This is a genomic window from Bartonella sp. CM31XJBT (assembly GCF_028618555.1).
Taxonomy (GTDB): domain Bacteria; phylum Pseudomonadota; class Alphaproteobacteria; order Rhizobiales; family Rhizobiaceae; genus Bartonella.
In genome coordinates this window covers 1-57530 of sequence record NZ_JAQITD010000014.1, presented here as the reverse complement: position 1 = coordinate 57530, position 57530 = coordinate 1, and the positions used below count along the sequence as shown (strand labels likewise).

The 57530-nt window shown below is 38.0% G+C and carries 41 protein-coding genes and 2 pseudogenes; 16 read left to right on the top strand and 27 right to left on the bottom strand.

Going from position 1 to position 57530, the window contains the following annotated elements; genetic code table 11:
• Positions 1-725: 725 nt before the first annotated feature.
• From PVV63_RS07015 to PVV63_RS06995, 5 genes are all read right to left on the bottom strand, one after another.
• Positions 726-1610: a metallophosphoesterase gene (locus PVV63_RS07015; protein WP_273791248.1), complete on the bottom strand. Its 885-nt coding sequence runs from the start codon at positions 1608-1610 to the stop codon at positions 726-728.
• A 592-nt stretch (positions 1611-2202) separates the two neighbouring features.
• On the bottom strand, positions 2203-4299 hold the full coding sequence (locus PVV63_RS07010; RefSeq protein ID WP_273791247.1) for a glutamine amidotransferase: 2097 nt from the start codon (positions 4297-4299) through the stop codon (positions 2203-2205).
• Positions 4296-7094 (bottom strand): DUF4159 domain-containing protein, encoded by a 2799-nt coding sequence (locus PVV63_RS07005; RefSeq protein ID WP_273791246.1) that lies wholly within the window; start codon positions 7092-7094, stop codon positions 4296-4298. Before PVV63_RS07005 ends, PVV63_RS07010 begins: the two co-directional genes overlap by 4 nt.
• Positions 7091-8002, bottom strand: a complete 912-nt coding sequence (locus PVV63_RS07000) for a DUF58 domain-containing protein (RefSeq protein WP_273791245.1) — start codon at positions 8000-8002, stop codon at positions 7091-7093. Before PVV63_RS07000 ends, PVV63_RS07005 begins: the two co-directional genes overlap by 4 nt.
• Positions 8003-9034, bottom strand: a complete 1032-nt coding sequence (locus tag PVV63_RS06995) for a MoxR family ATPase (RefSeq protein ID WP_273791244.1) — start codon at positions 9032-9034, stop codon at positions 8003-8005.
• Positions 9035-9279: 245 nt separating this feature from the next.
• On the opposite strand from PVV63_RS06995, the gene PVV63_RS06990 reads away from it, so the two are divergent.
• Positions 9280-10533: a CCA tRNA nucleotidyltransferase gene (locus PVV63_RS06990; RefSeq protein WP_273791243.1), complete on the top strand. Its 1254-nt coding sequence runs from the start codon at positions 9280-9282 to the stop codon at positions 10531-10533.
• A 633-nt stretch (positions 10534-11166) separates the two neighbouring features.
• On the opposite strand, the gene PVV63_RS06985 is transcribed toward PVV63_RS06990, so the two are convergent.
• A complete protein-coding gene (locus PVV63_RS06985; protein ID WP_273791242.1) occupies positions 11167-11643 on the bottom strand; it encodes a tRNA (cytidine(34)-2'-O)-methyltransferase in 477 nt (158 codons plus the stop codon).
• A 723-nt stretch (positions 11644-12366) separates the two neighbouring features.
• On the opposite strand from PVV63_RS06985, the gene petA reads away from it, so the two are divergent.
• The 4 genes from petA (at position 12367) to PVV63_RS06965 (ending at position 15614) form a co-directional block, all read left to right on the top strand.
• Positions 12367-12915 (top strand): ubiquinol-cytochrome c reductase iron-sulfur subunit, encoded by a 549-nt coding sequence (gene petA, locus PVV63_RS06980; RefSeq protein ID WP_273791241.1) that lies wholly within the window; start codon positions 12367-12369, stop codon positions 12913-12915.
• A 4-nt stretch (positions 12916-12919) separates the two neighbouring features.
• Positions 12920-14173: a cytochrome b N-terminal domain-containing protein gene (locus PVV63_RS06975; RefSeq protein ID WP_273791240.1), complete on the top strand. Its 1254-nt coding sequence runs from the start codon at positions 12920-12922 to the stop codon at positions 14171-14173.
• Entirely contained in the window at positions 14167-15063 is an 897-nt protein-coding gene (locus tag PVV63_RS06970) for a cytochrome c1 (RefSeq protein ID WP_273791239.1), read from the top strand. The genes PVV63_RS06975 and PVV63_RS06970 overlap by 7 nt, the downstream gene beginning before the upstream one ends.
• Before the next feature lie 110 nt (positions 15064-15173).
• Positions 15174-15614, top strand: coding sequence for a PRC-barrel domain-containing protein (locus PVV63_RS06965; RefSeq protein WP_273791238.1), 441 nt, complete (start codon positions 15174-15176; stop codon positions 15612-15614).
• 159 nt (positions 15615-15773) lie between these two features.
• On the opposite strand, the gene ychF is transcribed toward PVV63_RS06965, so the two are convergent.
• Complete coding sequence (gene ychF / locus PVV63_RS06960; protein ID WP_273791237.1) at positions 15774-16877, bottom strand: redox-regulated ATPase YchF; 1104 nt, start codon at positions 16875-16877, stop codon at positions 15774-15776.
• 266 nt (positions 16878-17143) lie between these two features.
• Between ychF and PVV63_RS06955 the strand changes: the two genes are divergently transcribed.
• Positions 17144-17887 carry a L,D-transpeptidase gene (locus PVV63_RS06955; RefSeq protein WP_273791236.1) on the top strand — a complete coding sequence of 248 codons (744 nt, stop codon included), beginning with the start codon at positions 17144-17146 and terminating at the stop codon, positions 17885-17887.
• Positions 17888-18076: 189 nt separating this feature from the next.
• Here PVV63_RS06955 and pth read toward each other — a convergent pair whose 3' ends face one another.
• Entirely contained in the window at positions 18077-18703 is a 627-nt protein-coding gene (gene pth, locus PVV63_RS06950) for an aminoacyl-tRNA hydrolase (protein WP_273791235.1), read from the bottom strand.
• A gap of 76 nt (positions 18704-18779) precedes the next feature.
• Positions 18780-19409, bottom strand: a complete 630-nt coding sequence (locus PVV63_RS06945; RefSeq protein WP_273791234.1) for a 50S ribosomal protein L25/general stress protein Ctc — start codon at positions 19407-19409, stop codon at positions 18780-18782.
• A gap of 292 nt (positions 19410-19701) precedes the next feature.
• Here PVV63_RS06945 and PVV63_RS06940 point away from each other — a divergent pair, with 292 nt between their 5' ends.
• Complete coding sequence (locus tag PVV63_RS06940; RefSeq protein WP_273791233.1) at positions 19702-21201, top strand: ATP-binding protein; 1500 nt, start codon at positions 19702-19704, stop codon at positions 21199-21201.
• Here PVV63_RS06940 and PVV63_RS06935 read toward each other — a convergent pair.
• The 4 genes from PVV63_RS06935 to lgt form a co-directional block, all read right to left on the bottom strand.
• The gene (locus PVV63_RS06935; protein WP_273791232.1) at positions 21198-22130 is read right to left on the bottom strand and encodes a ribose-phosphate pyrophosphokinase; all 933 of its coding nucleotides are present in this window, start codon (positions 22128-22130) and stop codon (positions 21198-21200) included. The two genes, PVV63_RS06940 and PVV63_RS06935, sit on opposite strands and share 4 nt — an antisense overlap.
• Positions 22131-22603: 473 nt before the next feature.
• A complete protein-coding gene (gene pgeF / locus PVV63_RS06930; RefSeq protein ID WP_273791231.1) occupies positions 22604-23395 on the bottom strand; it encodes a peptidoglycan editing factor PgeF in 792 nt (263 codons plus the stop codon).
• Positions 23396-23497: 102 nt separating this feature from the next.
• Positions 23498-24577 carry a class I SAM-dependent methyltransferase gene (locus PVV63_RS06925; protein WP_273791230.1) on the bottom strand — a complete coding sequence of 360 codons (1080 nt, stop codon included), beginning with the start codon at positions 24575-24577 and terminating at the stop codon, positions 23498-23500.
• Positions 24552-25430 carry a prolipoprotein diacylglyceryl transferase gene (gene lgt / locus PVV63_RS06920; protein ID WP_273791229.1) on the bottom strand — a complete coding sequence of 293 codons (879 nt, stop codon included), beginning with the start codon at positions 25428-25430 and terminating at the stop codon, positions 24552-24554. The genes PVV63_RS06925 and lgt overlap by 26 nt, the downstream gene beginning before the upstream one ends.
• 304 nt (positions 25431-25734) lie before the next feature.
• On the opposite strand from lgt, the gene PVV63_RS06915 reads away from it, so the two are divergent.
• Together PVV63_RS06915 and PVV63_RS06910 are read left to right on the top strand one after the other, a co-directional pair.
• Entirely contained in the window at positions 25735-25980 is a 246-nt protein-coding gene (locus tag PVV63_RS06915) for an accessory factor UbiK family protein (protein WP_273791228.1), read from the top strand.
• 403 nt (positions 25981-26383) lie between these two features.
• Positions 26384-26884, top strand: a complete 501-nt coding sequence (locus PVV63_RS06910) for a YbjN domain-containing protein (protein WP_273724125.1) — start codon at positions 26384-26386, stop codon at positions 26882-26884.
• 45 nt (positions 26885-26929) lie between these two features.
• Here the strand turns inward: PVV63_RS06910 and PVV63_RS06905 are convergent, their stop codons facing one another.
• The gene (locus PVV63_RS06905) at positions 26930-28270 is read right to left on the bottom strand and encodes an ATP-binding protein (RefSeq protein ID WP_273791227.1); all 1341 of its coding nucleotides are present in this window, start codon (positions 28268-28270) and stop codon (positions 26930-26932) included.
• An 8-nt stretch (positions 28271-28278) separates the two neighbouring features.
• Positions 28279-28983 carry a response regulator gene (locus tag PVV63_RS06900; protein WP_273791226.1) on the bottom strand — a complete coding sequence of 235 codons (705 nt, stop codon included), beginning with the start codon at positions 28981-28983 and terminating at the stop codon, positions 28279-28281.
• A 144-nt stretch (positions 28984-29127) separates the two neighbouring features.
• On the opposite strand from PVV63_RS06900, the gene PVV63_RS06895 reads away from it, so the two are divergent.
• Positions 29128-29778 carry an MBL fold metallo-hydrolase gene (locus tag PVV63_RS06895; RefSeq protein ID WP_273791225.1) on the top strand — a complete coding sequence of 217 codons (651 nt, stop codon included), beginning with the start codon at positions 29128-29130 and terminating at the stop codon, positions 29776-29778.
• Positions 29779-29847: 69 nt separating this feature from the next.
• Here PVV63_RS06895 and PVV63_RS06890 read toward each other — a convergent pair whose 3' ends face one another.
• Together PVV63_RS06890 and PVV63_RS06885 are read right to left on the bottom strand one after the other, a co-directional pair.
• Entirely contained in the window at positions 29848-30471 is a 624-nt protein-coding gene (locus PVV63_RS06890; protein ID WP_273791224.1) for a BA14K family protein, read from the bottom strand.
• 579 nt (positions 30472-31050) lie between these two features.
• Positions 31051-31671 (bottom strand): annotated as a pseudogene (locus tag PVV63_RS06885) (sensor histidine kinase); the annotation flags it as partial.
• Between the two features lie 4 nt (positions 31672-31675).
• On the opposite strand from PVV63_RS06885, the pseudogene PVV63_RS06880 reads away from it, so the two are divergent.
• Positions 31676-31987 (top strand): annotated as a pseudogene (locus PVV63_RS06880) (MBL fold metallo-hydrolase); the annotation flags it as partial.
• A 69-nt stretch (positions 31988-32056) separates the two neighbouring features.
• On the opposite strand, the gene PVV63_RS06875 reads toward PVV63_RS06880, so the two are convergent.
• From PVV63_RS06875 to PVV63_RS06865, 3 genes are all read right to left on the bottom strand, one after another.
• Entirely contained in the window at positions 32057-32839 is a 783-nt protein-coding gene (locus PVV63_RS06875; protein ID WP_273791223.1) for a BA14K family protein, read from the bottom strand.
• A gap of 627 nt (positions 32840-33466) precedes the next feature.
• A complete protein-coding gene (gene uvrB, locus PVV63_RS06870) occupies positions 33467-35776 on the bottom strand; it encodes an excinuclease ABC subunit UvrB (RefSeq protein ID WP_273791222.1) in 2310 nt (769 codons plus the stop codon).
• Between the two features lie 257 nt (positions 35777-36033).
• On the bottom strand, positions 36034-36348 hold the full coding sequence (locus tag PVV63_RS06865; protein WP_273791221.1) for an SH3 domain-containing protein: 315 nt from the start codon (positions 36346-36348) through the stop codon (positions 36034-36036).
• Positions 36349-36687: 339 nt separating this feature from the next.
• On the opposite strand from PVV63_RS06865, the gene greA reads away from it, so the two are divergent.
• Positions 36688-37161, top strand: coding sequence for a transcription elongation factor GreA (gene greA, locus PVV63_RS06860; protein ID WP_007347010.1), 474 nt, complete (start codon positions 36688-36690; stop codon positions 37159-37161).
• Positions 37162-37178: 17 nt separating this feature from the next.
• Complete coding sequence (locus PVV63_RS06855) at positions 37179-38237, top strand: glycosyltransferase family 4 protein (protein ID WP_273791220.1); 1059 nt, start codon at positions 37179-37181, stop codon at positions 38235-38237.
• A 1211-nt stretch (positions 38238-39448) separates the two neighbouring features.
• Here PVV63_RS06855 and PVV63_RS06850 read toward each other — a convergent pair.
• Entirely contained in the window at positions 39449-40843 is a 1395-nt protein-coding gene (locus PVV63_RS06850; protein ID WP_273791219.1) for a TrkH family potassium uptake protein, read from the bottom strand.
• A gap of 311 nt (positions 40844-41154) precedes the next feature.
• Here PVV63_RS06850 and trxB point away from each other — a divergent pair, with 311 nt between their 5' ends.
• Both trxB and PVV63_RS06840 read left to right on the top strand, forming a co-directional pair.
• Positions 41155-42111 carry a thioredoxin-disulfide reductase gene (gene trxB / locus PVV63_RS06845; RefSeq protein ID WP_273791218.1) on the top strand — a complete coding sequence of 319 codons (957 nt, stop codon included), beginning with the start codon at positions 41155-41157 and terminating at the stop codon, positions 42109-42111.
• 42 nt (positions 42112-42153) lie between these two features.
• On the top strand, positions 42154-43059 hold the full coding sequence (locus PVV63_RS06840) for a LysR family transcriptional regulator (RefSeq protein ID WP_273791217.1): 906 nt from the start codon (positions 42154-42156) through the stop codon (positions 43057-43059).
• Between the two features lie 1156 nt (positions 43060-44215).
• On the opposite strand, the gene PVV63_RS06835 is transcribed toward PVV63_RS06840, so the two are convergent.
• From PVV63_RS06835 to carB, 3 genes are all read right to left on the bottom strand, one after another.
• Positions 44216-45418, bottom strand: a complete 1203-nt coding sequence (locus PVV63_RS06835; protein WP_273791216.1) for a pyridoxal phosphate-dependent aminotransferase — start codon at positions 45416-45418, stop codon at positions 44216-44218.
• A gap of 322 nt (positions 45419-45740) precedes the next feature.
• A complete protein-coding gene (locus tag PVV63_RS06830; RefSeq protein WP_012754908.1) occupies positions 45741-45950 on the bottom strand; it encodes a cold-shock protein in 210 nt (69 codons plus the stop codon).
• Positions 45951-46195: 245 nt separating this feature from the next.
• The gene (gene carB, locus PVV63_RS06825; RefSeq protein WP_273791215.1) at positions 46196-49681 is read right to left on the bottom strand and encodes a carbamoyl-phosphate synthase large subunit; all 3486 of its coding nucleotides are present in this window, start codon (positions 49679-49681) and stop codon (positions 46196-46198) included.
• A gap of 819 nt (positions 49682-50500) precedes the next feature.
• On the opposite strand from carB, the gene PVV63_RS06820 reads away from it, so the two are divergent.
• The gene (locus tag PVV63_RS06820; protein ID WP_273791214.1) at positions 50501-51025 is read left to right on the top strand and encodes a methylated-DNA--[protein]-cysteine S-methyltransferase; all 525 of its coding nucleotides are present in this window, start codon (positions 50501-50503) and stop codon (positions 51023-51025) included.
• Here the strand turns inward: PVV63_RS06820 and PVV63_RS06815 are convergent.
• The 3 genes from PVV63_RS06815 to PVV63_RS06805 all read right to left on the bottom strand — a co-directional run bounded on the left by PVV63_RS06815 (position 51022) and on the right by PVV63_RS06805 (position 57169).
• Entirely contained in the window at positions 51022-53343 is a 2322-nt protein-coding gene (locus PVV63_RS06815; RefSeq protein WP_273791213.1) for an ATP-binding protein, read from the bottom strand. The genes PVV63_RS06820 and PVV63_RS06815 overlap by 4 nt on opposite strands.
• A 285-nt stretch (positions 53344-53628) precedes the next feature.
• Positions 53629-56256: an aminopeptidase N gene (gene pepN / locus PVV63_RS06810; RefSeq protein WP_273791212.1), complete on the bottom strand. Its 2628-nt coding sequence runs from the start codon at positions 56254-56256 to the stop codon at positions 53629-53631.
• A gap of 73 nt (positions 56257-56329) precedes the next feature.
• Positions 56330-57169, bottom strand: coding sequence for a uracil-DNA glycosylase family protein (locus PVV63_RS06805; protein ID WP_273791211.1), 840 nt, complete (start codon positions 57167-57169; stop codon positions 56330-56332).
• Positions 57170-57530 lie beyond the last annotated feature (361 nt).

Below are 57530 nucleotides of genomic sequence, written 5' to 3'. Positions count from 1 at the left end.
AAAGAGTATTATAAATTTATTTATAGGAAAAAATAGATAGAAAATTAGGAATTTATCGAGACATAAAAAACATTATTACCTATATCTGTTATCGAAATATAATCTATTATTTTTTATATTTTTTTAAATGTACGATAATAAATATCGAGTGAAATAGTAAGGGATTATTTCAAATCTATTTACGATAAATCAATCAACATTATTTGTTTATAAATCACAAGTAGGTTGGGTTATTTAAATTATATACTTTAGTTATTATTTGGCTTTTTTAGTCATCTATTTTCAGGTATAGAAGCTGAATGAGCTTCTCTATTATTCTATAAAATATCATCATTGTAATATTATAAGGATTTTACGCATTAGATGCTTTTGGAGGAGTGTATGATGAAATTTAAAGCAGGGTTTATGTGTAGAGCTTTGTGAAGTAAATCACATGCGCAATTAGCAGCTGGAACCCGTGCGACAAGAATCCGGATTATTTATAAATCAGATGGGGTAGAATTTTCGTCCTTTAGGGCGGGAAGGAAGAAAACCAATAAGTTTGTAAAAAGCTCGTTACATAAGTGGGGCAGCAGATGGAATTCTCTGAGAAAAATTGATCTATTAACAGAGAAGGTGAAACTTTGTCTTTTAAGGAGAAAAAGGGAAATAAGAATTATGATTTCCAAAGGGATGTGAAATAAAAATATTTTCGTTTTTGGTTGTTTTGGCAACTATGAAGGTGTTTAAAGATTAATTGTTTCAGTACATGCAATCTCGTTTTTGGGGTTGATAATGCTATAACGTTGTAATTGGCAATGCCATTGATTTTGTAAGCGTTCAATGGAAAATAAATTAAAGCCTGCGGGTGGTTTTTTATCACCAAAAGCTTGTGATGCGGAAGGAACACCAACAATAGGAATTTTTTTAATTGGTCCTTCAATGTAATTCAATGTGGGTAAATGAGTATGTCCGTGAAGAATAAGTTCACAACCGTGATATTTGATAACGTTTAGAAAACGTTTTATATCCCGTAGTTTTTTATGCCAAGATGTTGCATTGGGAAAGGGGGGATGGTGAATCATGACGACACGAAAAAGGTTGCGCTGTGCTGCTTCTTTTAAAAAGAGCGGTAAAGTTTGCGCTTGCATTTTACCAAAATAACCAGAAGCTTGAAAAGGCAGTGTCGCAATGGCTGAAGAAGCTGCTATGATGGCAACATCTTTGCGAATGCGCATATAAGGAAAGGCATTTTTTTGAGGGATGTCACCTGTGATCCAAGGTTTAAAGAGAGTGCATGCTTTTTGGAAAGCGCCGCGGACATAGGCATCGTGATTTCCAAATGTCAAAGAAATATCTTGAGGTTGTCCTAAGTTAAGTAGCCAACGATGCGCTTGTTCAAATTCCTTATCGAGAGCAAGATTGACAAGATCACCAGAGATCACAAGGTGATCAGGTTTTGTTTTGTTCAAGGCATCTATTAAAGTTTCTAGGACGTCTGTTGCCATCTGACTCTTACGTTTTTTTTGCCAATTCAGATAACCGGTAAGACGTTTCCCAGAAAGTTCGAAGAGGGAAGGTTGCGGGAGAGGTGAAAGATGTACATCCGATATATGGGCAAGATAAAACATAAAAGCTCGTAGAGTATTAAAAACGATTTAAAAAATAAACATAAGATAAGTTAGTGCTTAAAGGCAAGAAAGATTGTAAAATAAAAATTAGCTTGCAAAAAAGAACGCCTCAAGCGGAATGTTCCAAATAGAATATCCCCAATAGAATATCATTGTGTTGTACATTCACATATTTGTAAAAAAAACATTTCTCAATGCGTTTGAGCTAATTTCACGACCGGTATTCGATGCTATAATAGAAAGCTTCTGTGAAGTATATAGGGCTTACTGTACACTACCATCTCTACGCTTATACAAGGTGCAAATAAAAACCATCATACTATTTTCCTCCAATTTTATGAAAATCCTTGCTTTAGAAGGATTCATAAGAGGTATTTCATTCTTTTCTTCGATGGTTTCTATCCATACAGCATCTCTTCTAATAATACGCAAGAGAATGTTTTTTATTTTTTTAATATGAGGATATTTGAAATAAGGAGAATTATACTGTATTTTTAGTTATAAATCAATACGTTATCTAATTATAAAAGACAAGTAAATACGTAAAAAGATAAGCTGAATTTTAAAACTATTATACGAAATCTCAAACCTTTTAACGTCCTTCATAATACCACATGCTGCTCAACAGTAAAAGGCAAGCAAGCAATGCAAAAAAACCAGAAAATATCGAAAAATAAAAGGTATTGATTAAACGGGTTTCTGTTGCTTCTTTCAGAACAATTGAATGTGCTGGGGAAGAGGACGGACTTGTTTTTGATTGAATCAGCTTGAATGGAGGAAGATGAATGTTTTCTTTTCCCTCAGGGTGTAAACGTCCGATGTAGCCGCCTGTGTGCTTAATAATGGGGGCTAGTTTTTCTTGTGTTGAAGTCAAGTCCAACAACTCAAGATTATCGAGCATCCCTACAGAAGAAAGTATTGTTAAATCGCCATTTTTAATGGTAAAAATTCCTGTCTCATCAGTGGTCACAGTTGCAGTAAAAAGGCCTTCTTGCTCTTTGGTCAGAGTAATATTTTCTTTTTTTCCAGAGGGAAAGATTATTTCAGCGGGTTCTGGATGGTCTTTTAGAGTTTGGCGGCGAATTGTTAAATGATGATGGCTGCTGGTCGCACTTAATTTTTCTTCTTCAAGTTCTGGTTCTTTCATGAGCCAATGAGCAATTCGTCGATAAAGAGCAGCATAAGGACCGCCGCCTTCGAAACCTCGAGCCCAAAGCCAACTTTCATCAGAAAGCAACATGCCTACACGTCCTTTATCAACATGAGAGAGAAGTAAAAGTGGTTGCTCATCGGCTCCTTTCATGAGGGCGATTCCGTTATTTATGTTTTGAATAGCAATTTGTCTCAACCATTGCCCCCATTGGGAAGCTGGAAGGTTAAGTGTTGCAAGACCTCTTGTGACAGGATGGCGCTCACCTTCTTTGGTTAATGTGGGGCGAAAAGGTTTTTCAATAATAGTTCCATTAGGTAATGCCGGTAAAATGCTTATTAAAGGTGTTTTCGCAAGTGAGTTTTTTTGGGCAAATTCAGGTCCTGTTACCATCAACAATGCCCCCCCCTTTTGTACATATTGGGCGATATAATCATAATAGATTAAGGGGAGAACAGTAGAGTGCTGGTAGCCATCAAGGATGATGAGATCAAAGTTATTAATTTCTTCAACAAAGAGTTTTCTTGTGGGAAAGACCACTAAGGATAATTGGCTTGAGGGCGTATTATCTGCTTTGGTGGGAGGACGCAAAATAGTAAAGTGAACAAGATCAATATTGGAGTCACCTTTCAAAAGGTCTCGCCATGTCCGTTCTCCATTATAAGGAGCACCTGAAATAAGAAGAACGCGTAAATTTTCTCTGATTCCTTCAATAATTGTTATGGCGCGGTTGTTTTCAAAGCTTAGTTCACCTTTGTGTGGATCGGTTATAACTTGGATAATATTTTTTTCAGCATGAGGAAGGGTAATTTCAGTTTGAAAAATCACGCCAGGAGTCACAGAATAATGGCCAATGTCTTGTCCATTGACGCTTAATGTAATATTTGCTTTCTGTGGTATTGTTTTTTTGGTGGGGCCTTTATCTTCTACCAAAATGGAGAGCGTTTGTGGTTTGTTGACAAGGGCAAATCGTGGAGGAGAGATAAACTTAATTTGGCGATCAAATTCCTCTGAGTGCCCTGTAATCAGGGCATTGAGAGGGGCTTCATGATGAAGGTCTGATAGGTCAGGAATGTCATGCACTTGTCCATCGGTGATAAAAATGGTTCCTGCATAACGAGAGAGCGGTACATCAGATACTGCTTGTGTTAAAGCCTCAAACAAATTCGTTGAGGGCGCATACTGATTATCAGCAAGTTTTCCAGCTTCAATAAAGCGTGGTTCAAATTGTGGATAATGCGCCAATGCTTGAGTTAATTGCGCGCGCGCTTCATCACTGTCGTTTGTACGTGTTCCAAATGTTTGGCTTTTGCTGCGGTCAATAACAATTCCCACTGTGCTTTTCAGTGGTTCGCGCTGTTCTTTTATGATCATTGGATTGAGCAAAGCAAGGATGAGGGCGCTTAATGCCATCAGACGAAATAAAGAACCTTGCCGTTGCGTAACAAGACCAACAACGACAAAAAGAATCGATATTCCACTTAAGAACAGAATCCAAATGAGTGGTAAAAAAGGCTGAAAAGTGAAAAATGATATCATTGCCTTCTTTCTCTTTTAAAGCGTTCCAAGAGTGCTGGAACATGAACTTGATCCGCTTTATAGTTTCCTGTAAGAACATAAAGGACAATATTTAAACCTGCACGAAATGCCCATAGACGTTGCATGGGATCATTGGGAACAAGGGGATATTTCCATGTCCCTTTTTCATCGAGTGCCCAAGCACCGGCAAAGTTATTGGCAGTAATGAGAAGAGAACTTACATTATCGCCGCTGGCAAGAGAATTTTTATTTTTTTTGTTTGTTGAGGAGGATTCAATCCATAAAGGTGAACCACGGTAGAGACCTGGAAAATCTGGCATAATATAAAAAGAACGTGCAACAACATGATCTGTTGATGCTGGCTCAATGGATGGAATATTTAACTCTTTTAAGATATCTCGTAATCTTTGCGTTTCTGGAGTGGCATCTCCTTCAAGATTAAGATTGCTCTTTATCTGATCGCGCGTGTCAAATAAAATTGTTCCCCCATGTTTCATAAAGTTATTTATTTTTTCAAGGCTTTTGGGGGTTGGTATAGGACTTTTAACATCAATTGGCCAGTAAATAAGAGGATAAAAAGAGAGTTCATCTTTATCGAGATCAAGTGCTGTAACAGAGCCGAGGGTAAGCATTGTGCGCTCTGCGATAAATTGACTTAACGCTTCTAGACCACTTTTACTCGTTGTATCAATTTCATGATTATTGGTTATAACATAGGCAAGATGTGTTGCGCCGGCAGCTTGTACACTATCATGATGGTTTTCTTTCGTTTGTGCATGAAGAGTTGGATCATATGAAAACAAGGCAATAAGACTTATAAAGGGGAGGAGAAACATATTACGCCGTTTCATGAAAGAAAAAATATCGCCCATCCATAAAATGAGAAAATTGTCAAAGGCGAATAATAAGATGGCTAATCCTAAAAGTGGACCAATAAGATTTTTTTCTTTTGTATCGTAAGATAAAGGGCTTTTATTAAGAGAAGTTGGCAATGATGATTGTTTCATCAAGTGCGACGAATGAGTTAAGAGATTGAGTGCATAAAAATTGTTTTTGACACCATAAAGTCCTGGGGGAGTATGGTAGGAAGGATGGGGTGGATTTTGAGAGTCAAAGATCAAAGGAACAACATCAGAGGGTGGTACTTGTAATTGTCCGTCAACGGCTATAGTTCGCCAAGGGCTTTGTACCACGGTTCTTTTTTCTCTGTGTGTTAGGTTTGTGTTTTCGTTAGAACCTAATGTGATTAATTTTTGCAGCATTTGTGCAAAAAAGCCAGAAAGAGGAAGATTAGACCATGTTGGGTCAGGAGCAACATGAATGAGAATGAGGGTTCCTTTACCACGTTTTGCTGCGGTAATAAGAGGAGTTCCGTCCGAAAGGCTAAGCCACGTTTTTTCAAAAAGATCTGGGGTTGGTTCTGCGAGGATTTGGCGCGAGACAGTAACATCTTTTGGAAAAGGAAGATCAAAGAAAAAGCTATTTTTTGCAAAAGGGGCAAGCTTTTGTGGTTTTGTCCAAGACATAATACTTCCAAGGGAACGTTGACCTGGGCGTAGTGGTATCGGAAGAAGGTTATCGTAATGTTCTGCGCCACTGAGTTTTTCTCCTGCAAAGCGGATGAGTGTTCCCCCTTTATTCACAAAATCAGAAAGTTTTTTTTCTGCTTTTGGGGGTATGTTAACAATGTCACCCATAATCAAAACAGATGGATTTTGTTTAAGCAAATGATCAATATCCGTTGAAAGTTCTCTTCCACCGGCTGTTATAAGCTGTGTATGACCTTGTAAGGCTTTGATAATGTAATAAAATGGAGCAAGTAAAGGCTGTGCCATTTCATTGGTATCTGGTGAGAGAAGAGCAACACGGCTTATCCTGTTATGGCTGTCTACCAAGAAGGTTGCAGCAGCATGGTTTTGATTGTTTATTTTTATCCAAGCGATATCATTGCGTAGTTCAAGTGGTACATTAAAAGGAACAAGTGCTGTTGTTTCTCCTTCAGAGAAATTGTTCGTAAATTGACCGAGAAGTTGATTATTTGAATCGTAGAGGCTGAGTATAGCGGGAGTGTTGCTGTGTGTTGTTGAGCGGATAATACGCGCGCCCATGTTTCCATTGTTATTTTCTATGGATGTTATGCCGGTTAAATCGGAAATATCAGTCAAATACCACAAGAAGTTTCTAGGTTTTAATTCTTCAAGATGAGCAAAAGCTTGCTCATCTTCATTTGTTCGTAATCCATCACTCAAATAAGCAATATCAAGAGGTTTTCCTTTGGTTATTTCGCTGAGTTTTTTGAAGGCATGCACACGGTTGACAGGCCAAGGACGCGGTTGCAAATGCATTAAATGCTGTTTTATAATCTTGGCTGGTTGGGGCTCTATATTGGAGATATCATTTTCAGCCGTTGCAACAAGATAAATATTTTTTTGCTGTTTTTCTGCCTGTGCAAGAAGCATTTCAGTGATAGAGATGCGCTTTTTCCATTCTTTTACAGAAGCCCAACCATTATCAATAATGAGTGCAAGGGGTTGAGATCCAGAAAAGCTGATTGGTTTTTGATTCCAAGTGGGGCGTGCTAGAGCTATGATAACAAGTGCCGCTATGGTTAAACGCAACAAGAGCAACCACCAAGGTGTATGTTTTGCTGTTTCTTGTTGATGAGTTGGTTTGGGTAAGAAGCGAAAAGGGGGAAAAAGCTCTTTGCGCGGAGATGGAGGAGTTATCCGCAACAGCCACCAAATGACCGGTAGGAACAAAAGCCCTAGTAACAGAAAGGGAGCAGCAAAACTCAAAGTGCCCTCCTTTTTTGCAATGGAGAGTCGCTCATTGTATTTGCAAGATGAAAAATGGTCTCTGTTAAAGGTTGATCCGTTGTACTAACGTGATAAGACCATCCTTGGCGTGCGCAAAAATTTACCAATTCTTGTCGCCTTGCGTGATATAGTTTACAATAGCTCTTACGAAGATCTTCTGCTTTAGTGGAAACATGTTTCTCTTTCGTTTCAGGATCCAAAAATTCTGTGTGACCTGTGTAGGGAAAGCTTTCTTCTGCGGGATCAGAAATTTCAATTAAATGAGCTGTCACCTGTTTTGTAGTTAAAACGGTTAAATGTTGGATGATTTTTTCAGGATAGTCGAGAAAATCACTCATTATAACGACATGTGAAAAGCGTGTAATCGTTGAAAAATCCGGAAATGAATTTTCATCTGAATGATTTTCTAAAGCAAAGGCTATTCGTTCTACGACATTGGATGTCATTGTGGGGGACATTAAGTTGGGAATAGCAATATGTTCGCCACTGCGTGCAAGAAGGGATGCCAAGGTAAGGGTAAGAATAATGGCATGATTACCTTTAGAGATTTTAGAAAAGCGTGAACAGTAATGCATTGATGCGCTCTGATCAGGACAAAGCCAAACGGTTTGTGTCATTTGCCATTCGTTTTCGCGCAGATACGTATTTTCATCACGCGCTGAGCGACGCCAATCAATGCGGGTAATGGATTCTCCTTCCATATAGGGACGAAATTGCCAAAAGTTTTCCCCATTACCGCTTTTACGTTGTCTGTGCCATCCGGTTATCAGTGTATTAGCGATATGACGCGCTTGCAAAAGGAAATATGGCATTTTGCCAGTATCCTTATGCAGTTCATTTGCCAGAGACAATGGAGGTTTTTGTAAAACTTTTTTGCCAAGTGCCATTCAAAGAGCATCTTTCACAAGGTTATTGATAATATCTTTTACGGTTATATCTTCAGCACGGGCAGAAAAATTAAGAGCCATGCGGTGTTGTAATACGGGATAGGCTAATGCTTCAACATCATCAAGTGAAGGGGCTAAGCGTCCATAATAAAGAGCACGGGCGCGAACACAAAGTGAAAGGGCTTGTGATGCCCGTGGACCAGGTCCCCAAGAAACATAAGTATTAGCAAGGCTATTGTCTTTATGAGGGCGAGATGAGCGGACAATTTTTAAAATAGCTTCAATCACATTTTCTGAAAGAGGCATTTTGCGAACGATATTTTGAATTTTTTGCAATTTTTTGCCGGATAAAATTGGTTTTGCATTTGTTTTTTTTTCTTTTGTTGTTTCTAAAATAATCCGTCGCTCTGTTGTGAGGTCAGGATAGTCAATATCGATTTGCATCAAAAAGCGATCCAGTTGTGCTTCAGGAAGTGGATATGTCCCTTCTTGTTCGAGAGGATTTTGCGTTGCAAGAACATGAAAAGGTTGTGGCAAATCATAACGGGTACCTGCAACAGTGACATGATATTCTTGCATAGCTTGTAAAAGGGCTGACTGTGTCCGTGGGGAAGCACGATTGATTTCATCGGCCATGAGAAGTTGCGTAAAAATAGGACCTTGAATGTATCGAAAAGAACGTTTACCGTCTTTATCGGAATCCATAATTTCAGAACCAATAATATCCGATGGCATTAAGTCAGGAGTGAATTGGATGCGTTTTTCATCAAGCCCTAAGACTGTTCCCAATGTTTCAACAAGACGTGTTTTTGCAAGTCCTGGAGCACCGACAAGAAGGGCGTGACCACCAGCAAAAATAGCGATTAAAGCATATTCGATTACCTGATTTTGCCCAAAAATAACTTTGTCAATTTCTTGTTGTAAAATATCCAATTCTTTGTGTGTCGTATCAATATCATCAATAATGACTTGAGCCTCATGATTGATATTGACCTTTTTTATAGAATTGGATGATGGATCATGTTGACTCATATTTCTTCCTTAAGGCGTTTGTCGCAAAAATGGTAATTTTCTCTGCATGATAATGGATATCTTATTGTTTGTAACAGAAAATGAGAAGAAATGAAGTATCATATGCCGTTTTTTTTCATATTCGTATAGAAGAGAAAAGTTTCTTTGGAAGAATAGACGTGCTTTATAAGGGATGTCTTAAAAATTTTGTTTTATGAAGAGAGTTCTTTAAAGCAGTGAAGACAACTTTTTTGAAAGGTTAAAGGGTGAATATAAGACAGAACTTCAAACAGGTTGCGTGGTTACAACAAAGTGATATTCAAACACTTCTTCGTGTTTTGTCTGAGGAGGGGGAAGAGGCGCGTATTGTAGGGGGAGCAGTGCGCAATCAACTGCTAGGGCAGCCTATTAGTGATATTGATATTGCAACAACCTGTTTGCCGCAACAGGTTATTGCACGTGTAGAAGAAGCAGGATTTAAAGCTATTCCTACAGGGATTGCTTTTGGTACAATAACAGTAATTGCTCATTCATGTTCTTATGAGGTTACAACGCTTCGCTGCGATATTGAAACAGATGGTCGTCATGCAAAAGTGGCATTTGGTCGTGATTGGAAAAAAGATGCTGAACGGCGGGATTTTACGATAAATGCACTTTATTGTGATGCTGCTGGAAACCTTTATGATGATGTGGGAGGTTTGAGTGATATTGCTAGCCGAACAGTTCGTTTTATTGGGGTTGCAGAAGATCGTATTTGCGAAGATTATTTGCGTATTTTACGGTTTTTTCGCTTTTTTGCGTGGTATGGAGCAGGGCGACCTGATGTGCAAGGATTGAAGGCATGTGTTCGTTTAAAACACGGTTTAAAAAAACTTTCTTCTGAACGTATTTGGGCAGAAATGAAAAAGCTTCTTGCGGCGTTTGATCCAACGCGTGCTCTTTTATGGATGCGACAAAGCAGAGTTTTGGCACTCATTTTTCCTGAAACAGAACGATGGGGCATTGATGCAATTCACGCATTGGTGAAGACAGAACAGACTCTTGGTTGGAAAGTTGATCCATTATTACGGCTAGAAAGCCTTCTTCCTCCTGACCCCATACGTCTTCATGAAATGGCACAGCGCTTGCATTTTTCCCATAAAGAAAGAACGCGATTAAAAGAATGGGCAGAGTTAGAAATAATAAACCAAAACTGTTCTGATCATTTTGTGCAAAAACTGATTTATTTTCATGGACGACAGCCAGTTTTAGATCAATTATCGTTGTCTGTCGCTGCATCACATCTTGATCATCTGGAAAAAAGTGATGCTTTGCAAAAAGCAGAGGGTTATGTCAAGCTCCATCAACTTGCCAAAAAATGGCAGATTCCAACTTTTCCTATTAATGGTAACGATTTAATAAAGAAAGGTTTTACGAAAGGTGTACTTTTAGGAAAAAAGCTTAAAGAGCTAGAAATGATATGGGTTGAAAACGGATTTTTAATGGATCGTCATGCACTATTAGAAAAAATTGATTTATAATATATCTGTTTACAAACCCACTGTTGTTTATATTTTTTAAGTCAACATATTAATTTATAATAGTAATTTTTCATGTGAAACAAGAGCTCCAAATATTGTAAGGTTATTTCAAACCTGTTCATATTACATCAATCAAAATTATTGCCTTAGACGTCACAAGTGAGGAAAAATGATTACAGAGAGGAAAAATGTCTCTTATGAACCATCTCAAAGATAAGGATTCTCGAAAATGAGAACGAATAAAGAGAATAGTGATAGCGGTTTGCACTTTGTATGAGCATGAAGAGGGGGATGTCTAATGGATTTTTACTAGGAGGAGTATTTAATCATTTATAGGTGGTGATATGAAATGGATATGATGGGCACTAAGAAATGCTTATTTTATCAGCACTTAATTGTTGGAAAATGATAGGCATTATACGCTCTAACTATTTTTTTATATATTGTATATTGTTTTTCGTAATAATTTATGTTTTTTTACAGGAATTCTGTAAGTTATTCCAAAAGTATTATTGAAACGTATGCGCTTTTAATTACTTATTATACGCTATAAAAAATATTTTTTAATTATTTAAAACCATATTTTATGTATTTTTATCGTTCTATTAAAAATTTTAGTGGAATTGCTGTGTTTTATAGATTACAGGTTCTTTCATGATAACCAATTTGGCGTAATGCTTCTCCTGTTGTTATGGCTACGCTCATGGCGAGATTTAGAGAGCGTGCCTGTGGTTGCATGGGAATTTTCAATGTGTAATCGGCCGCTTCATGAACATAATCGGGAACGCCAGCTGTTTCACGACCAAAAAGTAAAACATCATTTCTTTGATAGCATATCTGCGTATAGCATGTTTTTGCTTTTGTACTTAAAAGCAACAGGCGGCGGTTTAAGTGTTTCATGGAGCTTATAAAATGTTGCCAATCAATGTGTCGTTCTAAGGAAGCATATTCGAGATAATCCAATCCTGCGCGTTTGAGATTACGATCCGACAGATTAAAGCCTGCAGGTTCAATAATGTGCACATGTAAACCAAAGCAAGCGCTAAGACGTAAAATCGTTCCAGTATTACCAGCAATATCAGGTTGGAAAAGAGCTATATGAAGTGTCATGTTCTCTGTAATATGATTTTTCTTTCGACTTTGTAAAGAAGCACCACAATTTATTCGAAAAATATGCTTTGAGAAATACATGTTTTTACGGTTAATTTTTATTCCCTTTAAATTTCAGGGAAAAAGTTATGTATACAGGTCTGTTTGGGATAAGAGAGAAGCTCCCTATTAGAGACTTCCTTTTATTGAGCGATCCATGAAATGGATTGGCTCATTATGTTGAAAAGTGGGGTATTTAATGAGGTTAGATCATCCATTTTAATTAAAATCAACAAAATATGCTTTTTATGCAAAAACAGAAGCAAAAAAAATACTCATGCAACCAGTTGGAATTGAGGAAGGGAGAGATGCTGTAAATGTGTTAAAGAAATAACCGATAAGCTCAACTTATTTACTGAGATATGATCATAACAAGACAATGTTTCTTTCTTTAGAAGTGTTTATTTACATGCTATCTCTGATTTTCACGGGTGGGGGAGTAATTTTGATTGATTAATATGAATAGGTTTGAAATGAAAGAAACTTACGGTGTTTCAGGATTTCATTCACTCTGTAAAACGATGAATTATCATTATAAAACAGTTTTTGTATAAACCATACAAATGGCGGAGTTTTTTACGGGGATGTTTTCATGGTTGAGGTAACTGAATGATCAAGCATTGTACAATGGGAGAGGGTATGGTAAAAGAATGTTTTAGCAAAGTGTCTCTTTAAGTTAAGTCCATGGGTGAGCAAACGAGGCGGGATTTTCTGTTTTTGGTAACAGCTGTTGCAGGAGCAGTTGGAATGGGAGCGGTTGCGTGGCCTTTTATCCGTCAGTTGCGTCCAGATGAAGCTGTTTTGGCATCTTCCTCTGTTGAGGTTGATCTTTCTGGTATTGAAGAGGGGATGTCGGTAACGGTAAAGTGGCGAGGACAGCCTGTTGTTATTCGAAATCGTACGGCAAAAGAAATTGCTGATGCGCGCGCTACTGAATTGAGACTTCTAAAAGATCGTCAAGCGCGCAATCCTAATCTTGAAGGTGAAAAAGAAGCAACAGATTTTGCGCGTTCAGCAGGTAAAGGACGTGAAAATTGGCTGATTGTTATTAATCTTTGTACGCATCTAGGCTGTGTAACACTTGGGCAATCGGGTAAATTTGGAGGATGGTTGTGTCCCTGTCATGGGTCTGTTTATGATACCGCTGGAAGAGTGCGGTCAGGCCCCGCTAACTATAATTTGGCTATTCCACCTTACCAATTTCTTTCTGATACTTTGCTCAAAATAGGATAAGGTTATGACAAGGTTTCCTCCTTATTGTCCTAAAAATGCTCTTGCTCGTTGGTTTGATAAGCGTTTTCCTCTTCCTCGTTTTTTTTATAATACATTTGTGACTTTTCCTGTTCCGCGTAATCTTAATTACTTTTACACATTTGGCGGTATTTTGACCATTATGCTTTTATCACAGCTCTTGACTGGTATTGTCTTGGCTATGCATTATGTTCCAGATATTCATTTGGCTTTTGAAACTAGTGAACGATTTCGGCGTGAAGGGCAGTTTGGTTGGCTTTTTCGTCCATGGCATTGTGTAGGCTCTTCGTTTTTTTTTATTGCTGTTTATATCCATTTGGCACGTGGACTTTATTATGGTTCTTATAAAAACATGCGAGAAATGGTATGGGTTACAGGTATTTTTATTTATATCATCATGATGGCAATAGCATTTTTTGGTTATGTGCTTGTTTGGGGGATGATGTCTATTTCAGCGGCTTCAGTGATTGCAGGGCTTTTTAAAACGATACCTTTGGTGGGGATATGGTTGCATGAGACACTTCTGGGTGGTTATGGCGTAGGACAACCAACGTTGAATCGTTTTTATGTTTTCCATTATGTTTTATCATTTATTTTGCTTCTTTTTGTGGGGCTGCATATTTGGGCAATCCATTGTGTTGGGCAAGGTAATCCAACGGGTCTTGCTATACAATCAGATAAGGAAACAGTTCCATTTTCGCCTTATGCGCTTATCAAAGATATTTTTGCTATTACTGTTTTTCTGATCTTCTTTGCCTGGTTTTTGTTTTATATGCCCGATTATATGGGGCAGGCTGAAAATTATAGTGTGGCAGATCCTTTAAAGGTACCTCTTCGTGTGGTTCCAGAATGGTATTTTTTGCCTTTTTATGCGATGCTTCGTGCTATAACCTTTGATATTGGTATTTTCTCTTCAAACTTTGTTGGCTTTGTTTTATTCGTCAGTTCGATTTGCATTTTAATTTTTGTGCCATGGTTAGACCGTTCTAAAATATGTTCAGCAAGATATCGACCTGTTTATAAAATTTTCTTTTGGGCGTTGGTTATTGATGTCGTTTTTCTTGGTTGGTTGGGGTCAAGAGAAATAAGTGATAAAATTCTTTTATGGACACAATTGGCTACTGTTTATTATTTTATATTTTTTTTGGTTATTTTGCCGATTTTGCCAGCATTTGAAAAAAATTGTTCTCTTCCTTCTTCAATTATGCAAGATTTAAAACAGAAAAAGAGACTATGGTAAATGTTTTTGTCGGACTGATTTTTATTGTTGCTATGAGCTTTTCTGCTCAGAGTTTAGCGAGTGATGACTCTGATCAGGAAGAGGGATTTATTTCTTTTCCTTTACAAGTTCCTAAAAAACAAGAATGGAGTTTTTCAGGTCCATTTGGGCTTTATGATAAGGCGCAATTGAGGCGCGGATTAAAGGTTTATAAACAAGTTTGTTCCAGCTGCCATGGGCTAAAATATGTGGCGTTTCGCAATTTAAAAGCTCTAGGGTATGATCAAGAACAGATTAAAGCTTTGGCGGGGCAATATGAAGTGCGCGATGGCCCTAATCGAGAAGGAAAATTTTTTAAACGTGCTGGGGTTGCAACGGATTATTTTCCTTCTCCCTTTTCACATGAAGAAGAAGAAAGATTTATTTTGAATAGTGCTTATCCTCCAGATTTGTCATTGATGGCACGTGCACGTGGGGTATCTTTGCCGTTTCCTGCTTTAATTACTGATGTATTAACTCATTATGATACAGCTGGTCCAGATTATATTACAGCTCTTTTAACAGGATATCAGAAGGCACCGAAGGAGATAAAAATTGCGAATGGTTATTGGTATAATCCTTATTTTATTGCCGGTAATTCTTTAACGATGGCTCCTCCTTTGAGTGATGGTATGGTTGCTTATGAAGATGGAACTCCAGAAATCATTGAACATTATGCGCGCGATGTTTCTGCTTTTTTGATGTGGGCTGCCGATCCTCATATGGAAATTCGTAAAAAAACCGGTTTTCGTGTTATTTTATTTTTAATCATTTTTGCAGGGCTTGTTTATATTTTAAAAAATCGTATTTGGTGTGGTTTAGAAAAAGAGTTAGAGAAAGAAATAAAAGACGAAATAAAGAGAAAAGGGTAAAGCGACAAGACTCGAAAGAGTATAGAGTATAAAGAGCATAAGGAACAAATCTTTTTATGATGCATTGAGGTTTTATAAAGTAAAAGCAAAGTAAAAATGGAGATGTTAAAATGAAAAAAATTGCATGTACTACTCTTATGTCAATTTTGATGGTTTCTAGTACTTATGCTCAGTCTTTTGAAGTGCCTTCAAAACCTGAAATGATCTCTTCGACGGGTATTGTACAGGTGGGGATAGATAAGTCTGTGCGTTATGTGACACCTTTAGCAACGGATTTTGTAGCTTCCAGTCTTATAGGCGCCAATGTATATAATATAGAAGATGAAAATATTGGTGAAGTAAAAGATATTATTTTACGTGAAAATAATATTGCAGGATTTGTTATTGCTGTTGGTGGTTTTCTTGGCATAGGCGAGAGTTATGTGGTCGTTTCTCCAGAAACAATCCAGATGACAAATGATTATGGTAAATGGAAACTCATTACAAATGCGACAAAAGATTCTTTAAAGGACGCTCCAACATTTAAATACGAAGGGCGTTGGACACGCTAATTTTATATTTTCATTCTTTAATGGATAAAACTGTTGCTATCATAATCATATGCTAGCAACAGTCTTTTTGTTCTAAAAACACTTGAGAGCTTTTGCGACAAGATTCCAGGGAGCTATTACCAAAGTTTTCAAGATAAACTATTAAGACAGAGTGAAGATTTAAGTATTATGTTTAAATAACATGATATCGCCATCTTGCACAATGTATTCTTTTCCTTCATCGCGGGCTTTTCCTGCTTCTTTTGCACCGCTTTCTCCACCCAGAGCAATATAGTCATTGTAGCTGATGGTTTGGGCACGAATGAAACCGCGCTCAAAATCTGAGTGAATAACGCCAGCTGCTTGGGGAGCTTTTGTACCACGCGTAATTGTCCATGCTCGTGTTTCCTTAGGCCCACAGGTGAAGTAAGTAATGAGATCAAGTAAATGGTAACCAGCGCGAATGAGGCGATTGAGACTCGGTTCAAAGAGTCCTAAAGCATTGAGATATTCTGATGCTTCAGCATCACTCAGTTGTGTGATTTCCGCTTCGATAGAAGCAGAAATGATAATGCTTTGTGCATTTTGCTCTGTTGCCATTTTTTCAACTGTTTGGGTAAAGCTATTTCCATGAGCGGCGTCATTTTCGCTTACATTACAAACATAAAGTACAGGCTTGGAGGTTAAAAGATTCAAGCTTTTAAGAATGTGGTGTTCATCGGAAGAGATATCTTTGAGCAATAACCGGACAGGGTTTCCCTGTTGCAGTATGTTTAATGCTTTTTCCATAATAGGCAAAATTGTGAGAGCTTCTTTGTCTTTTCCGGTTGCTCGTTTACGAATTTGTATGATTCGTCTCTCAAGACTTTCAAGATCCGCAAGCATGAGTTCGGTTTCAACCGTTGTTGTATCACTAACAGGATCAATACGTCCCTCTACATGGGTAATATCTTCATTTTGAAAACAGCGTAAAACGTGGACAATGGCATCGACTTCGCGAATATTGGCTAAAAATTTGTTTCCTAAACCTTCGCCTTTTGAAGCTCCTCGCACAAGCCCCGCAATATCGACGAAGTTAATGCGTGTAGGAATCATTTCTTTTGAACCAGCGATTGATGCAATTTTTTCCATTCGTAAATCTGGAACAGCAACTTCACCGGTATTGGGTTCAATGGTACAGAAAGGATAATTGGCAGCCTGTGCAGTGGCTGTTTTTGTTAATGCATTAAAAAGAGTTGATTTCCCAACATTAGGTAATCCGACAATACCGCATTTAAAGCCCATGAGAGTCTTTCTTTTCGTTTGATTTTATAGTCAAGATAAAGCTTCTTTTTTATAGCATATTTTCAGAAGAGTTATAGTCCTTGCCTTGCGATAAGTGAGAAAAAAGTATAAAGTAGCAGGTATCTGCTTTTTTTACCTTAGTTCTTCTTATCTTAATTCTCTCCTTAGTTTCAAGGATAAGAAAACTTCGAATTAATGTTAATATTGTGCTAAGTTTTTCATGGTATGCAAATCTGCATAAATAATTAATCGGAGAAAATAGAAGAGTGTTATCTCGTTGTGCCTTTTTAATTGCAGCACTTTTGGCTTTGGCTGGATGTGCTACACATCAGTCAGATATGTCATCGGTTTCTTTTCAACAAGTTCGATACATTCCACCAGAAATACAGGCTTTGTATGGTCCTGTAACGAATGAGACTTATTCGTTACCTGCTGTTGATCTTGCGACAATTGATCCAAAATATTGGCGACAAGAAGTGATTTATTATACATCTTATCCAGCTGGAACATTGGTTGTAGATACGCAAGAGTGTTTTCTTTACCTTATTGGTGAAAATGGAAAAGCTTTGCGTTATGGGATTGGGGTCGGTAAGGAAGGTTTAGCATTTGAAGGTGAGGGGGTTATACAGCGCAAGCGTCGGTGGCCAAATTGGGCTCCTACTGCAGCTATGATGGCTCGAGAACCAGAACGTTATGGACATCTTGGGAAAGGCATGCCACCAGGACCCGATAATCCATTAGGTGCGCGGGCACTTTATTTGTTCAAAAATGGGAAAGATACACTTTTCCGTATTCATGGTTCACACGAATCGTGGTCAATTGGGCGTGCTATTTCAAGTGGGTGCATTCGTTTGCTTAATCAAGATATTATCGATCTTTATGATCGTGTTCCCGTTGGTTCGCGTGTTGTGGTATTGCAAAACAATAGGAGTATTCCTACAGTTTATAGTCAACAATCAAATGGCTATGATCCGCTACAGTCGACCATTCAGCCAAATGAATTTTTTTAATTTCGGGGAGAAGATTGGAGAGAGCCGTTTAAGTATTTTGGTTTTCTGTTCAATCTTCTCTTTTTCTTAAAAGAGAAAATAAGCCTTTCTTTTTCAAAAGTGCATACAAGCTTGTATTCTGATTCTATTTTCTAGCTTCTCACGTTGCCAACAGATTTTTCCTTTGAGAAAGTTTATAAGAGGATTTTTTTAAGAGTTCTTATCCATATTCTTCACGCCACTGGGACACGCAAGCCAATGGTTTTGATTGTTTTTTATCGTTTGTGAAACTTCATTCATAAAGAGGGATTTTTCATCTTTTATAAGGAGAGCGATATTTTTTGCAATTGCCTCTAAGAGAGGGGATAACCATTCTTGATCAGATTTGGTGAAATTTCCCAGAACATGCTGATGAACAAGTTCTTTGCTTCCAGGATGACCAATTCCTATGCGTATACGACAATAGTCAGTACCACAATGGGCATCAATAGACTTAATGCCATTATGCCCATTATTTCCTCCACCAATTTTTATACGAACTTTTCCCGGTGACAGGTCTAACTCATCATAAATGATGATCAAATTCTTCAAATCTAATTTATAAAATCGCAAAGCTTCGCCAATAGCTTGACCAGAAAGATTCATGAAAGTTTGTGGTTTTATAAGAAAAATTTTCTCATTATTTATGAAACCATTGGAGATTTCTGCTTGAAACTTCTTTGACCATGGAGAAAAAGAGAAGGACTGATAAATGGCATCAACAGCCATAAAACCGATATTATGGCGGTTATTTTGATATTGTAAACCAGGATTGCCAAGACCAGCAATAAGCCACATGTGTATCTTCAGTCAAAGTATGAGTAAGGGTAATGTCTCATAAATTAAGGCGGAAAAAATTCCCGCCTTTTGAGTTTTATGAAGTTTCCGTGTTTTCTTCATCATTTTCTTGTTCAGAAGTTTCATCGCTGACATCCATGCCAGCAGGAGCTGCAATGGTTGCAATGGTAAAGTCTCGATCTTGGATGATGGGAGTCACATCTTTTGGCAGTTGCACTGCTGAAATGTGAATAGAATCACCAATAGAGTAGCTGGAGAGATCAATTTCAATAGCTTCAGGAATAGCACTTGCTGGAGCTGTACATTCAATTTCGTGCCGAACAATATTGAGGACACCACCCTTTTTAAGTCCAGGTGCCGTATCTTCATTGAGGAAGTGGACAGGAATATTCACTTCTACAACAGATTTTGCTGAAATGCGTAAAAAGTCTACATGGAGGGGAAAGTCACGCACGGGATCTAATTGATAATCTTTTGGCAAAACCATAATTTTTTGCTTGTCAAGAATAATCGTTGCAATGGTGGTACGAAAGCCACCGGCATGAATTTTGTAGAAAATTTCTTTATAGGGAACTGTTATTGCCAAGGGTGGTTGTTTTTCACCATAAATGACAGCAGGAATAAGACCGTTGCGGCGAAGTTCACGGGAGGACCCCTTACCAACCCGCTCGCGTTTTTCGGCCTTAAGAGTGTAGCTTTTACTCATAATTTAAGTCCTTTTTACATGATTGGAGATCCTTCAAAAACAGTAATAGTTTTTGCATGGATATGAAGATATGCGCTAACCAACAGCGATCACTCCATTCTACGTTGCCTCCAAGGGTGTCTACGCAGAAGTTTGTTCTATAGTTCAAACTATTCATAGATGCAAGAGTTGTGGGAAAAATCGATGATTTCTACCGTTAAAAAGGAGGAAATGTTACAAATTGCGGTGTGGATGGAGAATCAACCAATATGTGCTGGCACTGATATGTTCAAAATCAAACACTGGAGATGTTATGAAGGTTGAGATTGCCTTGGGTGAGATGTCAGAGAATCGTGCTTTGCATAAATCGATGCCAGCACTTCTTGACTTAGAAGAATTATTGGCGACACGTCTTCTTGTACAAGGTAATTCCGGTTCAGGGAAATCACATCTTTTACGCCGTCTTTTGGAGCAAAGTGCTAAGTGGGTGCAGCATTGTGTAATTGATCCAGAAGGCGATTTTGTAACTTTGGCAGATAAATTTGGTCATGTTATTGTAGAGGCTCAACGTAGTGAATTAGAGTTGACTCGTATTGCCCATCGCATTCGACAACATCGGGTTTCAGTGGTATTTAATCTTGAAGGCTTGGATACTGAACAACAGATGCGTGCTGTAGGGGCTTTCCTTGGGGCACTGTTTGATGTGGAACGTGATTATTGGTATCCTATGCTTGTCGTTGTCGATGAAGCGCAATTGTTTGCTCCAACTGCAGCAGGAGAAGTTTCTGATGAAGCGCGTAAAATTTCTTTGAGCGCTATGACCAATCTTATGTGTCGAGGACGTAAACGTGGTCTTGCTGGTGTTATTGCGACACAACGTTTGGCTAAGCTTGCCAAAAATGTTGCTGCTGAAGCTTCAAACTTTTTAATAGGGCGGACTTTTTTAGATATTGATATGGTGCGCGCTGCTGATCTTTTGGGAATGGAGCGTCGCCAAGCGGAAATGTTTAGAGATCTTGAACGGGGAAATTTTATAGCTTTAGGCCCTGCTTTATCACGACGTCCCTTACCAATCATTATCGGTTCTGTTGAAACTTTGGCACGCTCTTCTAGTCCTAAATTAATGCCACTTCCAACAGAGCGGGATGATGTGCAAGAGCTCGTTTTTACTGCTTCACCAGAGGAAATTTTAACGCCATTTAAACAAACACGAGAGCCGATGAGGGAAAAATCAATGCACGAGATGTTAGAGGAGGTAGTGCATAAAAAACAAGAGCTGTTGGAAGAAAACCTGAGTTTATTTCCTGAACTTTCTGATGTTGAGCGTGACGGCCAAGCAGAACATATTATTCGGGAAATTCTTGAGGATTCTGAGGCTTTTTATCGTTCAACAGCGGTGCTTTATCAAGATTTTTCAGTTCGTTGCCGTATCCATGGTATGTCAAAGGTTCCTTTTAATCTTTCACAATTTCGGCGTAAATTGGCTATTGCTCAGGCTTTTGTTGATGAACAAACGGCTGTCAGTGAACATTGGAAACATATTTTGCAGATATCAGAAAGTTTGGAAGAAGATGTTCAAGGAGTCTTCTTGAATGTGGCACAGGCCGCATTAGGGGGAAAGCCATGTCCATCTGATGCATTTTTAGCACGTCTTTATGGAACTCATTCTTTAAGCCGTGCACGCCGACTTTTAACCTACTTTGAAGAGCGTGGACTTATTGTTATTCACACGCATTTTAGTGGTCAACGTATTGTTGCATTTCCTGATCTTGGTGTTGAAACAGCACCGGGAGACCCCAAGGAACCACTTTAACCAAATAAGCTGGAAACCGATTGTTCTGCTGCTGTCCTTGCTATTGCTTCTCCAATAAGGTCGGCAATGGGCAAAACACGAATATTATGGGTTTTCTCAATAGCTTGTGTTGGCATAATTGAATCTGTAATAACCAATTCTTTCATCTCTGAATTGGCAATTCGTTCGATTGCATTACCAGAAAGAACACCGTGCGTGATATAAGCCGTGACACTATTGGCACCATGTTTAAGCAGAGCACTTGCTGCATTGCATAAAGTTCCACCTGAATCAACAATATCATCAAGCAGAAGGCAATCTTTTCCCGATACATCTCCAATGATATTCATAACTTCTGATTCACCGGGGCTTTCGCGACGTTTATCCACAATAGCGAGCAAACTGTTCAAGCGCTTGGCGAGCGCACGCGCGCGAACCACACCACCCACATCAGGTGAAACAACGATAACATTTTCAAGAGAATAATGCACTTTGACATCGCGAGAAATGACAGGAACAGCATAGAGATTATCCGTAGGGATATCAAAAAAACCTTGAATTTGTCCTGCATGAAGGTCCAATGTTAAAACACGATGGGCCCCTGCTTCCGTAATTAGGTTGGCAACAAGTTTTGCAGAAATAGGAGTCCGTGGTCCTGGTTTTCTATCTTGGCGGGCATAGCCAAAATAGGGGATAACAGCTGTAATACGACGTGCAGAAGAACGACGAAGGGCATCAATCATGATGAGCAATTCCATCAAATGATCATTTGCGGGATAGGATGTAGATTGCAAAACAAAAACATCTTGGCCACGTACATTTTCATGCAGTTCTACGAAAATTTCTTGATCAGCAAAGCGCTTTACAGTTGCTTTGCCTAAGGGGATGTTCAAATAATTTGCAACATCTTCAGCTAGGCGTGGATTAGAATTTCCGCAGAAAAGTTTCATAGTAGAACCTCTGAATTATCATGGTGGAATGCGACACGGTTTTTAATTTCTTTTTATTAAATTGCAAGAGAACAATTACAAAAGCCTTACAATTTTATCGATTATTATTAAAGAGCTATGCAGTATGTTTTCTCTTTTTCCAAAAGTTTGTTACTTTTAGAGCAAAGTTTTTTCTCCATGCGGCAAAGAAATACATATTGATTAATCTTTTTGGTTATTACTTTATAAAAATGCTTTCAATATGGGGAATGTTTCATATTTAAGATGAATGAAGGGGAGTAATAAAAAGAAGTATCATCTTGCCTTCAATTATTATAACCAAACATTGAAAATGATCACAGCGAAGGCTATCATATTTTATGTGCTGGTAGATAATTTTGTGAAAAAAGCAAAGTCCAATGGGATTTATTTTTACATTTGGGTAAAAAGTTTAGTTTTGCAGTTTTGGTATTGTTCTCAAGTATAAAAGGGGCTCATCTTTTGTTTTTCAGCATAATAGCAGAAATTTGCCGTCCGTAATCGGGTTCGTTGCGGTGTATTGCACGGCGATAGGAGAAAAAACGCTGTTCATCTTGATAGGTACAAAGCTCTACACAAGAAGCATTAACGCCTGCTTCTTTGAGTTGGTTTATAATAAATGCCCATAGATTAAAATAAAAGCGATTTATTTTGTCTGTTTTTAAAAAATATTTTTGGTATTTGCTGTGGTAATCAATAAATTGGTCGTAAAATTCATTTGTTACTTCGTAGTGATAAGGGCCAATACAAGGTCCAAGGACTGCTGTTATTGATTGTCTTTTGGCTCCTTGTTTTTCCATAACAGCAATTGTTTTCTCGATAATTCCATTTAAGCTTCCACGCCAGCCAGCATGAGTTGCAGCGATGACTCCAGCTTGTGGATCAGCAAACAGAATGGGTCCGCAATCTGCTGTAAGAACCCCAATAACGAGTTCTGGGGTGGTCGTAACCAGAGCATCAGCTTGAGGAGGTGCACCGATAATTGCTTGATGAGCTACGACAACGTTACAGGAGTGTATTTGATTGACTGTGACTAAATTTTGCGCCTCAATAGAAAAGTAATTGGCGATCAAAAGACGATTCTGTACAATATATTCAAGCTGATCATTTGAACCTTTCCCAACATTAAGACTATGATAAAGATTTTTTGAAACACCACCTTCACGTGTAAAAAATCCATGTTTTATCCCATGGGTGTGTAAAGTAGAAAGATTTTTTGCAAGAATGGGATGAGGGATAGATTTCATAAAAGTTCCTTATGGAGATTATTTGAAATGAGGATGGAGATGTTCATATTTGTCAATGAATATTTCAGATAATGATGTGCTTATTGACAAAAGCGCCGATCATCAAAATTGAGGAGGTATGGAGATGTTTTTATCACTGAAATGTAAAACTTTAAATAATTTTCCCATCTGATCTGGACCAGCGAGCCGTTCGATGTCTTGGCGGATTTTGTCTTGCAAAGGAGCACTTTTGCCAACTCCAAGCTGGTTTGCGCGCTCCAGTAGCCCCATTTTAAAAAGAAATTCTCCTTGCTCTAAGATTTCAGCAAAACAGCCCTGTTCAAGAGCTATGTTTTTTAAAAAAGAAAAATCAACATGGGATGTTAAATCATGTTCACCAGGGGCATCAAAAACATCACGAAATCTATGTTTTGAGAGTGCTTGCAAGGTATCGCCAAAGGCAAGCTCACAAGCACCATAGTCGATAAGTAAAGCAGAACCTGTCACTTGCACTAAATGGTGGCTGATTTGTTGCATGAATTGATGCCGTAAAGGGGCATGTTCAAAAATTGTTCCGTCAGGCACTTTAGAACAATAGGTTTGTAGACAAGAAGAGGGAAGTTTATGCGGGGCAGCAATAAAGATGAAATCTCCATTTTGATTGACTGTAATGCAGCGCTCTTTCCATTCTCCATTGACTTTAATATATTGGTTGATAGGGAGTGTATCGAGAAATTCATTAGCAATGAGGAAGAGAGGTTTTGAAGGAATTTGATTAAAATTTTCAATGCTATGGATTTGTTTTTGATAAGAGCAAAGGCGCTTTTTTTGTTCTTTTGCAAGTTTTTTGCTTATTTCGATCAGAAAAATTTCAGCAGCATTAAATGCTCTTGTAGAAAGCTTTTGGATGGTTCGCAAAATGTCATCCATCAAAATTCCACGTCCTGGACCTATCTCAGCGAGGATAAAAGGATGAGGACAACCTTGAGCTTTCCAGCTCGCAAGAGTCCAAATGCCAATCATCTCTCCAAATAATTGGCTTATTTCAGGTGCTGTAATGAAATCACCATCACGTCCAAAAGGTGTTTGTGTTTGATAATAACCAAACTGAGGATCTGTAAGTGCCAACGTCATATATTGGCTAACAGTGATTGGTCCATTAAGGACAATAATTTCTTTAATTTTTTCTTTTAGATTGGCCATTTTCTGTCGATTTATATTTAAAGGCGTGGAGAAGAAGATAACCCCCTAAAAGAAGCATGGGAAGAGATAAAGCCATGCCATAGGTAAAACCAGTAGAATGGAAAAGTGTCGAAAACCATTCTGGATCTTCTTGAGGCGCACGGTAAACTTCAGAAATGCTGCGTGCTACTGCGTAGCCTATAATAAATGTTCCTGATACAGCACCGGGACGCTTTAATGCTTTGAACCCAAAAATAAGAAGACACAAGATGATGAAGAGAAGAAATCCTTCCATAAATGCTTCGTAAAGCTGGCTTGGATGGCGCGGTAAATAGTAAGGATCGAGAGGAAAACAAACAGCCCAAGGATGTGTAGTGATATTGCCCCATAACTCTTGGTTGATGAAGTTGCAGATTCGTACAATGCCGATACCAATAGGAGCACCTGCAGCAATGATATCAAACATGGCTCGTATGTTAATATAATTTTTACGGGCAAACCAGATCATAGCAATGATAATACCAATAAGTCCGCCATGAAAGGACATTCCCCCATCCCATACGGCAATGATAGCACTTGGATGGTTAAAATAGTAAATGGGATCCCATACAAGAACTTGTCCTAAACGCCCTCCGATAACAACACTTATGGCAGACCAGACAACAAAATCTCCGATCTTTTCTTTATCCATAGGAGGGTGGTCTCTATACCATAGAGATGTTTTTTTTAATAATTTTTGCGCATACCACCAAGCAAAAAGAATACCCAGTACGTAACCAAGTCCATACCAATGAAGTGCTATGGGACCTAGCTGGATAATGACAGGATCAAGGAAAGACGGAAAAGCAATGGCTGGACAAGACAGATTGTTCATGAGTTAAGCATTTTACATTATACGAGATGAATATGAAGTGACTCTGATGGTCAGAAATGACAGATGAATGCACAATGGTCAAGTCAGTAGGGAGGCTAGTCAGAAAGGGAGATAGATTTCCACTGATTTATCGCGGTAAAAAATATGGTGATAAAGGAATATTAAAAAATCTTAAACAAAATCGTTATGAAAAGTCTACATAGTATGTAAAATATAGAGTAAAAGGAACAAATTACAGTATCTAAATGTTATGAGAATACGCTATAATGCGTGCGTCAATAATTAAAATTTAAGGAAAAATGTTATGCGTAATGGATCAAATCGTATTCTTGATGAATTAGCAAAATTAGCAACGGATGCTGCTGACGTTGCGCAAGGCATACGACGTGAAGCTGGAACAGCTTTTCGTGTGCAGGCTGAAAAGATAGCAAACAAGCTTGATCTTGTTTCTCGCGAAGAGTTTGAGACTTTTAAGGAGATGGTGCTGAAAATCCATGCTGATAATGCTGATTTGAAAAGGCGCCTTGATGATTTAAAGAAAGATGATTAAAAAAACGCAGACATAAAAAAGTAAAATAGTTTCTTAAAAAAAGAATCTTCAAAAAATATCCCCAATTTTTCAATGTGATGCGTGAAACTAAAAAATGCTTAATCTTGAGTCTGTTAGAGCGGAGCATTTGTTTATTTTTGATTTTTTTTTGGGTAAAATACATTTTTTTGAATCAGGGGGGCTGGCGCTATGAAATTGTATCAATACACTGAAAAGACTTGATGATTCGTTTTATGACTATCAGGTTGCCCTAAACAGCGCGATTGTGTTCTGGGTGTTTGTGTACTGTCGATGTTTTTATGTGTATTTGTTTGGTGTAAAGGTTCTGATTGTAGCAAAATATTGTTACAGTTTAGACGTTTTATATTCTGTTGACAATGTTTTAAGATGATTGAGGATTGTGATGAGGCTTGCATTTTGCGCCACAGAAAGAAAAGAGCACCCTGTTGACTTTATCGAACAGATTGCCTGTGAATATGATTGGTCGTTTGAGCGGGATGCACAAGATGAAATTAGCGTTTGTGTGGAAGGAAAACGCGCAAACTATCGTCTTGCTTTTTCATGGATGGAAGAGCATGAAGCACTTCATTTAGCTTGTTCGTTTGATCTCTCTATTAAAAATGCTCGAACAGCTGAAATACAGCGCTTATTGCTAGCAATTAATGAAAAGTTGTTGTTGGGACATTTTGATTACTGGCAAAGGAATAATTCAGTCATTTATCGACAAGGTCTTCTTTTGGCTGGTGGGATGCATCCATCTCATATACAGGTTGAAACATTGTTGATACATGCACTTAAAGCCTGTGAAAGCCATTATGTTGCATTTCAGATGGTTGCTTTGTCGGGAGAAAGTGCTTACAAGGCACTACAGTACACTTTGTTTGAAACTGTAGGGAATGCCTAAAATATACAGTCTGTTATTTTTACAGACGGTTTGCGGAAATATTGCTCATAGGGGGACATCAAGAATAGCGCGCACTCCCCCGAGTGGGCTCTCGTCTAATTGTATATTGCCACCATGGCTGCGTGCTATGTCTTGAGCAATAGAAAGACCAAGTCCTGTTCCACTTGCATCTTGATTTCGCGCTTTATCAAGTCGAAAGAATGGCTTAAAAACTTCTGTGCGCATATCTTCATGAATTCCAGGTCCATTATCATCGATTATCAATATAAAAGATTCTTGTTGAGAGTTAGCGGTTAGTTTAACAGTCGTGCCGTAACAAAATGCATTTGTTACAAGATTGCTGACTAAGCGTGTGAAAGCACGGGGACGTACTTGTATTTCTGTAGGACCTTCAATGGTGTAAGAAAATTGACGTTTGTGAAGACGAGCATCGGTGGAGAATTTTTGCATAAGAGCATTTAAATCAAAAGTCTTGACACTTTCACTTCCTTCACCACGAGCAAAAGCAAGATAATCTTCTAACATATTTTGCATGTCACTTACATCTTGCTCAAGCGGTTTAATATCAAAGTCAGTATTTACTAATGCCAGCTGAAGTTTAAAGCGTGTAAGAATGGTTCTTAAATCATGACTTACTCCTGAGAGCATCATGGTACGTTGTTCAATTTGGCGTTCAATACGTTCACGCATGCGTAAAAAAGCGATGCCTGCACGACGGACTTCATCAGCTCCTTGTGGTTGAAAACCTTTTGGTAAAGGACGACCGCGTCCAAAGCTTTCTGCTGCTTCAGCCAATTGTTGAATCGGTTTGATTTGATTGCGCAAGAAGTAAATTGCTATCAGCAATAAAACAAGAGCTGTTCCTACCATCCAGCTTAAAAAAATAGCAGTATTGGAAGCATAGGCTTGGCTGCGTGGAGCAAAGACGCGTAAGATGTTGTGACCAAGGTGGATACGGATTTCAACAAGATCAGAATCTCCTACGGTATCAATCCAGAAGGGACGGTTAATTTGGCGGGTGATTTCTTCACTTAAAAAATAGTCAAGAATTGCAAAAAATGGCTTAGGTCCTGGAGGGGGTAAGGAGGTAGGAGATAGAATAGAAATATTTAATCCCATACGTTGTTGTGCAATACGCTTTATATCTTCATAGTTATCTTGTTGGGGATATGTTTCAAGAATATCAATAATGGCTGAAATATCATGCACGACAGCCGTTGAAAGACGCTCAGTTACCATTTGCCAATGGCGTTCCATAAAGACATAAGCAATGACCGTTTGCAGAAGCACCATGGGAGCGATAATAATGATTAAAGAGCGAGCATAAAGCCGTTTAGGCATTTTTTTCGTTAACCATCGAAGAAAAAATCTTAAAGGTTTGATCATTCTTGTGCCTATTCAATAGAGAGTTTATACCCTATTCCTCGCACGGTTTGGAGCCATATAGGCAGTGCTGGGTTTTTTTCGATCTTACGACGAAGGCGGTTTATCTGCACATCAATGGCACGTTCACTTATATTGCTGTCATCTGTCGCGAATTTATGGCGCGGAATTGTATCGCCTGCATTTTCGGCAAACATGACCATCATTTCTTGTTCTTTATCTGTTAATTTAATAATTTCTCCTCCTTTTTTGAGTTCGCGTCGTGAAATTGAAAATATATAAGGACCAAAAACGATTTGCTCAATTTTAGGTTGGCTAAGGGGAAAACCACGTCGTAAAATGGCGTTGATGCGAAGGAGAAGTTCACGAGGGTCAAACGGCTTAGACAGATAATCATCGGCCCCTGCTTCTAATCCACGGATACGATTGTCTATTTCTGATAAAGCTGTTAGCATCAAGATAGGAACATCTTTTGTTTGGCGGAGTGAATGAGTGAGATCAATACCGTTTTCGCTAGGCATCATGACATCAACAATAAGAAGATCAAAATCTAAACTTGCCAACAGTCGTCTTGCTTCATTCGCATTGGCTGAAACTGAAACACGAAATCCATTTTTAATGAGAAACTGAAATAAAAGATTGCGAATACGAGTATCGTCATCAATCACAAGAAGGTGAGGGGCATCGTCACACAAAACTTGAACGTGATTGGTCATTCTTAAAAAAACCTTGATAAAAATTTAGTTTACACAAAATGCAAGTTTACATAAGTTGTATAAAGCTGTCGAGCAGCACCTTTACCTTAAAGGAGAGAAAGTTTTATTTATAAATTTAAAAAAGTTACTTTTGAAAAGGATATTATGGGTAGTCTTAATATACATATTATTCCCGTTACGACATTCCAACAAAATTGCACTTTGCTTTTTGATAGTGAATGTAAAACGGGGGTTCTCGTTGATCCTGGTGGTGATTGGCCGCGGATTCAAGACGTAATCGAAAAGAATGGTGTTATTGTTGAGGCTATTTGGGTAACACATGGTCATTTTGATCATGTAGGAGCAGCAATGCAAGCGAAAGAAGCGCTTAATGTAAAAATTATCGGTTCACATCGCGATGATAAGCCTGTGATGGATGCTGTGAGCGAAAGCGCAAAAAATTATGGCATCACTGATGCTTGCATCTGTATTCCTGACAAATGGTTAGAAGATGGTGAGTGTGTTCATTTTGCTGGACATGTGTTTAAGGTTTTTCACACCCCAGGACATTCCCCTGGTCATGTTATTTATTTCAATGAAAAAGAGCGCTTAGCCCTCTTGGGTGATGTTCTCTTTCGTGGTTCTATTGGACGTACGGACTTCCCCTTCTGTTCCTATGAAAAATTGATGCAATCTCTTCGAGAAAAAGTTTTACCCTTAGGCGATGATGTTTGTTTTATTTGTGGGCATGGTCCCAAAAGTAGCATAGGCTATGAGCGCCAAAATAATCCTTTTCTTCAAGATTTTAATATATGAGCAAACAAAAAAACGCTTTGAAGCGTTTTTTTGTGCCATTTAAGACTTTTTAGTAGGGCGGAACAGAAGTTAATTTATTGGGGCATAACAAACGTGTTCCAAACCATTACGGTCTCGGAAAGTTCCTGTTTTAGGGTTGAAAGAACGGTATTTTTTCTTGCAATATTGAAGCCAATCAGACTCCCATGATTGTTGTACTGGCTCATATTCCACCGTTTGCGGAGTTTCATAAATTATCTGCTCTTGTGGAACCTGTTGATATACAATTTGATGCTGTGGTGCGGTTTGATAAACAACTTGTGGCTGTTCTGGTTTTTTAAAAATTTTGCTGAGAAGTGCACCTGCTGCAAGAGCAAGAATGCCCATTGCTAAAGCTTCTCCTGAGTTATTTATATTAATACTACTGTGTTTTGTCTTTTTGCGCTCGACATAATGATATGTCTTGTGTTCAACATGATGGTGTTGTTGTGCTCCCCATTTATGGCTAACATAATGACGCTTGTGGGGATTATCAAAAGAGCGATGTTCACTATGAGAAAAATGGGAGCTAAAATTGTGAGCTGGTAAACCAGCCTCCCTCCTCATATCATAGCTATGATACCATGCCATATCTGCAAGCGTTGGATTTAATGGCATCAAAACGGTTGCAGTAGACATTGCTGATAATACCGCTAATCTGAAGAGTTTTTTCATAATGATGCTCCTTGTGTAAATTCGTATTTTTCACATCCTACACGTTTCAAACTGAATAGAGCCTGAACAATTTTGGACTTTATTGTGACAAAAAAATAAAAATTCATTTAGTTAAAACATTGCCGGTACAGTAAAATAAAATCATGACAAAATTTTGATTTCAATTAATGTAATATTCTTAAGGTTAATTCAGCAGCTTGTATTGAGAGCAGCAGATTTTTTACTATTGGTTATAAATTCTTTATTGATGAGTACTTTTTTATTAATTGATACAATATGAATTAAACAATAGGTGTATGAATAAAAGTTATCGTTTTTTATTATAGGCTTATGGTGCTAAGATAAAATCTTATTTGTGTGATAGAATACAGTCCTGTTTGACTACTCTCTTGTGAGGTTAAATATTGAGTTCGATATCAGATTATAACTGTATAAGATAATATATTGCGGGAACTTTTTTTGATATATGGGAAACATTCTCTTTAATTTTTTTGTGCTCATTTAGGTTTTAGAAGTGTTTTTGGCATGTTTTGATAGTTTTAGGGATTTTTTTATAACGTGGTTTAACAAGAAAAATTGCTAAAGGGGGACATCAATAATAGCGCGTAAGCCCCCTAGAGGGCTATCATCCAATTGAATATTGCCTCCATGGCTACGTGCTATATCTTGAGCAATAGAAAGGCCGAGTCCTGCTCTACTCGCATCTTGATTTTGTGTTTTATCAAGTTTAAAGAATGGCTTAAAGACTTCTGTGCGCATATTTTTATGAATCCCAGGTCCATCATCATCAATAGTTATGATGAAAGATTCTTGTTGGGATATGGCTGTTAGTTTGACAGTATTAGCATGACAAAATGCTTTTGATACAAGATTGCTGATGAGACGCGTGAAGGCATGGGGGCGTACTTGTATTTGTGTAGGGCTTTCAATGGTGTAGGAAAATTGACGTTTGTGAAGATGCGCATCGGTAGAGAATTTTTGCATAAGAGCATTTAAATCAAAAGTTTTAATATACTCACTTCCTTCACTACGGGCAAAAGCAAGGTCATTTTCTAACATATTTTGCATGTCGCTCACATCTTGCTCAAGCGGCTTAATATCAAAGTCAGTATTTGCTAACGCTAGTTGAAGTTTAAAACGGGTGAGAATGGTTCTTAAATCATGGCTTACACCCGAAAGCATTATGGTGCGTTGTTCGATATAGTTAGAAGATGGTGAGTGTGTTCATTTTGCTGGACATGTGTTTAAGGTTTTTCACACCCCAGGACATTCCCCTGGTCATGTTATTTATTTCAATGAAAAAGAGCGCTTAGCCCTCTTGGGTGATGTTCTTTTTCGTGGTTCTATTGGACGTACGGACTTCCCCTTCTGTTCCTATGAAAAATTGATGCAATCTCTTCGAGAAAAAGTTTTACCCTTAGGCGATGATGTTTGTTTTATTTGTGGGCATGGTCCCAAAAGTAGCATAGGCTATGGGCGCCAAAATAATCCTTTTCTTCAAGATTTTAATATATGAGCAAACAAAAAAACGCTTTGAAGCGTTTTTTTGTGCCATTTAAGACTTTTTAGTAGGGCGGAACAGAAGTTAATTTATTGGGGCATAACAAACGTGTTCCAAACCATTACGGTCTCGGAAAGTTCCTGTTTTAGGGTTGAAAGAACGGTATTTTTTCTTGCAATAGTTAAGCCAATCAGATTCCCATGATTGTTGTACTGGCTCATATTTCACCATTTGCGGAGCTTCATAAATTATCTGTTCTTGTGGAACCTGTTGATATACAATTTGATTTTGTGGTACTATTTGATAAACAACTTGTGGCTGTTCTGGTTTTTTTAAAACTGTACCAAGAATCGTACCTGTTGCAAGACCAAGAATACCCATTACTACAGCATCTCCTGAGTTTTCTATATGAACATTACGGTGTTTTGTTTTTTTGCGCTCGACGTAATGATACGTTTTGTTTTCAATATAATGATAATGGTGGTGGTGGTGATGATGGTGTTGTTGTTCCGTCTTACTATGTTTGGCTACAAACCTTTCATGTTCGGCTTTAAATCTTCTTTTGCCGTCTTCAAAACTCTTGTGGAAATCATCAACAAACTTTTGGAAATCATCAGAAAAAAAGCCACGTTTTCTATCAGAACAATGGGAGCGAGAAAAACCGCAAGGCGGGATATCAGCTTTCTTCCTTATTTCCCTTATCGCATCATCTGTTTCTTTACGCATCTTCCTCATCATATCATCTATTTCTCTCGAGATAGAGTCACTACGATTCCATGCCATATTCGCAAGCGTTGCATTTAGCGGCATCAAAACGGTCACAGTTGACATTGCTGATAATACCGCTAACCTGATCACTTTTTTCATAATGATGCTCCTTGTGTAAATTCGTATTTTTCACATCCTACACGTTTCAAACTGAATAGAGCCTGAACAATTTTGGACTTTATTGTGACAAAAAAATAAAAATTCATTTAGTTAAATCTACCACGGAGACAGTACAATAAAATCATAACAGAATTTTGATTTCAATTAATGTACTCTGCTTGAGGTTAATTAATAAATTTGTATTGAGAGTACCCGATTTTTTACTATGGGATATAAAATCTTTATTTATTGGTACTTTTTTATTGTTTGGTACAATATGAATTGAACAATAGGTGTATGAATACAAAGTTATCATTTTTTATCATAGTCTTATGGTTCTATGAGAAAGTCTTATTTTACTTTATTTGTGTTATAGAACAGTGACCTATTTGAATATTTTTTTGTAAGGATCGATAATATTGAGTTAAATATCAGAGTATAACTGTATAAAATAATATATTTTGGAATTTTTTGTAAAATGTTCTTTCTTATGTTGTTTTAGACAAATTGGAGCACCCTTGATGTTGGAGGTTGTCTATTTTTCGGATAATGCTGTTTGCTTTTGAACCTTAGTCTTTTTTAGAAGAGCTGAAGATTATTTTATGCGGTTTGAAATTTCTTACTCCTTCATTGATTGCGTTTTTTTCGTTTTATTGTTGCTTGATTAGGGGTGTTTTTACGAGATTTTCCTTTTTGATTTTCCAAAATACCAGTGTCCATGGTTGGTCCCATGTGTGCAAGGTCTGGTTTGGAGAAAAGACTTTGTTGTAACACGGGCTCATGGGTGGATTGTTCGCTATGATGTGTTAAGGGATTTTCTGCGAGCTCTAGTTCTATCTTTTGTAATTGTTTGATTTCATCGCGAAGTCGCGCTGCTTCTTCAAAATTAAGATCAGCAGCTGCTTCATGCATTAATTTTTCAAGGTGTTTAATATGAGATGCTAAATTGTTGCCAACTATATTTTTTTTCTCGATAACATCAGGGATATTTGTACGAACATGGTTGTTTTCATCGCCTAAATTGAGAATATCTCCGATATTTTTTTTGATACTTTTCGGTGTGATATGGTGTTCTTCATTATAGGCTATTTGTTTTTGTCGACGTCTTTGTGTCTCCTGTAAGGCTCGTTCTATGGAACCAGTGATCGTATCTGCATAGAGGATAACACGGCCATCTACGTTACGTGCAGCACGTCCGATTGTTTGTATGAGGGAAGTTTCAGAGCGCAAAAAGCCCTCTTTATCGGCATCTAGAATGGCAACAAAACCACATTCTGGAATATCTAAGCCTTCTCGGAGCAAGTTGATACCGATGAGGACATCAAAGGTGCCAAGCCGAAGATCGCGTAGAATTTCAATGCGTTCTAATGTATCAATGTCAGAATGCATGTAGCGTACACGAATGTCTTGTTCGTGGAGATATTCAGTTAAGTCCTCAGCCATACGCTTTGTGAGAACTGTCACCAATGTACGGTAGCCTTTTTGAATTGTTTTACGAATTTCATTCACAACATCATCGACTTGATTTTTGGCTGGACGAACCTCTGTTGGTGGGTCAACAAGCCCTGTTGGGCGAATAACTTGTTCCGCAAAAGTGCCGTGAGATTGTTCTATTTCCCAGCGTCCAGGTGTTGCGGAGACAGCAATCGTTTGTGGGCGCATAGCATCCCATTCTTCAAAGCGCAAAGGACGGTTATCCATACAAGAAGGGAGGCGAAAACCATATTCTGCTAGTGTTGCTTTTCTACGAAAGTCACCTCGGTACATGCCCCCAATTTGGGGAATGGTTACGTGGCTTTCATCGATAAAAACAAGAGCATTATTTGGAATGTATTCGAACAAGGTTGGTGGTGGTTCTCCGGGTTTTCGTCCTGTTAAATAACGTGAATAATTTTCTATTCCGGCGCATGAGCCGGTGGTTTCTAACATTTCTAAATCAAAAATTGTACGTTGTTCTAAACGTTGTGCTTCTAAAAGACGTCCAGCTGCGTTCAACTCATCGAGGCGTTGAACGAGTTCCATTTTGATGGCTTTCATTGCTTGATTGAGTGTTGGTCGCGGTATTACATAGTGTGAATTGGCATAAATTTTAATCGATTGAAGATCGCCTGTTTTTTGTCCGGTGAGAGGATCGAATTCCGTAATTGTTTCCACTTCATCGCCAAAGAGCGAAATACGCCAAGCACGATCTTCGAGGTGGGCAGGGAAAATTTCGATTGTATCCCCTCGTACACGAAAGGAACCACGAATGAAATTGATATCTTGTCGATAATACTGTTGAGAGACTAAATCAGCCAAGAGTGTTCGTTGATTGAGTTTGTCCCCTTTTGCTATTTGGAAGGTCATGGCCGTATAGGTTTCTACGGAACCAATTCCGTAGATGCAGGAGACAGAGGCGACGATAATAACGTCATCACGCTCTAAGACGGCGCGTGTTGCAGCATGACGCATCCGGTCGATTTGTTCATTAATTGAGGATTCTTTTTCAATATAGGTATCAGAGCGTGCAACGTAGGCTTCTGGCTGATAATAGTCATAATAGGAAACAAAATATTCGACGGCATTATGGGGAAAAAAACTTTTAAATTCACCGTAAAGCTGCGCTGCTAGAGTTTTATTTGGTGCTAAGATTAAAGCTGGACGCTGTGTTTTTTCAATGATATTGGCCATTGTATAGGTTTTTCCTGAGCCGGTAACACCCAAAAGCACTTGTGTACGTTCATCTTTTTGAATTCCCTCAACCAGAGTTTTTATGGCTTGAGGTTGATCTCCCGCGGGTTTAAAAGATGTTTCGAGTTGAAATGGAATACCACCTTCAGACTTTTCAGGACGAACAGGGCGGTGAGGTGTCCATAACGCGCCATTCTTAAAAAGAGGATTACCTGAAGCAATGAGAGCAGAAAGAGCTTCTACTGTTGCAGTAACACCATTTTTCATTGTTGTATCCTTTGATAGAAAAGTGTTGGTGATTTTAAAGAAAATACTAATTTTACAAATTTATTACGACAACAGCAAAACGTTATTGAACAGATTTATTTTGGTTTATTAGAGCTTTCATTAGGATATTGATCAAGTTTTTTATGAGAAGAGTTCTTTGAAGTATTTCTTTGGAGGGGGTATATTTGTGGTTGTTCGTGGACACTATTGCATTTTTGCCATGATGATATTCAAGAGGGCATAAGTTATTATGGCTGTTATGGAGAACAATCGGTATGTTTGGGCACTAAAGACATTGTATATGTGTGATAAAGATCGTTTCCATCTTTAAATGAAAGATAACGAGATGACACCCAACCTATTTGAGTGTTATATCGGATATGGCACCAATTTCCTTCACAGTTTTTAACAAAAACCAATTCTCCAGCAGAGATTAAGCCGCAAAGCGCATACTGAGTGCTGGGACCTGTTCTAAAATTAAGATTTCTCGTAACAAAAGCATCTGCTGCCTCTGATATTGTTGTGGCTAAAAAGAAAGAGCCAAACATAAAAAAAATGACGATTTTTTTCATTTTTCTGTAAAGAATTTCTTTAGAGATTTTCTATCCTTCTCTCTTCATATCCCATATGATTTCTTTTACTAGATTATGATAAAACAGAAAAAAATACAATTCTTTCTTCTTTAGGACACTTTTAAAGAGAATAGTGAAGTTTAACGTTTTAAACACCAAAATGAGATGTTTTAATCACTATTTGTGCATGTTTTGTTTCCTTTATTTATTTTTGTATGGAAAACAGCGATACTGTACTATATAATAAAAAAGATCGTAGTTTTCGGATTCCAAAAGTAATTTTGGAAGCCGTTTTTTGTATTTTTATTAAACCTTCCGTGTAATAGAAAGGGACGGATTATGGAAAAAGTTCCGATGACTACAGCTGGTTTTGAGAGTCTTAAAGAAGAGTTGCGTTGGCGTCAACAACAGGAGCGTCCGCGAATTATTGAAGCAATTTCTGAAGCGCGTGCGCATGGTGATTTATCCGAAAATGCTGAGTATCATGCAGCTAAAGAAGCGCAAAGTCATAATGAGGGGCGTATAAATGAGCTTGAAGATTATATCGCGCGAGCAGAAGTTATAGATGTCTCGCGTCTTTCAGGTGACAAAATAAAATTTGGCGCAACCATTAAACTCTTGGATGAGGACACTGAAGAAAAAAAAGTGTATCAGATCGTAGGAGATCAAGAAGCTGATGTAAAGGTTGGTAAAATCTCTATTTCTTCGCCTATCGCACGTGCACTTATTGGCAAGCAAGAAGGTGATGTGATTGAGGTGAATGCACCAGGTGGTGCGCATAATTATGAGATCATTAAGGTTCAGTACATCTAAATAACATATGGATTATTATGCGTGTATCTTTGGACGAAACTGAGGTTATTGCGCCTCACTTTAAAAGGCGTTTGTCGGGAGTAACATCTACGATTATTCAGCTTATTCCAATGCAACGCGAACAGGGTATGCGTATATCCACTTTGGGGTTTGGTTTACCACAAACTTTACCGGCTCTTGCCTTTAGGGACCTTTTCGGACTTTGGAAAAGTCCGAAAGGGAAGCCATTTCGTATTTGGCATGCACGACGCAATATTGAGATGCTTTGTGGGATCTTTTTACGCGATGTTTTGCGAATGAAGCTTAAACTCATCTTTACTTCGGCTTCACAACGTCATCATAAGCCTTTTACCAAATGGTTGATTCGCTGTATGGATAGGGTTATAGCTACCAGTACACGTACGGGCGCTTATCTAGAAGTGCCTCATAAGGTTATTATGCATGGGGTGGATGTGAGGCGTTTTACTCCACCACAGACTTTTGATGATTGCTTTTCTTCGACAGGATTTCCAGGAAAATATGCGGTAGGATGTTTTGGGCGTCTGCGCTACTCAAAGGGAACAGATTTATTTGTTGATGCCATGATAGCATTATTGCCTGATTACCCCGAATGGACAGCACTTATCGCTGGTCGTACGACAGAGCAATATTATCATTTTGAAAAAGAGTTACGCCAAAAGATTGCTAAAGCTGGTCTGGATGATCGCATTATTTTTCTTGGTGAGATTCTGGACATCCCTTTGTGGTATCGTCGTTTAACACTTTATGTTGCACCTTCTCGTACAGAAGGTTTCGGTTTAACGCCATTAGAAGCAATGGCATCACAGGTTGCGGTTGTAACGAGTGATGCAGGAGCTTATAAAGAATTGGTTGTAGAAGCGACAGGAACAGTTGTAAAAGCAGGAGATGGTTCGGCTTTAACCGCAGCAATTGAACCTTATTTTTCTGATGTGGAAAAAACATTGGCAGCCGGAAAGAAAGCTTTAACCCATGTTCGTACTCACTTTCCTTTGGAAAAAGAGGCAAGCAAGATTGAAAGTGTTTACAAAGAACTGTTTGCGGAAAAAACACTTTGATATGATATCAAAAATCTTCTTGAGGGATGATAAAAAGTATTTTCCTTAAAGGTTTCTCATAGTCATCAAGAAAACAGCTCAATGATATAACTGTTATTTTACAAAATTTATATTGTCTTTAGTAGAACGCTATAAGAAGTTCTCAAAATTTTGGATAAAAGATTAAAAATGTATACGCTTGAGAGCGATATGTAGTTTATGATAAAGCATACTAGGAGAGAGGAAAGCTACTTTTATTCATTGATGTTTTAGAATAAGAAAATAATGCTTTAACTCAAGTCTGGGGATTTATGCACTATCTTATACGGTGTCGTACTGATATTGTTCGTTTTGTAAGACTTAAATAGATAGCAAAAAAACGTTTTCTTGTCTTAAAAAGATAATGATGCTATCTCCATGGATAAAATAGTCGTACATATTTTCAATAAATTCATGATAAGATGGATTTAAGATTAATATATATATATGATTTTTATAGATAATTTACCTTTTAAATTTGAATAAGAGCTTTGAGTAGCGTAAGATTTTCTTATGTCAAATCTGTTGATATTAAATCAAGGAGAGCTATCCTCTAGCACATCACAATCGGAAGAAGGCATGTGGTGGATAAAAACTATTGAAGACAAGGTGTAAAGAGATTTCTTATAAATTGTCTGAAATGCAGGCTGTTACGACATTAACAGAAAAAAAATAATATGGTGGTACTAATTTATATCTTATTTTGTAGTACCGACTTGCACCTTATTATTATTTAAGTAAAAATGATGGTGCCCATTTTATATCTTTCATGAAGGCTGTCGTGGAATGGGGGTGATGAGTACTGTGAGATGTTTTTTTATAAGCTTGTGAGCTCGTAATATAATAGCATTTTTTTCTATAAGGAGGTAACTCTATTAAAGAGAAAAAACACTTTTATCAGCAAATATTCATATTTTTTGCATGAGAGATTATTCGTAAAAAAGAATGTTCTATGCGTCCACTTTATTTGATAAAGAAGATCAATAAAGTGAAGTTTTATATGTTATGGCTTTGAAAATATTGGTATTTGATTGTTTTTGTTGAATTATTTTTATATCATTGATATGATGATTTGTATGGAAATTTTAGAAAATCTTCAGTGGATTGAGTAAGGGGTGAATATTATGATGCATACTGTTCACACCTTTTTATCTTGTAAATTTTTATCATGGTAGAATAAAATACTCTCTGCATTAGAATTGTTCACGCCAGAAAGCGGGAATAAAAAGGACGAATATTGTTATGATTTCAAGGCGTCCAGCTAACATTAGAAAACTTAAAATCCATAAAGCATGGTCGTTGATTGTAGAGAAATTACCAGTGGGGCCAATAATATCTCCAAAGCCTGGACCAACATTTGAAAGTGCGGTTAAGACCCCCGTAAAGGCAGAGGTAAAGTCGAGACCGGTTGTAAGCAAAAGTGCAGTGCCGATAACAAGGCAAAACATATAAAGACAGACAAAAAACAAAACGGCTTGAGCAACATCATTTGATATATTTGAGTGATCGTAGCGCGCTTTTACAACGACATTAGGAGAAAGAAGTTTTTCTATATTTGTTTGTGTAATACGCCAAAGAATAATGAGGCGATTGATTTTCATGCCACCAGAAGTAGAACCAGCACATCCGCCTGTAAAAGAAACAATGAAGAAAATTCCAAGCGCAAACGGTCCCCAAAGTTGATAATCTTCAGCGCTATAACCTGTGGTACTAATAATGGATGAAAGGTGAAAAATGACATCAAGGAAAATCAAGTGGAACGCGCGATGATCATAAAACCGTAGCCATGCCGCTAAAGCAAAGCTGAAAAGGAGAACGATATGGAGAAAAACAATCACTTGTGGGTCAAGGAAGCGTTTGGAGTGTCCAGGAAGGACTAATTTAACATAAAGTACGAAGGGTAAAGCAGAAAGCAACATGAAGATTGTTGAAATAATTAAGATGGCTGGTTTATCAGAAAAATAGCCAAAAGAAGCATCATGCGTTGAAAAACCAGCTGTTGCTACTGTACTCATTGCATGGTTAATGGCATCAAATAAATTCATGCCTGCAGCAAAATAAGAAAGCATACAAGCCAATGTTAACCCAACATAAGCGATGATAATTCCGTTAGCAATTTGGTTGATGCGAGGCAATATTTTTTCAGATTTATCAGATGATTCCATATGAAAAAGTCGCACGCCACCCACACGCAGTGAAGGCAAAATTAAGAGGGCTAAACCGATAAAACCAATGCCCCCAATCCAGCATATAAGAGAACGCCATAATAAAATACTTCGCGATAAATTATCAAGATCAGAAAGGACTGTGGAGCCTGTTGTTGTAATTCCAGAAACAGATTCAAAAATGGCTCCTGCTAGAGAGATGGGAAGAGGAGAAAGATAAAGAGGTAAGGCACCTACGATGCTTCCTGTAAGCCAAAGACAAACAGTGAGCATAAAGCCAAGCCGTGCTGAAAAGCGACAAGTAGCTCCCTTAGTTGCTAAAAGAATCAGCGTTGCTAACATGGTGGTTATGGCACAAGAATAGAGAAAGCTTATCCAATTACGATTGTTGTCGTGCAAATCCACAAAAATTGGCAAAAGCATTGCTCCTCCCATGATTAAGGCAAAACGTGCACAGACATTGATAATAAATTGAAAAATGATCGTTCCCTATCTTTGTATCTCTTTTTATTATGGTTTTGTGCTCATAAGAAGTTACATTTTTCTCTTTATAGGATAAGGATTAATTCTTAACATTAGCGTGCCTTGATGAATTAGTAATCAGACCTTTTCATAAAACTTGAAAAGAAGTATACATAACATAATTAGGGCTCTTGAAAAATATTTTTTTAAAAGGCTGCATTCCGTTATCATTTATAGAATAATTAATTTATAATTAAAGTGAAGGGGATTTAATGGTGCAATCGCATATTCGTCTGCTGATTATTGGCTCAGGTCCAGCTGGTTATACAGCGGCGATCTATGCAGCAAGAGCAATGCTTAAGCCGGTTTTGGTGACGGGCTTGCAGCAGGGTGGACAATTAACAATTACAACTGATGTTGAGAATTATCCAGGTTTTGCAGATCCCATTCAAGGACCATGGTTGATGGAACAAATGGCAAAACAAGCTGAGAATATGGGGACAAAAATTGTCTATGATACAATTATAAAGGCTGATTTGTTGAAGTATCCTTTTGTCTTATATGGGGATTCAGGAACACAATATTCTTGTGATGCACTGATTATTGCAACAGGAGCTCAAGCACGCTGGCTTGGTTTAGAAAGTGAACAGACCTTTATGGGCGGAGGTGTTTCCGCTTGTGCTACATGTGATGGCTTTTTTTATCGTGATAAGGACGTTATTGTCGTGGGAGGAGGAAATACGGCTGTTGAAGAAGCACTTTATTTATCGCATTTGGCTAAGAGTGTAAGCGTGGTTCACAGGCGGGGGCAGTTTCGGGCAGAAAAAATTTTGCAAGATAGGTTGCTGGCTTGTAATAATGTGCGTGTTTTTTGGGATCATGTGGTCGAAGAAATTGTGGGGCTGCCAGCTCAAGATTCAATGGGCGCTGTTGTAACAGGGGCACGTCTGAAAAATGTTAAGACAGGTCATGAGATGAAAGTGAATGCAGAGGGCATATTTATTGCCATTGGGCATAATCCTGCTGTTTCTCTGTTTGAAGGACAGCTGAAACAAAAACGAGGCGGCTATTTATGGACAGCACCGGACTCAACAGCAACAAGCATTGCTGGTGTTTTTGCTGCTGGGGATGTGACAGATGAAACATTCCGCCAAGCTGTAACAGCTGCGGGAAGAGGATGTATGGCAGCGTTGGAAGCAGAACGGTTTTTGGATATATCTAAGCGTTAGTAACTCATTGAGAAAATAGAGAATATAGAGGTAGAATTAATTGTGGCGCCACCGTTGGATTGGGATAAGTTAAGAGTTTTTCACGCTGCAGCAGAAGCGGGATCTTTTACGCATGCTGCTCAAAAACTTCATTTATCTCAATCAGCCGTTTCACGACAGGTTTCGGCTTTAGAACAAGAGGTTGGGGTATCCTTATTTCAACGTCATGCGCGTGGTTTGATTCTTACAGAACAGGGAGAAACTCTTTATCGTACAGCTCATGATGTTTTGATGAAGCTTGAAAGTGTGCGTTTGCAATTAAGTGAAAGCTATGCAAAACCAACGGGGCACTTGCGTGTGACCTCGACCTTTGGAATGGGGGCAGGGTGGATTGCAGAGCGTATGCCAGAATTTCTTAGTCTTTATCCTGATATGCAGGTTCAGCTTTTGCTTTCCGATGAAGAGCTTGATTTGACAATGTGTCATGCGGATTGTGCTGTTCGCTTACATCAACCCAAACAACCTGATCTTATACAAAGAAAACTCTTTACAATTCATATGCATGTTTATGCTTCGGAAAAGTATATTGCAAATTATGGAAAGCCGGAAAAATTATCTGATCTCGATGAGCATCGTATTATTTCGTTCGGTGAACCTGTTCCACCTTATTTGTCTGGTTTAAATTGGTTGGAAAAGGCTGGTAGAAGTGATGGATCATTGCGCGTTTCAGTTCTACAAATCAACAATATCATCTCAATAAAGAATGCGCTTATGCGTGATCTTGGGATTGCTGTGCTTCCTGATTATATCGTCAATAATGATGAGCATTTGGTGCGTCTTTTTCCTGATATGGTTGATATTCCTTCTTTTGATACTTTTTTTTGTTATCCTTATAATTTAAAGAATTTGGCAAGGTTAAATGCTTTTCGAGATTATATTTTTTTAAAAGCTCGTCAGTGGTCTTTTTAATATTAATGTCTTAATTTATAAGGAACAATTAGCTGTTTTGAAACTTGAGACTCCCGTAATATTCTTTCGTTTCAAATTTGCTCATATTGAATCAATTAAAATTATTCGTTGCACATTAAAAGTGGAGGGAGTCTGCGCGGGTAAATATTTTTGAAAAAAGGGATAAATGTTTTTTTACAAATGCTAGCAAACGTGAGAGCTATTATATAATGGACAATCGTGTGATGGTGTAGCTTACATTTTTATATTTAATTAAAGAGAGTGCTACATAATGGAGACAAATTTAAAGCTATGTGTTTATTGCATAGCAGATACGCTTAAGTCTTTATTGTGCTTTTTCTTATAAAATGACATAGAATGCTATCTCTTGATTATGTTGCCTCCCAGTGCGTTTTCTTGAGTGTTCCCTTACGAAGATCTATCAGATTGATTTTATCTCTGAAGATTTTCCAAATTTGCCGGACAATATGTCCGGCTTTTTTTTATTATTTTTGAAAGAGTCCTTAGAAATTGCAATATATGGGAAGATGATAAGGAAAAAATTTCGAAACTTGTGGATATCCAACAATTTTTTAAGAATACTAAAATTCAATGAGGAGTTTAAGAGAGATTTATCCTGTTATACCATAAAAGTCTGTCTTTTAGGGGTGTGATATAAAATATTTAAAACCTTATACATGAAGTGCTTTTTATTAGAGTGTGAGGTGAATATTTAAGGCAGGTCTTGTTCATAAAGCCTATGAAGTAAATCAAGTAGTTATTAGATAGAACTTAAAGGAAACTGGATTGCTTACACAACGATGGGAGGTGGCTTCTTCTTCATTTTAGGACGAAGAAGAAGCCGAGAAATAGAAGAGATTTTATTGTAAGGGCCTTTGATTATAAGGGCAATTGTGTTTAAAAGCGCTCGGTCTTTTTTAGAGTTATAAATTGAATGGAGAAAGCAGAATAGGTTTTTCATCTCTTATGATAATAGACCGATTCATTTATTTGATAGCTAGATTTTTTTGATCTTTATCTACAGCCTCTATTTTTGTGTTTATTCATAGATATTTTTGCTGAATCGATAGATTTAGACCATGACACAGTTTCCGATATTTTCTCGGATATACTGACATTCGGTAAAAACAATCACAAGAGATGATATTTAAAAATTTTAAATTAGACTGTTGCAAAAGCGCTGTATACGTATACAAGCTTCTTCAAGTAATTCTTCTGATGTTGCATAAGAAATACGAAAAGCTGATCCAAGTCCAAAAGCAGATCCTTGGACGACAGCAACAGCTTCTGTTTCTAGAAGCGCTATGGCAAAGTCCTCATCATTGGTAATACATTGGCCGTTAGGTGTTTTCTTTCCAATAATTCCGGAGCAAGAAGGATAAACGTAAAAAGCACCCTCAGGCGTTGGACAGTGAATGCCAGGAGCTTGATTTAGCATGGAGACAACGAGATCACGGCGTGTTTGAAAAATACTTTTATTTTTAGCAATAAAGTCTTGTGGCCCGTTGAGTGCTTCAACCGCAGCCCATTGTGAAATGACACTTGTTCCAGATGTTTGCTGTCCTTGAATGGTATCCATGGCTTTAATTAATTCTTTTGGTCCGCCTGCATAGCCGATTCTCCATCCCGTCATCGCATAGGCTTTAGAAACACCATTCATTGTGAGTGTACGCTCATAAAGCGCTGGTTCTACTTGAGCTGGAGTAACAAAGGTAAAACCCTCATATGTGAGATGTTCATATATATCATCGGAAAGGATATAAACATGAGGATATTTTACTAAAACATCTGTGAGTTTTTTCAATTCATTATGTGTATAAGCAGCACCTGATGGATTTGAAGGAGAGTTAAAGATGAACCATTTGGTTTTGGGGGTAATGGCAGCTTCTAGCTCTTGGGGTTGGAGTTTATAAGAAAATTCGGCTTTTGTTTCTAAAAAGACAGGCTTACCATCGTTGAGTGCGACCATTTCTGGATAACTAACCCAATAAGGGGATGGAATGATGACCTCATCTCCTTTATTCAAAGTTGCCATGAATGCATTAAAGAGAATTTGTTTTCCACCGGTACCAACAATAATTTGTTCTGGTTGGTAAAGAAGGTTATTTTCTCTTTTAAACTTTGCAGAAATTGCTTGGCGCAATTCTGGAATTCCAGATATGGGAGGGTATTTTGTTTCTCCTCTTCGAATAGCTTCAATAGCCGCGTTTTTGATGTTGTCTGGGGTATCAAAGTCTGGCTCTCCAGCACTTAAAGCAATAACATTGCGCCCTAATGCTTTTAAATGGCGGGCCTTTTGAGAAGCAGCTATTGTTGCAGAAGGTTTGATAAGAGACAGTTTGTCGGCAATAAAAGCCATAATTTTAAATCCTTATATTATATCAACAAATGGTTATTGCTTTAAGGATATTCTATAAGAGATTATATTGTATGCAATAAAAAACTTCTAAAATACTCTTACACGGGCTTTATATTCTTCTTTTTTGAGATTTCACAAGATAATCTCTTTGTAGATTTTATGAAAGTTTTGAGGAAGTATAAGGGGGGGGGGTGATAAATTGTGCAAAGGAGATAAGCAGTCTTTTATGTTAACAAGGTAAAATGATGCTTTATACAAAATAAAAAAAATCTTCGTCATTACAGACGAAGATTTTTAAGTAAAATATTGCAGAATTTAAACTTTAAAGGGCAGCAAGGTTACCAGCGGCAAATTTTCCTGAACGACGATCTTGAAGAACATCATAAGAAATTTTTTGCCCTTCATTAAGACTGTTTAGACCAGAACGCTCGACAGCAGAAATGTGTACAAATACATCTGCACTACCATCACTAGGTTGAATGAATCCGAAACCTTTTGTTGTATTAAACCACTTAACTGTTCCTGTAGACATAGGAAACTCCTTAGAATATATAATTATATTGAGTATTGAAGCTTTCATTTCTTCAATACGGTTGTAGATCGAAATTAGGTGGGAGAAGTTTCGTCGAAAGTGCAGATTGCACAGGAAAGAAAGTCACGTAACCGAAAATTCGATGAAACCTCTATAAAAGTTTTTGGAACAAAAAGCAAGTCTTAATCAATTTTTATATAAAGAAAAAATAAGAAAACAGTGTACATTTTGTTAAGTAGAAAAATTCAACTGAAATAACTTTGTAGTGAACGTACTTCAAGGCGCCTTTTTTTGAGTGCTTTGATCGCTTCTACAACGGCTTCGGCTCCAGCTATTGTTGTATAATAGGGAACATTTTGCATGAGGGCTGCATAACGTAATGATTTTGAGTCTGAGATGGCACTGGCCGTGCTAGTTGTATTAAAAATCAATTGAATTTTGCGATTACGAATAGCGTCTTCAATATGGGGGTGTCCCTCTAGAACTTTGTTAATTTTTTTTGCTTCAACGTGGTGTTCGGTGAGAAATTTTTGTGTTCCACTTGTGGCGACAACAGAAAAGCCAAGCTCAGTTAAACGTTTTACAGGATTTAAGATGCGTTTTTTATCTTCATCTCTTACAGAAACGAACAAAGTTCCCTCTTTAGGGAGTTTTACACCAGCTCCAAGTTGGGCTTTAGCAAAAGCAAGCGAAAATTCATAGTCAAGTCCCATAACTTCACCGGTTGAGCGCATTTCTGGACCAAGAAGTGTATCAACACCTGAAAAACGAGCAAAAGGAAATACTGCTTCCTTGACGGCAATATGTTGTTTTTTTTGCAAAGAAGGTAATCCACCATAAGCCTGAAGAGCATCATGAAGCGTTTCTCCTGCCATAATACGTGCAGCCATTTTAGCAATAGGGCGACCAATCGTTTTTGCAACAAATGGGACAGTACGTGAAGCACGGGGATTGACTTCTAAGACATAAATGGTGTCATCTTTTATAGCATATTGTACATTCATTAAGCCGCGAACATGAAGTGCTTGTGCTAATGCTTTGGTTTGGCGCTCTAATTCAGTAACTATTTTATTTGAGAGCGTATGGACTGGTAGAGAACATGCTGAATCACCAGAGTGGATACCAGCTTCTTCAATATGTTCCATAATACCAACGATTAGTGTTTCGTTACCATCACATAGACAATCAACATCTACTTCAATTGCTTCTGTTAAATAGGTATCAAAGAGAAGCGGATTTTTACCAAGCAATATATTGATTTGTCCTGTTGTGTCGTTAGGATAACGGACTTTGATATCTTCTGAAATTAATTCAGGGACACTCTCAAGTAAATAATTTTGTAAGCTACGTTCATCACGAATAATTTGCATAGCACGTCCTCCTAAAACATAAGAGGGACGTACAACCAAAGGGAAGCCTAGTTCGTGGGCAATGAGGCGTGCTTGTTCAATGGAGTGGGCAATACCATTTTGAGGTTGTGTTAAATTAAGTTTAAATAACAGTTTTTGAAAGCGGTCTCTATCTTCTGCTAAGTCGATAGCGTCAGGTGAAGTACCTAGGATGGGGATATTGTGTTTTTCTAGAGCGCTTGCCAATTTCAAGGGTGTTTGTCCGCCAAATTGGACGATGACTCCAACCAAATCTCCTTTTTCCTGTTCTGCTTCTAAAATAGCGATAACGTCTTCTGTTGTTAAAGATTCAAAGTAAAGGCGATCAGAGGTATCATAGTCGGTTGAAACTGTTTCAGGATTACAGTTAATCATAATCGCTTCAAATCCTGCATCACGCAGTGCAAAAGCAGCGTGGCAGCAACAGTAATCAAATTCAATACCTTGCCCAATGCGGTTTGGTCCACCGCCTAAAATAGCAATTTTTTTGCGTTCAGAAACGTGTGCTTCCGAGTGCTCTACACCTGCAAAGGGAACTTCATATGTTGAATACATATAGGCTGTAGGAGAAGAAAATTCAGCGGCACAAGTATCAATCCGTTTGAAGACGTGTTTAACATTCAGTGATTTACGTAAAGCAGCGATATAATCGGGTTCTTTCCCTGTAAGGGAGGCTAATCGCGCATCTGAAAAGCCCATAGCTTTTAACATACGTAAATTATCTGCGTCTTGGGGTAATCCATGAATGCGGATACGCTGCTCCATTTCAATGATGGAGGCTATTTGTTCTAAAAACCACGGATCAATTTTGCTAATTTGGTGAATCTCATTTAAGGGTAAGCCTGTGCGCATGGCTTGAGCAATATAGCGTAGACGATCAGGGCTTGGTATGGCAATGGCTGAGCGTATAGAACTTTTTTCATCACCTTCAGCATGCTCTGGAATCACAATTTCATCAAGACCCGTAAGCCCTGTTTCAAGTCCACGGAGTGCTTTTTGTAACGATTCTTGAAAAGTGCGTCCAATTGCCATGACTTCTCCTACAGATTTCATCGCAGTTGTGAGGACAGGTGATGAACCGGGAAATTTTTCGAACGCAAAACGAGGAATTTTTGTCACAATATAGTCAATAGAAGGTTCAAATGATGCTGGTGTTGCACCACCCGTGATATCATTTTTTAATTCATCAAGTGTATAACCAACAGCCAGTTTAGCCGCTACTTTGGCAATGGGAAACCCCGTTGCTTTTGAGGCAAGCGCTGAAGAGCGAGAAACACGCGGATTCATTTCAATAACAATGAGGCGCCCATTTTCAGGATTGACAGCAAACTGTACATTGGATCCCCCCGTTTCAACACCAATTTCGCGCAAAACAGCAATCGAAGCATTACGCATACATTGATATTCTTTATCGGTTAAGGTGAGAGCAGGTGCTACAGTGATCGAATCACCGGTATGAATCCCCATTGGATCAATGTTTTCAATAGAACAAACGATGATACAGTTGTCGTTCTTATCACGAACAACTTCCATCTCATATTCTTTCCACCCTAAAACACTTTCTTCAATTAATACTTCTGTTGTTGGTGAAGCTTCAAGCCCACGTTCAATAATTTCATAGAATTCAGAGCGGTTATAAGCGATTCCACCACCAGTTCCACCAAGGGTGAATGAAGGACGAATAATAGCTGGAAGCCCAACAACATCAAGAGCTTGAACTGCTTTTGCTGTTGCATGAGCGATATAATGTTGTTTGCGATCAGCTTCGGTATGTCGCCAGTTGCGCTCAAGTTCTTCGAGTGCTTTGTCAAGCGCAGCACCAGAAAGCTTTGCTTTAAGTTCAGCACACGTTTTTGCGTGTTGTTGGCGATTTTCTTCTTTCAGTTCTGTTGCATTGGCTAACATAGAGCGTGGCGTTTCCAAACCGATTTTTGCCATCGCTTGGCGGAATAAAGCACGATCTTCAGCTTTATCAATAGCATCAGCATTGGCTCCTATCATTTCAACATGGTAGCGGTCTAAAATACCCATACGCTTTAATGATAAAGCAGTATTGAGGGCTGTTTGTCCTCCCATAGTGGGCAAAAGGGCATCGGGACGCTCGTGAGCAATAATTTTGGCAACTATTTCAGGAGTAATGGGCTCTATATAAGTTGCATCAGCTAGATCTGGATCTGTCATAATCGTGGCAGGATTAGAATTTACCAAAATAATTCGGTAACCTTCTTCTTTTAATGCTTTACAGGCTTGAGTGCCTGAATAATCAAATTCACATGCCTGACCAATGATAATAGGTCCTGCTCCGATGATAAGAATAGATTTTATATCTGTGCGTTTGGGCATGACTTTTTCCTATGACAAATATCTGTGTGCGATTGTTGTGGGCAAAATATTTTAGTTCTGAGGCTACCGTCATTTTATAAGTTAAGTGACAAAGAAAGTAAGCATTAAAATACCTTTTCCATGCTTTTTTTCATAAAATTGAAGATAAATTTCTTTTTTGAGTTGAGTCATCTCGTCAGTTTATCAAAAGTATGACCTTTGATAAAAAATAATAACAGTGCTCCAACAAATTAGAATATTCAAGCATACTGTGGAGCATAAAAAGCCGGAACATCTTTCCAATCCATTGCCGGCATACTTTCTTTGTGTTTTATGACGTTTTTTGCTTAAGAGAGCACGCGCTTTTTCTGTTGCTTGTAAAACATAAGCTATTATTTATGGTTCGATGGGATTTCGTAAAATAAAATGGGAAGCTTATCGTGTTGTTTCGTAAAATACTGCCGTTTAGAGTTGTGATATAAGGTATGAAAATTTACCACATTAAGGTGTTTTTGTTAGAGTGTATGATAGAATTCAGAGCAGGATTTGTCTGTAGAGAGCTTATGAAATAAACCATATCAAATGGGTTCAGTTGGAATCTGTTATATAAAAAGCAAGATTGTTGATAGATCCGGTTCTGGTCGAAGTTTCCGTTTTAGGGTAGGAAGACAGTCAATCTATGTATCTTTCCATTTCATAAAAGGGTGAGAGTGTATTTTAATACAATGGCTAAGGATATAATTTCAGAATGATTTTGTTTGTTTTTAAAAGATAGTGAATACTCTCCTTTTACTTTATGGATGATGTTCAAGACTTATTTAAAATATAAAGAAGGCTAAAATGCTGAACATTTCCCAAACGAGAGTATTCTGTCTGAAAGATGTATCAATAGGAAAGCTTTTGGTGGCTAGGTCTCAAAAAGGGATCTGTCATATAGCGTTAGGAGACACTATAGAGCAATTATTACAGGAGTTTACGATACGCTTTGGTGATGCACAACAAGTTGTAGGTGACAATACATTTAAGAGAGAAGTTGCTCATATTATAGCCATGATAGAAACACCTAAGCTGGTAAAAAAATATAATTTTCCCTTAGATATAAATGGTACAGTTTTTCAACGACAAGTATGGGCAGTATTATGTGATATACCATGTGGTGAAACAATTTCATATGAGATCTTAGCGTGCCGTATTGGTATGCCGAAAGCTTTTCGTGCCGTTGCTCATGCCTGTGCACGTAACGAATTGGCTATTATCATTCCGTGTCATCGTGTTGTGCGTAAAAATGGTTTTATTTCAGGGTATCGTTGGGGGGAAAAACGGAAACAGATTTTACTACAACGGGAACAAAATGGAAAAATTTAACTTTGTGTGATGGGCATTATAATCGTTACAGTTGTTCCTTTCATTTCTTTTGAAGTAATTTCAAGTTTTCCTTTGTGGAGTTCTAGCAAGGAGCGTGAAATGGCTAATCCAAGACCTGAGCCCGTATGAGATTTAGTGAGCTGATTTTCGACTTGTTCAAAAGGTTGCCCAAGTTTTTTAATTGCTGATTGGGGAATACCAACGCCTGTATCTGTAATTTTAAAAATAAGGTTATTTTTTTTCTTGAAAGCGCAGACATCAATATTTCCGCCAGAAGGCGTAAATTTAACGGCATTAGAGATGAGATTAAGGAAAATCTGTTTCATTGCACGACCATCAACTTCAGCATGAAGTTCTGGGGTAATGTTTGTTGTAACCACAATATTTTTTTCTTGAGCTTGAGGTGTTAGTGTTCGTACTGCTTCACTAATGATGGGCTCAAGATCGGTATTTTTACAATCAAGCGTAAATCTTCCTGCTTCGATTTTTGACATATCAAGGATGTCATTGATAAGGGTTAGAAGATGGGTTCCTGAATTGTAAATATCATGCATATATTCCTTATAGCGTTGTGAACCAAGAGGACCAAAAGTCGATTGCAACATGATATCTGAAAAACCAAGAATAGCATTCAGAGGCGTGCGCAATTCATGAGACATATTGGCTAAAAATTCTGATTTAGCCTTATTAGCACTTTCGGCGCGTTCTTTTTCTGCTTTCAAACTTTTATTAAGTTTTTCAACTTCTGTTGCGCGTTGTTGAGCACTCCCTCGCGCGCGCTTGAGTTCTTGAATGAAAGAAAAAAGACGCCTTTCACTGTCTTCAAATTTTTCCTGTTGTTGTTTAAGCTCAGAAATGTCAGTACCAATACAAACCAATCCTCCATCTTGGGTTCGTCGTTCGTTAATTTTGAGCCAACAACCATCTGCCGTTTGGCGAATACTGGTTAAGTTACCAGTACCATCATCTTTAAGGGGATATTCACTGAGTGCAGGGCGTGCCATGGCTTCGACCGTTGCACGTTGGATACCTGATTGGAGAATTTGTTTAGGAATAGCGGCATATTCGCAAAATTTGCTGTTGGACATGACTAAACGTCCTTCAGCATCCCACAAGACGAAAGATTCTGAAATGTTTTCAATCGCATCACGGATACGAAGGTCGGCTTGCGCTGTTTGTTCAGCCAATTGTTGCTGTTCACTAATATCGAAGGAAATACCAACCAAATGGGGTTCTTCTTCTTCAGTAACTTCGGCACGAATGCGCATCCATACATAATGACCATCAGCATGACGCATAGGAACGTTAATATCGATATGCTTCTTTTTACCGCTCATTAATTCCTGAGCAAGATCAAAAAAATTCGCATCATTTGGATTGATAATGGCGCTAATTTGGGAAATTGAGAGCAGTGCATCTTGAGGGACATAGCCGAGCATTTCGTACATTGCTCGTGACCAGTAGACACGTCCACTTGCCATATTCCAATCCCATAGTCCACAGCGTCCACGCATCATTGCCATATCAATACGGTTTTGAATTTTTTCTGAAACAAGATCTGTTTTGCGTGCTCGTACAATTTGGTTGTAATAAGCATAAAGAAGAGCGAGGATAACGCCACTAGTTCCAATAAACATGGTTATATTTAACGAGAGAGCTTTCCGCCATTCCATGTAAATATGTTGCATTTTTTCACTGATGAATACCCCATATTGTCCATTTTCTGTTTGCTGAAAGGAAGCGAGAGCAGGAATATCTTTTCCTATTGTAATTTTCATGATTCCAGCATGTTTTCCTAGAGCTTGTAAAGCAATGCTTTCAGAGGTAAAATCCTGTAAGGGTTTTCCTAAGACAATCTCGGAACTTGATGAAGCTAGGACATTGCCTTTTTGATCGACAATAGCAATAACAGCGCTGGTTTTTATAAGACCTTTGTTACGAAAATTAGTCAGGATATTTTGTAAATGATTATGAGAAAGAACAGCAGTTTTTCCTTGTCGAGTGGCTGCAAGTAAGTCACGGTCAATCGTATTGGTAATATGAGAAGCTAAGAGAGTGATGGTAGAATGCGTGTTTTTATCAATTGTGTTGCGCCAATCATAGATTGATAGGAAACGGATCGCTGCTAGCGTAACAAGAAATGCAAGAATTACAAATGGGAGTGAACGTCGCAGCCAAGGTTCAATAAAAAGAAGTTTTTGATAGGCAAGACCAGAAAACAGATTGGTACGCTCTGTCCGCTCCTTGCGACTTTGAGCGCTTGATTTTGAATCAGCATACACCTCCCTTGGCGCATTATATGCGTCCAATTTAGCCATCTCGCGTTCCTTTAATTCTGGAATAATGTGATTTAAAAACTGCTTCGATATTCATAGTAACCCCATCGAGTGCAATGAATCAAAACAGGAGTCTTCTGTCCAGTCTTTTTTTTAAAAAAATAATTTTACTTTTATAATTTTGGAATATGAAAAGAAAAAAGCACTTTAAACGTGACCTATAAACAGGCTTAGATTACCTGTTTATAGGTTTAATGATGATCGAATAGTTTATAGAATTTATTTTAAAAAATATTATAGCATATTGATTTAAAATAATTTTTTGTTTTAAGTGAGCAGACGATTAATGATATCAGCAACATCGCTTGATAATTTTGGCGCAACAGCAATCATTTTTAATTCAGTTTCAAGTTTTTGTTGTCGAATAGGTTCTAATTGTCGCCAAGAGCGCATCATTGTTAATAATCGTGAAGCAAGCTGTGGATTTTTTTTGTCAATTTCCAAAATGACTTGGCAAAGAAAATGATAAGACGCTCCATCCATCCTATTAAAGCCCGTGAGATTGTTAGAGGCAAAAACACCGATTAGGGAACGTACACGATTAGGATTATCTTGTGAAAAAAGCGGATGTTGCATGAGCTTTTGAACATTCTCGAGTGTTGATGTTCCAGCAACCATTGCTTGAATAGAAAACCATTTATCCATGACCAAAGGGTCATGCCGATAGCGGTTTTCAAAATCATTTAAGGCATTTTGTGCCTGCTCACTTTCATTAAAACGCTTCACGAGAACAGCGATACTAGCCATACGGTCAGTCATATTATCAGCTGTTGCATATTGTATAGCAGCTCGATTTGGATTGGCTTCAGCAATGGAAAGGTAATCCAGTATGATATTCTTTAATGCTCGTTTTCCAGCTTGTGCAGTGTTTGGTGAATAGGGCTCTTGGGTTTGCATTTGTCCATAGAATTTTGTTAAGAGCTCTTGATGAGTTTGTGCAAGTGAAGCTAAAAACTGATTGCGGATATAATGAATACGATCTGGGTCAATATTTTTACCGATTGTATGAGCAAGCTCAACTTCACTAGGTAAATTTAAACAGAAGGCACGAAATTCAGGCTCTAAGGTTTCATCTGTTATGATCGTTTCAATCAGCTTTAGCAAAGCAGAAGAGAGAGTTGCTTTTTCTTGTGTTTTATCTTGAATGCTTTGAATCAAAGCTTGCGTCATTAAATGATTAAGAGATTGCCAGCGATTGATGTGATTGTCATCATGTTGTGCAAGAAAAATAAGTTCTCTTTCATTGAATGGAGTGTGTAGAATGATTGGTGCTGAAAAGTCCCGCAGCAGTGATAAAACGGGTTTTTCACGCAGTCCCTTTAATGTAAACGTTTGGCTTTCCTTGGATAAAAGCATAACATCTGATTGAATATCTGTATCTGCTTCATAGGTGAGGTTTTCTCCGTTAGGTCCTAACAAGCCAAATACGATAGGGATAAGCATGGGCTTTTTTGTATTTTGTTGTGGGGTTGCGGGAATATGTTGCTTTGCATGAATTGTTAAAACACCATCGCTATAATGACTATCGATTTCTACATTGGGTGTTCCTGCCTGTTCATACCATAGCATGAATTGGGAGAAGTCTTGACCAGACACTTCAGCAAAACAGGTAATAAAATCTTCAATTGTACAAGCTTGTCCATCATGACGTTGAAAATAAAGATCAGTGCCTTTACGAAACAGAGTAGGACCTAAAATAGTTCGTATCATGCGAACAACTTCAGCACCTTTTTCATAAACAGTTGTGGTGTAAAAATTATTAATTTGGCTATATTGACGAGGACGTACAGGATGCGCAAGAGGTCCTGCGTCTTCTGCAAATTGCGTTGCTTTTAATGCTTTTACATTTTCAATTCTCTGTAGGCTGCGTACATTTTGATCTGATGAAAATTCCTGATCACGATAAACAGTGAATCCTTCTTTTAAACAGAGTTGAAACCAATCGCGACAGGTAACACGATTACCGCTCCAATTATGGAAATATTCATGTGCAATGACACGTTCAACATTTCTATAATCCTGATCGGTTGCTGTTTCAGGATCGACAAGAACATATTTATCATTAAAAACGTTAAGGCCTTTGTTTTCCATTGCTCCCATGTTAAAGTCGGACACAGCAACAATATTGAAAACATCAAGATCATATTCGCGTCCGAAACATTGTTCATCCCAACGCATGGAACGTTTAAGAGCATCCATTGCATAGGTTGCGCGTTCGGTTTTTCCTTTTTCTACATAGATACCAAGCTCAATACGTCGTCCAGATACAGTTGTAAAATGGTCTTCTAACTTATCAAGATCTCCACCTACTAAAGCAAAGAGATAAGATGGTTTGGGATAAGGATCTTCCCAAATGGCAAAATGGCGATTATTCTCTAAAGTTCCTGTTTCCACCAGATTACCATTGGAAAGCAAGATTGGGATTGTTTGGGAATCTGCTTCAATTTTCACTCTATAGGTAGAAAGAACATCTGGGCGGTCGTAAAAATAAGTAATACGACGAAAACCTTCCGATTCGCATTGTGAGCAATAAACACCATTTGAAAGGTAAAGCCCCATAAGTTGGCGGTTGCTTTCAGGATTCAGTTCTGTAACCAATTTCAATGTAAAAGGAGCCGTTGGTGGCGTTGTAATTTCTAAACGTGAAGGCGTCACTTTATAAGTGTTTGGGGCTAATATCTCATCATTAATAGAAACGGAAATTAAAGTAAGATCATCACCAGAAAGAACAAGAGGTGTTAATTCTTTTGTATCGTGACGGGATTCAATAGACAATATGGCTGTAACATAGGTTTTTGTCGGTGCCAATTGGAAAGAAAGTTGTGTTTTAGGGATAACGTAAGGGGTTGGTTGGTAGTCTTCCAAACGATAAATAGATGTTATTGGCTGTTTCATAGCTTTTTCCCATTTGTATTTTAAGAGTTAAAGAAGGGTGTGTTAATTTTAGAAGCAAGATAGGATTAAAGAATTACAAAAGGCTGTCGAGGCGATTTTTTACTTCTAAGAAGTCTATCCATGTAAGCTTCTTTTGACTAGGGGTTCTAAGAAGGTAGGCTGGGTGGAAAGTTGGCATAACAGGTATTTTTATATTATCCTCGCTTTCATAGATATGCCATTTCCCTCTTGTTCGGATAATTCCATTTTGAGATCCAGTAAGAAACTGTGCAGCAACACCTCCCAGTGCTATAAGAACACGAGGACGCGCTAAATAAATGTGCCGTTCAATAAAAGGGCGGCACAAGGCAACTTCTCTTGGTGTTGGTGTACGATTTCCTGGTGGACGCCAAGGAATAGTGTTGGCAATGTAAACATTATTTCTTGTTAAGCCAATTGATGCGAGGATTTTATTAAGCAACATCCCAGCTTTTCCCACAAAAGGAATTCCTTGTATATCCTCGTCTCGTCCTGGTGCTTCGCCTATAAGCATTAGGGGGCTTCCTGCTGTTCCATCTGAAAAACAGGTATTTTTTGCTGTCAATTTTAATGAACAGCCATTAAATGCAAGGAGAGCAGATTTTAATTCATCAAGTGTCTTGGCACTTTTTGCACTCTCTATAGCTGTGGATTCATTTTGTATAGTCCTAGAGTTATGCAGCTGATGATGATCTAATTTTACGGTTGGAGATGTTTTGGGAGATGCTTGTTGATTATGAGAAATGTTCACGACAGATATTAATTTTCTCTCTGAACAAGCAGACTGCTTAAAACGATCAATAGGAAAATCCGTCAGAACGGCATCCGCACCACTTTCTTTATAAAAGTTTAAGAGTTCTTCATAGGAAATTGAGCACGGCGTTTGATTTAACATTTTACTTTTTCTAATGATCTAGCGATTATAGATCAAACAAAATTATCCTTCAAGTTTTATTAAATGTATTCGCTAGCCATTAATGTATAAGAACGCTGATAGGATTCTCTCTTTTCACAAAAAAGGCAAATCGTAAAATGCGAGTGTTCGCGATTATATACATCTTTAAATGTACAATTTGTTTAAATTGCGCTATTTCAACTTTTTAAACAGACTAAACTCATTCATAATAAAAGATTTTTTTACTGAATGCAAGTGGTGTTATAATATTTGTTATCATTGTATTATATATTTAATACTTAATTAAAGTTACTTTTGTAGTATTTTATTTATAAAATAAAGTATAAATTTTTTTATTATT

Excerpts from the sequence above, each read along its gene's own strand:
- PVV63_RS07015 (WP_273791248.1), bottom strand. The coding sequence starts at position 1,610 with ATGTTTTATCTTGCCCATATATCGGATGTACATCTTTCACCTCTCCCG.
- PVV63_RS07010 (WP_273791247.1), bottom strand. The coding sequence starts at position 4,299 with ATGATATCATTTTTCACTTTTCAGCCTTTTTTACCACTCATTTGGATT.
- PVV63_RS07000 (WP_273791245.1), bottom strand. The coding sequence starts at position 8,002 with ATGGCACTTGGCAAAAAAGTTTTACAAAAACCTCCATTGTCTCTGGCA.
- PVV63_RS06995 (WP_273791244.1), bottom strand. The coding sequence starts at position 9,034 with ATGAGTCAACATGATCCATCATCCAATTCTATAAAAAAGGTCAATATC.
- PVV63_RS06985 (WP_273791242.1), bottom strand. The coding sequence starts at position 11,643 with ATGACACTTCATATAGCTCTTTTCCAACCTGATATTGCTGGTAATACT.
- petA (WP_273791241.1), top strand. The coding sequence starts at position 12,367 with ATGGGTGAGCAAACGAGGCGGGATTTTCTGTTTTTGGTAACAGCTGTT.
- PVV63_RS06975 (WP_273791240.1), top strand. The coding sequence starts at position 12,920 with ATGACAAGGTTTCCTCCTTATTGTCCTAAAAATGCTCTTGCTCGTTGG.
- PVV63_RS06970 (WP_273791239.1), top strand. The coding sequence starts at position 14,167 with ATGGTAAATGTTTTTGTCGGACTGATTTTTATTGTTGCTATGAGCTTT.
- PVV63_RS06965 (WP_273791238.1), top strand. The coding sequence starts at position 15,174 with ATGAAAAAAATTGCATGTACTACTCTTATGTCAATTTTGATGGTTTCT.
- ychF (WP_273791237.1), bottom strand. The coding sequence starts at position 16,877 with ATGGGCTTTAAATGCGGTATTGTCGGATTACCTAATGTTGGGAAATCA.
- pth (WP_273791235.1), bottom strand. The coding sequence starts at position 18,703 with ATGTGGCTTATTGCTGGTCTTGGCAATCCTGGTTTACAATATCAAAAT.
- PVV63_RS06945 (WP_273791234.1), bottom strand. The coding sequence starts at position 19,409 with ATGAGTAAAAGCTACACTCTTAAGGCCGAAAAACGCGAGCGGGTTGGT.
- PVV63_RS06940 (WP_273791233.1), top strand. The coding sequence starts at position 19,702 with ATGAAGGTTGAGATTGCCTTGGGTGAGATGTCAGAGAATCGTGCTTTG.
- PVV63_RS06935 (WP_273791232.1), bottom strand. The coding sequence starts at position 22,130 with ATGAAACTTTTCTGCGGAAATTCTAATCCACGCCTAGCTGAAGATGTT.
- pgeF (WP_273791231.1), bottom strand. The coding sequence starts at position 23,395 with ATGAAATCTATCCCTCATCCCATTCTTGCAAAAAATCTTTCTACTTTA.
- PVV63_RS06925 (WP_273791230.1), bottom strand. The coding sequence starts at position 24,577 with ATGGCCAATCTAAAAGAAAAAATTAAAGAAATTATTGTCCTTAATGGA.
- lgt (WP_273791229.1), bottom strand. The coding sequence starts at position 25,430 with ATGAACAATCTGTCTTGTCCAGCCATTGCTTTTCCGTCTTTCCTTGAT.
- PVV63_RS06915 (WP_273791228.1), top strand. The coding sequence starts at position 25,735 with ATGCGTAATGGATCAAATCGTATTCTTGATGAATTAGCAAAATTAGCA.
- PVV63_RS06910 (WP_273724125.1), top strand. The coding sequence starts at position 26,384 with ATGAGGCTTGCATTTTGCGCCACAGAAAGAAAAGAGCACCCTGTTGAC.
- PVV63_RS06905 (WP_273791227.1), bottom strand. The coding sequence starts at position 28,270 with ATGATCAAACCTTTAAGATTTTTTCTTCGATGGTTAACGAAAAAAATG.
- PVV63_RS06900 (WP_273791226.1), bottom strand. The coding sequence starts at position 28,983 with ATGACCAATCACGTTCAAGTTTTGTGTGACGATGCCCCTCACCTTCTT.
- PVV63_RS06895 (WP_273791225.1), top strand. The coding sequence starts at position 29,128 with ATGGGTAGTCTTAATATACATATTATTCCCGTTACGACATTCCAACAA.
- PVV63_RS06890 (WP_273791224.1), bottom strand. The coding sequence starts at position 30,471 with ATGAAAAAACTCTTCAGATTAGCGGTATTATCAGCAATGTCTACTGCA.
- PVV63_RS06875 (WP_273791223.1), bottom strand. The coding sequence starts at position 32,839 with ATGAAAAAAGTGATCAGGTTAGCGGTATTATCAGCAATGTCAACTGTG.
- uvrB (WP_273791222.1), bottom strand. The coding sequence starts at position 35,776 with ATGAAAAATGGTGTTACTGCAACAGTAGAAGCTCTTTCTGCTCTCATT.
- PVV63_RS06865 (WP_273791221.1), bottom strand. The coding sequence starts at position 36,348 with ATGAAAAAAATCGTCATTTTTTTTATGTTTGGCTCTTTCTTTTTAGCC.
- greA (WP_007347010.1), top strand. The coding sequence starts at position 36,688 with ATGGAAAAAGTTCCGATGACTACAGCTGGTTTTGAGAGTCTTAAAGAA.
- PVV63_RS06855 (WP_273791220.1), top strand. The coding sequence starts at position 37,179 with ATGCGTGTATCTTTGGACGAAACTGAGGTTATTGCGCCTCACTTTAAA.
- PVV63_RS06850 (WP_273791219.1), bottom strand. The coding sequence starts at position 40,843 with ATGCTTTTGCCAATTTTTGTGGATTTGCACGACAACAATCGTAATTGG.
- trxB (WP_273791218.1), top strand. The coding sequence starts at position 41,155 with ATGGTGCAATCGCATATTCGTCTGCTGATTATTGGCTCAGGTCCAGCT.
- PVV63_RS06835 (WP_273791216.1), bottom strand. The coding sequence starts at position 45,418 with ATGGCTTTTATTGCCGACAAACTGTCTCTTATCAAACCTTCTGCAACA.
- PVV63_RS06830 (WP_012754908.1), bottom strand. The coding sequence starts at position 45,950 with ATGTCTACAGGAACAGTTAAGTGGTTTAATACAACAAAAGGTTTCGGA.
- carB (WP_273791215.1), bottom strand. The coding sequence starts at position 49,681 with ATGCCCAAACGCACAGATATAAAATCTATTCTTATCATCGGAGCAGGA.
- PVV63_RS06820 (WP_273791214.1), top strand. The coding sequence starts at position 50,501 with ATGCTGAACATTTCCCAAACGAGAGTATTCTGTCTGAAAGATGTATCA.
- PVV63_RS06815 (WP_273791213.1), bottom strand. The coding sequence starts at position 53,343 with ATGGCTAAATTGGACGCATATAATGCGCCAAGGGAGGTGTATGCTGAT.
- pepN (WP_273791212.1), bottom strand. The coding sequence starts at position 56,256 with ATGAAACAGCCAATAACATCTATTTATCGTTTGGAAGACTACCAACCA.
- PVV63_RS06805 (WP_273791211.1), bottom strand. The coding sequence starts at position 57,169 with ATGTTAAATCAAACGCCGTGCTCAATTTCCTATGAAGAACTCTTAAAC.